This is a genomic window from Bordetella sp. 2513F2, from assembly GCF_054642735.1.
The window spans coordinates 440,899-497,907 of sequence record NZ_CM137755.1; the positions used below are offsets into that span (position 1 = coordinate 440,899).

Sequence of the window (57,009 nt, forward strand, 5' to 3'; positions counted from 1 at the left end):
GTTCATGCGTGAACTGCCTTTTACCACCTGGGCGGGCAGATCGGTGTAGACCACGTCGTCGTCGGGCAGGATGATGAGCTGCTGGCTGCGCACGTCGAGCGCGTCGTTGTTGGCGTCGGCCTGGCGGTGCACGTGCGCGTCGCCGTTCATCAGGATGCGCTTGCCGCCCTTTTCCATGATGGCCGTGCGCGACACGCCGATGGTGATGGGGTTGCCTTCCTGCTGCCCGACGGCACGCGGCGACGTGACGTGATAGGAGTCATCGTCGGGAAAGTGCTCGGCGTACTCGCCTTCGAGGCGGTTGATCGGCTTGCCGGCCGCGTCGGTGCGCAGCATGACGAAGTCGCGCGCCCACGAGTCCATTTCGTGCGTGAGCCGGCGCGGCGGATCCACCGGGATCGCGCGGCGCGCGTAGTCGGCCGCCCACCACGTGCCCAGCACCAGGGCGCAGAGCAGGAAGAGGGCGATGAGGGAGGGGAAGCGCTCTTTCATGCAGGGAGTTTATTGGATGGCGCCGCGGCTAAACAGCGTGGGCGTCGCGAGGAACGCGCCGAGCCGGCCCCGCGCCGCCAGCAGCAGGTCGCAGCATTCGCGCACGGCGCCGCTGCCGCCCGGCAGGCCGGACACCCAGTGCGCCGCCTGCGACACGTAGCCCGGCGCATTCGGCACGCTGGCGGCGAAGCCGGCACGCTGCATGGCCTGCAGGTCGATGATGTCATCGCCCATGTAGCCGGTTTCAGTGAGTTGGATGCCCAGGCGCTGCGCAAGTTCAGTCAGCGCGGAGGCCTTGTCGCGCACGCCCTGCTGCACCAGCGCCACCCCGAGTTCGGCCGCGCGGCGGTCGACCACCGGCCCCGAGCGGCCCGTGATCAGCGCCACCTGCACGCCGCCCTCCATGAGCAGCCGCAGGCCATGGCCGTCGAGGGCGTGGAAGCGCTTGAAGACTTCGCCGTTCTCGCCGTAGTAGAGGCTGCCGTCGGTGAGCACGCCGTCGACGTCGAACACCATCAGGCGCACGGCGGCGGCGCGCTCGCGCACGGCGGGGGAGATGCGCGCCAGCACGAGCGCTTCGGCGGGATGGGTGGCGGAGGGAGCTGTCGTCATTGTGGGAGAACGCCCTAGACCACCTTGGCGGCCATCAGGTCATGAGTGTGCAGGGCGCCCACCAGGCGGCCGTCGGTGCCGACGACCAGCATCTGGTTGAGGCGGGATTCGTCCATCTGCAGGGCGGCATCGGCCGCCAGCGCATCGGGGCCTATGGTACGCGGCGAGCGCGTCATGCCGTGCTGCACCTGCAGGCCGCGGACGTCGCCGTGGCGCTCGATGAGCCGGCGCAGGTCGCCGTCGGTGAAGATCCCCACGGGGCGGCCGTCTGCGTCGACCACGGCCGTCATGCCCATGCCCTTGGACGACATTTCCTCGAGGGCGCGGAACAGCGGGGCATCCTCGGGCACCGTGGGCAGGGCCGCGCCCTGCCGCATGACGTCGCGCACGTGGGTGAGCAGCCGGCGGCCCAGCGCGCCGCCGGGATGCGAGCGGGCGAAGTCGTCGGTGCCGAAGCCGCGCGCCTCCAGGCAGGCCACCGCCAGGGCGTCGCCCAGGGCCAGCGCGGCCGTGGTGCTGGCGGTGGGCGCCAGGTTCAGCGGGCAGGCTTCCTGGGCCACGCTGGCGTCGAGGTGCACGTCGGCCAGCCGGGCGAGCTCGGATTCAGGGTTGCCCGTGATGGCCACCAGCCGCGCGCCCATGCGGCGGGCCACCGGCAGGATGGTGATCAGTTCCTGGCCGGCGCCGGAGTACGACAGGGCGATCAGCACGTCGTCGGACGTGATCATGCCGAGGTCGCCGTGCACCGCCTCGGCGGCGTGCACGAAGAACGCCGGCGTGCCGGTGGAGGCCAGCGTGGAGGCGATCTTGCGGGCGATGTGCCCGGTCTTGCCTATGCCGCTCACGACGACGCGCCCGCGGCATGCCAGCAGCATCTCGACGACGCGCACGAAGCTGTCGTCCAGCCGTGCGGAGAGATCGTGGATGGCCTGTGCTTCAGTCTGTAGTGTGCGCCGTGCCGACGCGATCGCGTCCCCGGACACAGGGAGGGTGGGATGGGTCATGGCCGGATTTTAATCGTACTGGCGCCGGTTGCCCGGGAAGGGCCCCTATGGCATTCTGGCGGCCTCGGCGGCGCACCGGCGCCGCGCGTCCGGGCCCGCTGCGGGCCGTTCAACGCCTTGCTCCCTGGCTCGTTTCCATCATGTCTTCGTTTCCTGCTCCCGTGCTCGGCACGCCGCTCTCTCCTTCCGCCACCCGCGTCATGCTGCTCGGCTCGGGCGAACTCGGCAAGGAAGTCATCATCGCACTGCAGCGCCTGGGCGCGGAAGTCATTGCCGTAGACCGCTATGCCGATGCGCCGGGCCACCAGGTGGCCCACCGGGCCCACGTGGTCTCCATGACCGATCCCGAGGCGCTGCGGCGCGTCATCGAGCAGGAGCGCCCGCACATCATCGTGCCCGAGATCGAGGCCATCGCCACCGACCTCCTGGTCGAGCTCGAGGCCGCCGGCGCGGCACGGGTAACGCCCACGGCCCGCGCGGCGCAGCTCACCATGAACCGCGAGGGCATACGCCGCCTGGCAGCCGAGACCCTGGGCCTGCCCACCTCGCCGTATCGCTTCGTCGATTCCGAGGAAGCGCTGCGCGCCGCCATCGACGACGGCATAGGCTATCCCTGCGTGATCAAGCCCGTGATGTCCTCTTCCGGCAAGGGCCAGTCCGTCATACGCGACGCCGGCGGCGTGGCCGAGGCCTGGCGCTACGCGCAGGAGGGCGGGCGGGTCGGCGGCGGACGGGCCATCGTCGAGGGCTTCATCCGCTTCGACTACGAGATCACGCTGCTCACCGTGCGGGCCCGCGGGGCCGGCGGCGAGATCGAGACGCGCTTCTGCGAGCCCATCGGGCACAGGCAGGTCGACGGCGACTACGTCGAGAGCTGGCAGCCGCACCCCATGTCGCCCGTCGCGCTGGCGCGCGCGCGCGACGTCGCCCTGGCCGTCACCTCCGAGCTGGGCGGCCTGGGCATCTTCGGCGTGGAGCTTTTCGTGGCCGGGGACGAAGTTTGGTTCTCCGAGGTCAGCCCGCGGCCGCACGATACCGGCATGGTCACCATGATCACCCAGGCGCAGAACGAATTCGAGCTGCATGCGCGTGCGCTGCTGGGGTTGCCCGTCGATACCGCGCTGCTGCGCCCGGGCGCCAGCAGCGTCATCTATGGCGGCGTCGACGCGCGCGGCGTCACCTTCCACGGCGTGGCCCAGGCCCTGGCCGAGCCCGGCACCGACGTGCGCCTCTTCGGCAAGCCCGAGTCCTTCGTCAAGCGCCGCATGGGCGTGGGCCTGGCCACCGCCCTCGACGTCGACCAGGCGCGCAGCAAGGCGCGCCGCGTCTCGGGCGCCGTCTCCGTGCAGGCGGGCTGATCCCCCGTACGGCGCCCTGGCGCGCCGTACGCTTTTTCCGGCCGGTTTGCGCTGGATCAAACCGGCGCCTTCTTTCCCGCCCCTTCTTTCCTGTTGCCGCGCCACAATGCGCGCGCCGGTCCCGTTGCGCGCTCTCGCAGCGCGCCGGCGCGCGGTCATTGCTTTTTATTTCTGTAAGTTCGATAATTTCAGTAATTCCTGAATTCAAGGTAACAAAACACTTCGATGGGCCTGCCTGAATCCACTGAACGCTTCGTCCTGCATTTCGGCGAAATGGGCAGCCGCTGGGGCGTCAACCGTACCGTCGGCCAGATCTATGCGCTGCTTTTCCTGTCGCCCGTGCCGCTGCATGCCGACGACATCGCCGAGGCGCTCGGGTTCTCGCGCTCGAATGTCAGCATGGGCCTGAAGGAGCTGCAGTCCTGGCGCCTGGTGAAGCTGGTGCACCAGGTGGGGGACCGGCGCGACTACTTCGAAACGCCCAAGGATGTCTGGGAGATCTTCCGCGTGCTGATGGAAGAGAAGCGCAAGCGCGAGATAGATCCGACCCTCACGCTGCTGCGCGAAACCCTGCTCGACGCACCCCGCGACGAGACCCAGGCCTACGCGCACGAGCGCATGCGCGAGATGCTGGAACTCATCGAGCTGTCCACCGGCTGGTTCGACGAGGTGCAGCGCCTGCCGCCCGAGACCCTGCAGAACCTCATGAAGCTGGGCTCGCGCATACAGAAGGTGCTGGAATTTGCCGGTAAGTTCAGAGGAGGACGCGCGTGATCCTGCTTCGGGTCACCGCCGGGAGAAGCCCTATGCTGCTGCACACAACCCTCGTATCATGGCCCGCATGGCCCGGCTCCCGCCGGCCCAGTGGCGGCAATTTCTCCGATCGCCCGGGAGCGTCCTCATGATCGATCTCGATGTCGTCAATCTGTCGCGGTTCCAGTTCGCCGCCACAGCGCTTTACCACTTCATCTTCGTTCCCCTCACGCTCGGCCTGTCTTTCCTCCTGGCCATCATGGAAAGCGTGTACGTCATGACGGGCCGCCAGATCTGGAAGCGCATGACGATGTTCTGGGGCACGCTGTTCGGCATCAACTTCGCGCTGGGCGTGGCCACGGGCGTGGTCATGGAGTTCCAGTTCGGCATGAACTGGTCCTACTACAGCCATTACGTGGGCGACGTCTTCGGCGCTCCGCTCGCTCTCGAAGGCCTGATGGCCTTCTTCCTGGAAGCCACTTTCGTGGGCCTGTTCTTCTTCGGCTGGAATCGCCTCTCCAAGGTGGGCCACCTGGTAGTCACCTGGCTGGTGGCGTTCGGCACCAACCTCTCGGCGCTCTGGATCCTGATCGCCAACGGCTGGATGCAGAACCCGGTGGGCGCGGTGTTCAACCCGGACACCATGCGCATGGAAATGACCGACTTCGCCGCGGTGCTGTTCAACCCGGTGGCCCAGGCCAAGTTCGTGCACACGGTCAGCGCGGGCTACGTGGCCGGCGCCATGTTCGTCATGTCCATCAGCGCCTGGTACCTGCTCAAGGGCCGCCACACGGACCTGGCCAAGCGTTCCATGGCCGTGGCGGCCAGCTTCGGCCTGGCCTCGGCGCTGTCGGTCGTGGTGCTGGGCGACGAGAGCGGCTACCTCACCACCGAGCACCAGAAGATGAAGATCGCCGCCATGGAGGGCATGTGGCATACCGAGCCGGCGCCGGCGAGCTTCAACCTGTTCGCGCTGCCCAACCAGGCGGAACGCCGCAACGACTATGCCATCGAGATCCCGTACGTGATGGGCATCATCGGCACGCGCTCGCTCACCACGCCGCTGCTGGGCATCGAAGACCTGGTCAAGCGCGCCGAGGCGCGCATCCGGGAGGGCATCGTGGCCGACCAGGCGCTGCAGCGCATCCGCGCCGATCCGCAGGACGCCGAGGCGCGCCGCATCTTCGACCGGACCTGGCCCGACCTGGGCTATGCGCTGCTGGTCAAGCGCTACGAGCCCGACCTCTCCAAGGCCACCGACGCGCAGATCGCGCAGGCGGCCTGGGACACGGTGCCCCGCGTGGCGCCGCTGTTCTGGACTTTCCGCATCATGGTGGCGGTGGGCATGTACCTGATCCTGTTCTTCGCCGTGGCGTTCTGGCTGGCCTCGCGCGGGCGGCTCGATGCCCGGCCCGGCCTGCTGCGCATTGCGCTGTGGAGCCTGCCGCTGCCGTGGGTCGCGATCGAATGCGGCTGGTTCGTGGCCGAGTACGGCCGCCAGCCCTGGGTGATCGAAGGCGTGCTGCCCACCTACTATGCCGCGTCGGGCCTGAGCTTCACCGATCTGGCCATCAGCCTGACCATCTTCCTCGTCCTCTACACCGTGTTGCTGGTGGTGGGCGTGAAGGTCATGCTGCATGCCATCCACGCCGGCCCCAAGGCCGACGCCGAACCGGGCGGGCAGGCCGATCCGGTCCAGGCCGCCGTGCACGCTTGAGGAGTCCTCCATGGAAACACTGATTCCCCTCGACTACGCCACGCTGCGCGTGATCTGGTGGGTGCTGCTGGGAGCGCTGCTCATCGGCTTCGCCGTGATGGACGGTTTCGACCTGGGGGTCGCGGCGCTGCTGCCCGTGGTGGCGCGCACCGATGCCGAGCGTCGCGTCGTGCTGAACGTGGTGGGGCCCGTCTGGGAGGGCAACCAGGTCTGGCTCATCACGGCGGGCGGCGCCATCTTCGCGGCATGGCCCCTGCTGTACGCCGCCTCGTTCTCCGGCTTCTATCTCGCCATGATGCTGGTGCTGGTGGCCCTGATCCTGCGTCCGGTGGGCTTCAAGTACCGCAGCAAGATGGACGGCACGCGCTGGCGCGGCACCTGGGACGGCCTGTTGTGCTTCTCCGGCGTGGTGGCGGCCCTGGTGTTCGGCGTGGCCATGGGCAACATCGTCCTGGGCGTGCCGTTCGGCTTCGACAGCGCCACCCTGCGCCCGGTGTACGCCGGCCACTTCTACCAGCTGTTCGCGCCGTTCGCGCTGCTCGCGGGGCTGCTCAGCGTGGCCATGCTGGCCATGCATGGCGCGGTGCTGCTGGCCTGGCGCACCGGCGGCGCCGTGGCAGAGCGCTCGCGCAACTGGGGTCGGCTGGCCGCGTTGGCCACGGCCGTGCTTTTCGTGGCGGGCGGCTTCTGGGTGGCCCATGGCATCGACGGACATGTGATCACCAGCGCGGTGGATCCGGGCGCGGCCTCGAATCCCATGTTGAAGACGGTCGAGGTAAGCAACGGCGGATGGATGGCGAACTACGCGCGCTGGCCGCTGATGTGGATCGCGCCCGCGCTGGGCGTGGCCGGGGCCCTGGGGGCCTTGCTGCTGCTCACGCTGCGCGCCCACGTGCCGGCTTTCCTGGCTTCCGCGCTGTCGATCACCGGCGTGATCCTCACCGTGGGCTTCGCGCTGTTCCCCTTCATCATGCCCTCGTCCACCCAGCCCGGGGCGGGCCTCACGATCTGGGACGGCTCGTCCAGCCTGCTCACCCTGTGGATCATGCTGATCGCGGTCGTGGTGTTCCTGCCCATCGTCACGGTCTACACCGCGTGGGTCTATCGTGTCATGCGCGGCAAGGTCACCGACGAGTCGGTCGGCGGCACGCCCAACTCGTATTAAGGAGTACGCGCCATGTGGTATTTCTCGTGGATCCTGGGCCTGGGCCTGGCCTGCGCCTTCGCCATCCTCAATGCGATGTGGTTCGAGCTTCGCGAGGGCGAGGCGCATGATCCCCGCAACCCCGCACGCCGGCTGTGAGCGCCACGCCCGCCGTCGAACACGATCCCGCCGCCACCCTCTACAAGCCGCCGCGCGCCCAGGTGCGCTGGCTGGCAGACCGGGCGCGGGCGGTGCGGCTGCCGCTGGGGCTGGCCGCCGCCGCGCCGCTGGCGGGCGGGGTGCTGCTGGTGCTGCAGGCATGGCTGTTGTCGCGCGTGCTGGATGCCGCCATCGTGCAAGGCGTGGCGCGCGCCGGGCTGCTGGCGCCGATCGGCGCCATCGCCGGGCTGATCGTGCTGCGGGCTGCGCTGGCCTGGATGGCGGAGCTGGCCGGCGCCCGCGCCGCCGAAGGGATCAAGCGCCAGGTGCGCGGCGCGCTGTATGCGCACATGCTGCGCGCGGGTCCGCAGTGGAGCCGGCGCCGCGCATCCGGTGAGCTGGCCAGCGCCGTGGTGGAGCAGGCCGAGGCGCTGGATGGCTTCTTTGCGCGCTACCTGCCCTCGATGGGGGCGGCGGCCATCCTGCCGGTGGCGTTTGCGGTGGTGGTGCTGCCGGCGGATGTGGTGGCCGGGCTGCTGCTGCTGGTGACGGCGCCGCTGATTCCCCTCTTCATGGCGCTGGTGGGCTGGAGCGCCGAGGCGGCCAGCCGCCGCCACTTTCGTGCCTTCGCGCGGCTGTCGGGATTCTTCGCGGACCGGCTGCGAGGCCTGTCCACGCTGAGGCTGCACGGCCGCGCCGAAGCCGAGGCCCGCGCCGTGGCCGATGCCAGCGACGCGCTGCGCCAGCGCACCCTGGCCGTGCTGCGCGTGGCTTTTCTTTCGTCGGCGGTGCTGGAGTTCTTCGCGGCGCTGGGCGTGGCGGGCGTGGCCGTCTATATCGGCCTGAGCTACCTCGGCTATCTCGACGTGCGGGGCCAGCCCCTCACCCTGCAGGCCGGTTTCTTCTGCCTGTTGATGGCGCCCGAGGTCTATGCGCCGCTGCGCCAGTTCGCCGCGCATTACCACGACCGTGCCGCCGCGCGTGCTGCCGTGGCGCAGATCGACCGGATATTCGGCGGCCTGCCCGACCTGAACGCGCCGGCGCCTGCGGACCTGCCTGCGCCGGCCCCCGCCGGCAATCCGGTGCAGCGCGGTGGCGCGGCCTTGCGCGCAGCCGGGCTGGAGCTGGCCGCCGATGGGCGCGGCGCGGTGCTGCGCGGCCTGGCGCTGGCGCTGGCGCCGGGCGAGCACGTGGCGCTCATGGGCGCGAGCGGCGCCGGCAAGACCACGCTGCTGGAAGTGCTGTGCAGGCTGAGGGCGGCGCGAGGCAGCATCGCCATCGACGGCAGGGCCCTGCCTGACTGGCCCGAGGCGGCGCTGCGCGAGCGCGTGCTCATGATCGGCCAGAAGCCCTATCTGCACGACGGCTCGATTGCCGACAACATCCGGCTCGCCCGCCCGGATGCCACGCCTGCCGAAGTCGAGGCCGCCGCCCGCCAGGCCTGTGTGCTGGAGTTTGCCGACGGCCTGCCGGCCGGCCTGCAGACGCGCCTGGGCAGCCGCGGCGCCGGTCTCTCTGGCGGCCAGGCGCAGCGCGTGGCGCTTGCGCGCCTGTTCCTGCGCGATCCCGGCCTGATCCTGCTGGACGAGCCTACCGGGCATCTCGATGCCGATACCCAGGAGCGCGTGCTCGATGCGATCCTGGCCCATGCGCGCGGCCGCACGCTGCTGCTGGTGACCCATTCCGAAGCCGTGGCGCGGCGCCTGCCGCGGCGGCTGGCGCTGGCCGACGGCCGCCTGCAGGAGGTGGCGTGATGACGCGACGCGGCCTGCTGTGGTCCCTGTACCGCGCGCGTCGCCAGGCCCTGCTGGGCGCGCTGGCCCTGTCGCTGCTCACGGTGGCGGCAGGTGTGGCGCTGCTGGGCGTGTCGGGCTGGTTCCTTACGGCCGCCGCGCTGGCGGGGGCCGGCGCCTATTTCAATCTCTTCGTACCCTCGGCCCTCGTGCGGGGGTTGTCCTTCGTGCGCATCGCGGCGCGCTATGCCGAGCGCCTGGTGGGGCATGCCGCCACGCTGCGGCTGCTGGCCGACTTGCGCAGCCGGGTGTTCGCCCGCCTGGTACGCCTCACGCCGCGCCAACTGGCCCGCTATCGGGGCGGGGACCTCGTGGCGCGACTCACCGGCGACGTGGATGCCCTCGATACGGTCTTCCTGCTGGGCATCGCCCCCCTGGCGACGGCGCTGCTCGCGGGTGGCATCTATACCGCGGTGCTGGGCCGCTGGCTGCCCGCCGCTGCGCTGGCGGTGGGGGCCGTCCTGCTGCTCGTGTCCGTCGCGGTGCCGGCATGGCTGCAGCGCGCTTCGCGCAGGCCCGGCGCAGCGGCCCAGGCGAGTGCCGCGGCCCTGCGCGCTTCGGTGATCGATGCCGTCGAGGCGCACGCAGACCTTGTTGCGCTGCATGCCGTGGCACCCGCCCAGGCGCGTTTCCAGGCGCTTTGCGACGAGGCCGCCGCGGCGCGTCTGGCGCAGGCCGGGATCGCGGCCCGCGGCCTCTGGCTGGTGCAGGCCGCGGCGGGCTGTGCGCTGCTCGCGGTGTTGTGGTTGGGCCTGCAGGGATTTGCCGCGGGGGCGCTGTCGGGGCCGCTGCTGGCGGGCCTGCTGCTGGCCACCCTGGGTCTCTTCGAAGTGGCGGGGCCCATCATGCGCGGCGCCGCGCGCCTGGGAGGCGCGGCGGCTGCCGCGCGACGCATCGCCGACGTGCTGCAGGCCGAGCCCGACCTGCTCGATCCCGCGGATCCCGTGCCGCTGCCCGCGCAGGGCGAGCTGGTGGCCGATGGCCTGGTCTATGCCTATCCCGGCCAGCGCGCGGGCACGGTGCTCGACGGCGCGCACTTGCGGCTGGCGCCCGGCGAGCGCGTGGCCATCCTGGGCGCAAGCGGTTCGGGGAAATCCACGCTGCTGCATCTGCTGATGCGCATCGACGACCCGCAGGCGGGCAGCGTGCGCTACGGCGGGGTGGACGTGCGTGCCTGCGCGCAGCCCGAACTGCATCGGCGCATTGCGCTGCTGTCGCAGGATTCGCCGGTGTTCCTCGGCACGGTGCGCACCAACCTGCTGATCGGCCGGGCCGAAGCCGACGATGCGGCGCTCTGGGCGGCGCTGGACGCCGCGCGCCTGGGCGATTTCGTGCGCAGCCTGCCCGACGGCCTGGACACCTGGGTGGGCGAGACGGGCGCCGGCCTGTCGGCGGGGCAGGCGCGCCGGCTGTGCCTGGCGCGGGTGCTGCTGGCGCCGGCAGCCGTCGTGCTGCTGGACGAGCCCACGGCCGGCCTGGATGCGGCCACCGAAGCCGACTTCCTGGGCGACCTGGGCCGGGCACTGCAGGGGCGCGCCGCGGTCGTCGCCACGCACGCGGCCCTGCCTGCGGGCACGGTCCATCGCAGCCTGCGGCTGCACGCCGGGAGGCTGTGCGCTGTGGGCGCGGCCGCGCCGGGCCCATGCAACAGTCCCGACATGCATCCTGCAACAGTGTGTCGACGCGCAGGGCCGCTGGCCTAAAGGTCCGTGCGGCGGTTATAGTGCGCCTTGCCTCAATTCTCCGGGACGGCCATCATGCAGACCGATTACGCCGATCTCATCCGGCGCACCATCCGCAGCGTTCCCGACTGGCCCAGCCCGGGCATCACGTTTCGTGACATCACCCCCATTCTGCAGGACCCGCGCACCTTCCGCGTGCTGATCGATCTCTTCGTCTATCGCTACATGCGCCAGAAGCTCGATCTGGTGGCGGGCGTGGATGCGCGCGGCTTCATCGTGGGCAGCGTGCTGGCGTATGAGCTCAACCTCGGCTTCGTGCCGGTGCGCAAGAAGGGCAAGCTGCCCTATCGCACCGTGGCGGAAGAATACACGCTCGAGTACGGCAATGCGGCAGTCGAGATGCACACCGACTCCGTGCGCACCGGCCAGCGCGTGCTGCTGGTCGACGACCTCATCGCCACCGGTGGCACCATGCTGGCCGCCATCAAGCTGCTGCAGCGCCTGGGTGCCAACGTGGTCGAGGCCGCGGCCATCATCGACCTGCCGCACCTGGGCGGCTCGGCGCAGATCGCCGCCACCGGCACGCCCTTGTACACGGTGTGCCGGTTCGACGACTGACCGCGGCGCGCCGGACCCCGGCTCAGGCCGGGTCGCGGTCCACCGCGAACGGCGACCACGCCTGGCGCGTGGGCATGACTTCCAGGCGATTGATGTTGATGTGGTCGGGCAGGGTGGCCACGTAGAAGATCTGCTCGGCGACATCCTCGGCCGTGAGCGGCGTGGTGCTGCGATACAGCTTTTCCGAGGCGGCCTGGTCGCCGCCGGTGCGCACCAGCGTGAATTCCGTCTCGGCCATGCCCGGGGCGATGTCGGTGACGCGCACACCCGTGCCCAGCAGGTCGCAGCGCAGGTTGTAGCTGAACTGCTGCACGAAGGCCTTGGACGCGCCATAGACGTGGCCGCCGGGATAGGGCCACTGGCCCGCCACCGAACCCAGGTTGACGATGCTGGCCCCCGCACCGGTTTCCAGCAGCATGGGCAGCACCGCGTGGGTGACGTTGACCAGGCCCGTGATGTTGGTGTCGATCATGGTGTGCCAGTCCTGCAGCTTCACGGTCTGGGACGGCGCGGGCGCCAGCGCCAGGCCGGCGTTGTTGATCAGGGCGCGCACCGGCCGGAAATCGGCGGGCAGGGCATCGACCACCGCCTTGACGGCGGACGCGTCGCGCACGTCCAGCGGCGCGATGTGCACCGGTACCTGCGCGGACAGCTCCTGCTGCAGGGCCTGCAGCCGCTCGGCACGGCGGCCGGTGAGGATGAGGGACCAGCCGTCGGCCGCGAAGCGGCGCGCGGCCGCGCGGCCGAAACCGGAGGTGGCGCCGGTGATGAAGACGATTTTTTTCATGACAGGGATCTGTGTGGTGGCGGAAAAAGATCGGTGCGGTGCCCGGGGCATCCGGACGGGATATCCGGGCGCGTATCCGGGCGCGTATGGAGCCGGCCCCGGCCTGCCTGGCACGCGCGGCAGGCGCTAGCCTTCCAGCTCCAGGAATTTTCGCACGCGTTCGGTGTCCGGGCTGGTGAAGAATTTTTCGGGGCTGCCCTGCTCGATGATCTTGCCCTGCTCCAGGAACACCACCTGGTCGGACACCGCGCGCGCGAAATCCATTTCATGGGTGACCACCATCATGGTGTAGCCGTCGGCGGACAGGTCGCGCATGACGGCCAGCACTTCGCCGACGCGTTCGGGGTCCAGGGCCGAAGTGGGCTCGTCGAACAGCAGCACCTCCGGTTCGATGGCCAGCACGCGCGCGATGGCCACCCGCTGCTTCTGCCCGCCGGACAGCGTGTGCGGATACTGCGACGCCTTGTCCGCCATGCCTACCCGCGCCAGCAGGGCCATGGCCTGTTCGCGGGCCCGCGCCTTGGGCACGCCCTGCACATGCACCGGCACCTCCATGACGTTCTGCAGCGCCGTGAAGTGCGGCCACAGGTTGAAGCTCTGGAACACCATGCCGGTGCGAGCCCGCATGGCCGCCAGGGCACGGCTGCGCAGCGGGCGGCCGCTGGCCTCGTCGACGCCCATGCGCCGGCCGCCGATGCGGACCTCGCCGCGGTCGGGCTGTTCCAGCCAGTTCACGCAGCGCAGCAGCGTGGACTTGCCCGAGCCCGAGGATCCCAGGATGCTGACCACCTCGCCCTTGCGCACGGTGAGATTGATGTCGCGCAGCACCTCGTAGCCGTCGAAGCTCTTGGACAGGTTGCGTATCGATACCGCGGGTGTTTCAGTCATGCTCGAATCCTCGCATCCGGCCGTAGCGGCGGCACCAGCGGACCAGCAGTTCGATCGCGATGCCCAGCAGCCAATAGAGCGCGATGACGACCAGGAAGGCCTCCACCGGGATGAAATAGCGCGATTGCACGGCGTTGGCGGCGGCGGTGAGTTCGGCCACCGTGATGATGCCCAGGAAAGAGGTGTCTTTCAGGCACATGATGAGCAGGTTGCCCATTTCGCCGCGCGTACGCATCAGGAGCTGCGGCAGCACGATGCGCAGGAAGGCCTTGCTGCGCCGGTAGCCGTGCGCGTAGGCCGCTTCCAGCGATCCGGGCGGCAGCACCAGGCGCGCGCCGCGCAGCACCTCGGCGAAGTACGCGCCGTAGTAGATGGCCAGGCCCGCCAGGCCCGCATCCCAGGCCTTCAGGCGCAGTCCCAGCGCGGGCAGGCCGTAATAGAGCAGGTAGATGAAGATCAGGAAGGGCAGCATGCGCAGCAGGTCTATCGCCAGGCGCAGGGCGCGGCGCGGGGGCGTGTCGCGGCCTTCCAGCAGGTACACCAGCAGGCAGCCCAGCACGAAGCCCGCGAGGGCGGCCAGGACGAACAGCACGACGGTGTTGCCGAACCCGGCGATCAGGGTGTCGCGTGCCTGCCAGACGGTTTGCCAGTTGTCGAGCATGCTACATCGCCAGCCGGTTGGCGCTGCGCTGGGCCCATGCCTGCAGCCGGACCAGCAACGCGATCAGCGCCATGTAGATCGCCGCCGCGGCCAGGATGGGGGGCAGCGGCTCGTAGGTGACCGCGGCGATGCGGTTGGTGACGCGGGTGAGGTCCACCAGGCCGATCACCGCGATGGCCGGGCTGCCCTTGATGAGGAACGACATCTCGTTGACCAGGCCGGGCATGCTGGTGACCACCATCTGCGGCAGCATGATGCGCCGGAAGGCCTGGGCCGGCCGCATGCCGCAGGCCAGCGCGGCTTCGAGCTGCTCGCGCGAGAATCCGCGGAAAGCCGAGCGCCAGATCTCGGCGTTGAAGGCCGAGGTATTGAGCGTGAGGGCCAGCACGGCGGCCCATTCCCGGTTCAGGGGCAGGCCCACGGCCGGGCTGGCCAGGAAGATGAACAGCACCAGCGTGACCAGCGGCGTGGCCCGCGCCAGGCTGATCCACGTGGCGAGCAGCGGATCCAGGACCGGGATGCGCGCCATGCGCAGCAGCGCCATCGCCAGCCCCAGCACCACGCCGATGGCGATGGCCACGCCGGAAACCCAGGCCGTGACCCAGGCTCCGTCGAGCAGCATCTTCCAGGCTTGTCCGTCCATGGGCGCCCGCGTCGTGCTACATGCCTGCCAGCTTGTGGAACTGCTCGACCGTGGTGATGGGCACGGTGGGCAGGTCGGGGAAGGCTTCGCCGAACCACTTCTTCTGCAGCTCGGCCAGCCGGCCGCTCTTGCGCATCTCGTCCATGAAGCCGGTCATGAACTTGAGGAGCTCGGGGTTGCCCTTGGGGATGGGCCAGCCCGCGAACCCGTTGCCCGACACGGCCACGCCCTTGGCGAATACCTTGGGCCGCGCCTTGACCAGGTCGTTGACGGAGATCACCGCATTGACGACGTAGTCGAGGCGGCCGTTGGCGAGGTCGGCATAGGCCTCCGGGTAAGACGGGTACTGCACCACCTCGCCCAGCTTGCCGCCCTTGGCGGCCAGCATCTTCTCCAGCTCGGGCAGGCGGGCCAGCAGGGCGCTGCCGGCCTGCACGCCGACCGTCTTGCCCGACAGGGTGGCGACGTCGCCGAGGCTGTCGTCGCCTGCGCGCTTGACGTAATAGTGCTGGGCGGAGGCGAAGGGCGGAGTGAAGTCGAAGACCTTCAGGCGTTCGTCGGTGACCAGGGCGCCGGTGAACGCGATGTCGTACTGGCCGGCGGACACCGAGGTCAGCAGGCCGGTCCAGGGCAGGATGTCCTGCGAGACCTTGAACTTGGCGCCGGCGTACTTGCGCAGGTCCTCGAGCAGGTCGGCGTGGAAGCCCACGGGCTTGCCGTCGACGATGTAGTTGAAGGGCGCGTAGTCGTCTTCGGTGGCCACCTTGAGCTCGCCGCGCTTCTGGACGTCGCCCAGGTCGGCATGCGCGGCAGGCGACACTGCGGCCGCGCACAGGGCCCCTGCCAGCGCCGCGACCCTGAGCCTGCGGCCCAGGGCAACGAAGGCGGACGCAGCCGTGGTTGGAATGGTAGGCATGGAACTTCCCCTTGTCGGTCTGGTATGGGCGCCCCGGCCGGGGCGCCAGGCCGGTCTGCCATGCAGCCGTTGCAGCGAACCGTGCCGGGCCCATCTTAGGGGCTGTGCCGGGCGGCCAGATAGGGACAGTTGCGTGGCCTGCCCTGGCCAGACGGGCAGGGGCCCGGTTTCTGGCATGGCGTTTGCTTGGGAAAGGAAGTGATCGTCCGGCAGACGGAGTCTCACCGTGATCGACCATTACTTCCACCTGGATTTCCAGCAGTCGCGCGGCCTGCAGGAGCAGCTGCGCGAGGCGCTGGTGGGCGCCATCCTGCACGGCATCTTTCCGCCCGACGAACCCCTGCCGTCGTGCCGCGAGCTGTCGCGCCAGCTTTCGGTATCGCGCAACACCGTGGCGCTGGTCTACGAGAGCCTGCAGGAGAAGGGCTTCCTGCAAAGCCGCCCGCGCAGCGGCTACTACCTGCATCCCGACTACCGCGAGGCCCCGGCCGCGTCGGCTGCCGAGCCTGCACCGCGGCAGGGCCTGCAACGCGACGGTTGTGCCCCAAGCTGGGGCGCACGCATCCGCAATCCGGCAGGGCCGCACCAGGGCATCCTGCGCCCCAGCAACTGGCGGCAGTATGAATATCCCTATGCCTATGGCCAGGCCGATCCGCTGCTTTTCCCGGCGGTGGCCTGGCGCCGCGCGGCCCGCGAGATCCTCGACGCCCAGCACCGCAATTTCTGGATCGGCGATGCGGCCGACCAGGACGACCCCGAGCTCATCACCCAGCTGCGCACGCGCGTGCTGCCCAAGCGCGGCATCCAGGCCGCTCCCGGCGAGATCCTGGTCACGCTGGGCTCGCAGCACGCGCTTTATCTGCTGGCGCGCCTGCTCACCGGGCCGGGCGTGCGCGTGGGGATCGAGAACCCCGGGTTCCGCGATGCCTGGAACGTGTTCTCCATGCAGGGCGCCGAGGTGTCGCTGCACGAGGTCGATGCGCAGGGCATACGCATCGACGAACGGCTTGCCGCCTGCGATTACGTCTACATCACGCCCAGCCACCAGGTGCCCACCGGCGTCACGCTGGCCGCGGCCCGGCGCACCCAATTGTGGAGCCAGCTGCATCGGCACGACCAGGTGCTCGTCGAAGACGACTACGACGCCGACCTCGATCTCTCCAGCCATCCGCCGCCGGCACTCAAGGCCGACGACCTGCACGGGCGGGTGGTGTACATCAGCAGTTTTTCCAAGAGCCTGGCGCCGGGGCTGCGGCTGGGCTATCTGGTGGCGGACGAGGAACTGGTGCGCGAGCTGCGGGCGTTGCGCCGGCTCATGCTGCGGCACGTGCCGCTGCACACCCAGCGGCTGCTGGCGCGCTTCCTGGCCCAGGGCGACTACGACGCGCACCTGCGGCGCTACCGCGCCGCGCATGCGCGCAAGCACGACGCGCTGCGTATGGCCATCGAACGCCACCTGGGCGGCTGCACCTACGCCAGCGGGGCGGGCGCCTCGGCGTTCTGGCTCCAGGCGCCGGAAGGCATGAGCACGCAGAAGCTGGCTTGGGCGGCCTCGCGCCGCAGCGTGCTGATCGAGCCGGGACTGCCGCATTTCTTCGATGCGGCGCCTTCCGATCGCCATTTCCGGCTGGGTTTCTCCGCCATCGCGGCCGAACGCATCGAGGCCGGCATCGCGCGGCTGGCGGAGGTGATGGGGCGCATATAGTCCGGCGCGGGCCCGAGCCCGCGCGGTGGTTCACAGGCGGCCGTGCTCGGACAGCACCTCGTCCAGGATGGCCAGGCCCTGCGCCACCTGTTCGGCCGAGACCGGGCAGGGCGGGGCGAGGTGGAAGCGGTTCTCCACGGCGAACACGATCAGGCCACGGCGCAGCGCCTCTGCCTTGAGTTGCGCCACCCGCGCCGCGGGCAGCGGCGTGCGCTGCACCGGGTCCGACACGAACTCCAGCGCCCAGAACACGCCCAGGCCGCGCGCATCGCCGATGATGGGGTGGCGGCCGGCCAGCTCGCGCACGCCCGGCCCGAGCGCTTCCTGGCCGATGCGGCGCGCATTGCCGACCATGTCTTCCTCTTCCATGGCCTCCAGCGTGGCGACGATGGATGCCATGGCCAGCGGGTGGCCCGAATAGGTGAGCCCGCCCGGAAAGACGCGGTCGCGGAAGTATTCGGCGACCTTCTCCGAAACCATCACTCCGCCCGCCGGCACGTAGCCCGAGTTCACGCCCTTGGCGAACACGATCAGGTCGGGCACCACGTCGAAGTGGTCCAGCGCCAGCCAGGCGCCGGTGCGGCCGAAGCCCACCATGACCTCGTCGAGGATCAGCAGGATGCCGAATTCGTCGGCCAGGGCGCGCACCCCGCTCAGGTAGCCGGGCGGCGGCACCAGGACCCCGGCCGTACCGGGGATGGTCTCCAGCAGGATGGCGGCGATGCTGCCCGGCCCTTCGGCCTCGATGACGCGGCGCAGGTGCTGCAGCGCGCGCTGGCATTCGGCGGTCTCGTCGGTGGCGTGAAATTCGCTGCGGTACAGGTAGGGATTGAAGAAATGCACGTGGCCGCGCGCATATTCATTGGGCACGCGGCGCGGGTCGCCGGTGGCGACGATGGCGCCGCCGGTATTGCCGTGGTAGGAGCGGTATGCCGACAGGATCTTGTCGCGGCCGGTGTACTGCCGCGCCATGCGCATGGCGTTCTCGTTGGCATCGGCCCCGGCATTGGTGAAAAACACTTTGGCAAAGCCCCGCGGCGCGCGTGCCAGGATGCGCCGGGCAGCCTCGACGCGCACGGCCGTGGCATTGGCCGGCGCCAGGGTGCACAGCGTGCCGGCCTGTTCCTGGATGGCCTTGACCACCTTGGGATGCTGGTGGCCGATGTTGGTATTGATGAGCTGCGAGCTGAAGTCCAGGTAGCGGTTGCCGTCGTAGTCCCACAGCGTGCAGCCCGAGCCGCCCGCGATGGCCAGGGGCTTCAGGCCGCCCTGGGCCGACCAGGACTGCATGACCAGTTCGGTCTCGAGTGCGCGGACCTGGTCGTTGGTGAGCGGGGAAGTAGGGGTCATGGTTTGCCTCGGCGTGATGTCTGGCGCGCGTTGCGGGCGGAGCCCGCCGCACGCCGGGAGTGCCGCAACTATATCGCCAGGCATGCCGGGGGCGGGTAGGGCCAGTTGGGCGTGGCGTGCGGGCCAGGGCCGTGCCGGTCAGGGCTCGCCCAGCCTGGGCTGGATGAAGTCCAGGAAAGCCCGGGTCTTGGCAGGCACCATGCGCGAAGGCAGCAGTGCGAACAGCGGCACGGGGGTCAGCGTCCATTCGGGCAGCACCCGCACCAGGCCGCTGCGCTGCACCGCGCGCTCCATCGCGTCGAATACCAGCAGGGGCGTTATGCCCAGCCCGCGCGCGGCCAGGCGCCCCATCATGCCGATGTTGTTGGCCGCCAGGCGGCCGGAGACCCGCACCCGTTCGACCTTGTCGCCCGAGTGCAGCACCCAGTACGACATCAGCTCGCTCATGGCCGTGCGCAGGCATTCGTGGTGGGTGAGATCGGCCGGCGTGCGGGGTTCGCCGTAGCGTTCCAGGTAGGCGGGCGAGGCGTACAGGTGCTGGCTCATCAGCACGATCTGGCGCGATATCAGGCTGGAGTCGGGCTGCCGGCCGAAACGCAGCACCACGTCGTACGGATTGCTGATGGGGTCGATCGGCCGCATGCTGAGATCCAGGTCGCAGGCGATGTCCGGGTACTGCGCGCGGAAGTCGTTGATGATCTCGGGCAGGAGCAGCTGGGCCAGGCTGGTGGGCACGGAAATGCGCAGCCGGCCGCGGGGCTGGGCCGCCATGTCGAGCAGCTGCTCGTGCGCCACGCGTGCCTCTTCCACGATGTGGCGGCAGCGCTCGAAATACACGGCGCCGGCCTCGGTGAGGTCGATGCGCCGGGTGCTGCGGGTGAGCAGGGAGACGCCCACGGTGCGCTCGAGTTCGCTGACGCGCCGCGACAGGGTCGACGTGGGGATGCCCAGCGCCTCGGCCGCGTGGCTGAAGCTCCTGTGCTTGGCGACTTCAACGAAGAGGGCGATGTCGTTGAGCTGGATGTCCATGTGGGGCAGGCGTCGGGAAAGACCCGATGATATTCCGGTGCGGTGTTGCGGGGTTCGGGCGGCGGTTCACGGTTCGCGGAACCGTGCGCAGCGCCCGCCGGGGCAGCCCGTCTCGGCCGCGACTCCCAGGGCGGCCGGGGTGGCTTCGGCCAGGATGCGCCGCATCGCCTCGGCCTGGGCGGCCAGGCCGGGCGGCGCATGGGCCGGCGCGTTCAGGGCCGCCATCAGCTGCTGGTGCGCGGCCCAGGATTGCGCGGCCTGCTCCAGGTCGAATCCGGCAGGCGGCTCGCCCAGGATGGCCCGGTACAGGCCGGCGTGCGTGGCGCAGTAGCGCCCCACGGTCTGCATGGCCTGGCGGGCGGCCGGATCGGCATGCAGCGCGGCAAGGCGCGCGGCCAGCGCCTGGCAGCGCGCGAATTCCCGTGCCGCCCGCCGCTCGATGCGTCGTACCGCGTCGGCATCCTGCTGCGCAGAGGCGCAGCGCCGTTGCAATCCGGCCAGCCTGGCGGCGGCGTCGCCGGGCCGGGACAGGACGGCGGCGATGCAGTCTTCCAGGGCCACCACGCCGGCAGGGGCGCCCTCGGGGCGCCCGAGGCCGATATGGTTGTAGGTGACGATGAGCTGCGCTGCGGCCATCTGGCGGTGCAGCGCCGGCGTGGCGTAGTGCCGGTAGGCCGCCAGCAGCATGGCTGCGCAGGCGGCCACGCCCAGGGCCGCGCCGGCATGGCGCAGCGCCCCCCGGGCGTTCCGGCCCAGGCAGGCCAGGGCCGCCACCAGTGCGCCGGCGGCCAGGCCTCCCAGGTGCGCGGCGTTGTCCAGCGAGAACAGCGCGCCGGCGCCGAAGGTGAGGGCCAGGCTCACGAGCAGGTCCCGCAGCGGCAGCGGCGCCGGGCCGCTGCGGGCCAGCGCCTGCACCAGCGCCGCGCCGAAGAGGCCCAGTATGGCGCCCGAGGCGCCGCAGCTCACCAGCAGGTCGTCGCGATACCACACGGCGCTCGCCAGGCTGCCGGCCAGCCCGGACAGCAGGTAGACCGTGCCGAGCCGCAGGCTGCCCAGCCGCGGCTCCAGCACGCGGCCGAGGGTCCACAGCGCCAGCATGTTCATGGCGAGGTGCGGCAGGCCTATGTGCAGGAACATGCTGGAGAGCAGCCGCCACGGCTCGCCGCCCAGCGTCAGCGGCGCCACGTTGGCGCCCCAGTCGATGAGGAACGAGGTATCGCCCGACTCGAAGGCCCGCGTGTCGAGCAGGCCGGCCGCCCCGTACATCCCGACGTTGGCCAGGATGAGCAGCAGCGTCAGCGGATGGCGGCGCAGCGGGGAAGCGGGCATGGCGCGCAGTTCAGAGGAACAGCTTGTAGGCCGGGTTGTCGGTCTCGTTCCAGTGGGGATAGCCGATTTCCGTGAGGAAGGTGCGGAACTGCTTCTTGTCGGCCGCGGGCACCTGGATGCCGACCAGGATGCGGCCGTAATCGGCGCCCTGGTTGCGGTAATGGAACAGGCTGATGTTCCAGTCGGGGCTCATGGCCTCGAGAAAGCGCATCAGCGCGCCGGGGCGCTCCGGGAACTCGAAGCGGTAGAGCCGCTCGTCGCGCGCCAGGGCCGAGCGGCCGCCCACCATGTGGCGCAGGTGGGTCTTGGCCATTTCGTCGTGGGTGAGGTCCAGCGTGTCGAAGCCGTGGCGGCGGAAATTGGCGGCGATCCGGTCGGGCTCGGCCGGCGACGAGACCTGCAGGCCCACGAACACGTGCGCCCGGTCGGCGTCGGAAATGCGGTAGTTGAATTCGGTGACGCTGCGATCGCCCACCAGCCGGCAGAAGCGGCGGAAGCTGCCGCGCTGCTCGGGCATGCTCACGGCGAACACCGCCTCGCGCATCTCGCCCACCTCGGCGCGTTCGGAGACGAAGCGCAGGCGGTCGAAGTTCATGTTGGCGCCGCTGGTGATGGCGACCAGCGTCTTGCCCTTGAGCCTGCGGTCGGCCGCGTACTGCTTGGCGCCGGCCAGGGCCAGCGCACCCGCCGGTTCCAGCACGCTGCGCGTGTCCTGGAAGACGTCCTTGATGGCCGCGCTGATGGCGTCGGTGTTGACCACCACGAAATCGTCGACGTATTTGCGGGTGAGCTTGAAGGTCTCGGCGCCCACCAGCTTGACCGCCGTGCCGTCGGAGAAGAGCCCCACGTCGTTGAGCTGCACGCGGCGGCCGGCACGCACGCTGCGCACCATGGCGTCGGAATCCTCGGTCTGCACGCCGATGATCCGGATCTCGGGGCGCAGCTGCTTGATGTAGGTGGCCACGCCGGCGATCAGGCCGCCGCCGCCGATGGCCACGAACACGGCCTCGATGGGGCCGGGATGCTGGCGCAGGATCTCCATGCCGACCGTGCCCTGCCCGGCGATCACGTCGGGATCGTCGAACGGGTGCACGAAGGTCAGCTTCTGTTCCTTCTGCAGCTTCTGCGAGTGCGCGTAGGCATCGGTGAAGCTCTCGCCGGCCAGCACGACCTCGCCGCCGAGGCGGCGCACCGCGTCGATCTTGACCTGCGGGCTGGTGGTGGGCATGACGATGACCGCGCGGCAGCCCAGGCGGCTGGCGGCCAGCGCCACGCCCTGGGCATGGTTGCCGGCCGAGGCGGCAATCACCCCGCGCGCCAGCGCTGCCGGCGGCAGGTTCGCCATCTTGTTGTAGGCGCCCCGCAGCTTGAAGCTGAACACCGCCTGGGCATCCTCGCGCTTGAGCAGTACCGTGTTCGAAATTCGCTGCGAGAGCAGGGGGGCGGCTTCGAGCGGGGATTCGATGGCGACGTCGTAGACCTTGGACGTCAGGATGCGTTTGAGATAGTCGGTGGACATGGGCTGCGGGCAATGAAAACCCCCGCCGCCGCTCTGTGCGGCGCGGGGGTTCGAGAGTACCACAGCGTTGCCGGGCGCCGCCGTCAGAACTTGACGTCCATGGCGAGCCAGAGGCGGCGGCCGTCTTCCACGAAGCCGTATTCGTCGTAGTCGACGACGGTCTTGTCGAACACGTTGTAGATGCCGGCGTGCATGGTCACCTTCCTGTTGAACTTGTAGGAGCCGCCCAGGTCCAGGAAGGTGGTCGAGGGAGACACGATGGTCGACGCCGAACGGCCGCCGGTGGGCTCGCTTTCCTCGCCGCGGAACTGCAGGCGGGCCCACGCCTTCACCTGCGACGTGGCGTCCCAGTCCAGGCCCAGGTTGAACAGGTGCTTGGGCAGCTTGTTCAGGGGCAGGCCGGCGTACTCGCCCGTCTTCTGCTTGGAATAGGTGTAGGTGTACGAGGCGTTGACCATCAGCGTTTCCGACAGCGGCGTGCTGAGGCTGGCTTCCACCCCCCGGGTCACGGCCTCGTCCACGTTCACATAGGTGGTGGGCGTGCTGCCGAAGCGGTTCGGGGGGCCGCACTCGGGGCAGGGCACGCGCGTGATCTTGTCCTTGAAGTCGTTGTCGAAGAGCACCAGGCTGGCCTGCAGGCCGGTGTTGCCGTTATAGACGACGCCGATCTCCTTGGTGAGCGACTTCTCGGGCTTGAGGTCGGGGTTGCCGTACATGTCGCCGCCGCGGCTGGTCGCGCCCCAGTCGGTGATGGTCTGGCGGATGTTGGGGGCACGGAAACCGGTGGACACGCCGCCCTTCAGCGTCCAGTTGTCGGTGAGGTGGTAGACGCCGTAGACGCGCGGCGACCAGTGATCTCCCGCCTTCTTCACCTTGTCGTAGCGCAGGCCGCCGGTCAAGGCGAAGCGGTCGGTCAGGCGCCATTCGTCTTCCATGAAGAAGGCGTACTGCCAGCGGTCGGCGGTCGACAGGTCGGAGATGGTGTTGGTCGTCGAGTCGTCGAGCTTGTTCTCTTCGTAGTAGGCCCCGGCCACGGCGGTATGGCGGTCGAAGGCGTAGGTGAAGGAGGTGTTGGCGACCGTGTTCTCGATCTTCATGTCGCGCGAGATGTTCCGGGTGGTCTCGCGCTGCACATAGGTGTCGCTGAGCAGGCGGGGCGTCCAGCGGCCGCTGTGCGACAGCGCGTAGCGCTCGCGCTCGAAATCGCGGTAGGAATCTTCCTCGCCTTCGGCCAGCGTCTTGCCCACGCGCGATTCGAACACCTGCTTGCCGGTCTCGGCCTCGGCCACGATGTCGTGGTCCTTGGTGGGCGTGAGCGAGAGCTTGACCGTGCCGCTGGAGTTCTTGGCCTTGTTGTAGCCCTCGAGGATGTCGTCTTCGTCGCGGTGGCCGTAGTTGCCGTAGACGCTCAGGCCCAGGAGGTCCTGCTTGATGGGGCCGCTGAGGTACACATTGCCCTGGTAGGCATCGCCCGAGCGCGAATGCTGCTGGATGGTGCTTTCCACCCGGGCCGCGCCGGTCCATTCGGTGGCGACCTTGCGGGTGATGATATTGACCACGCCGCCCATGGCGTCGGAGCCGTACAGCGAGGACATGGGGCCGCGCACCACCTCGATGCGTTCGATGGCCTCCAGCGGCGGCATCCAGCTCTGGTCGGTGCCCGTGCTGCCGTTGGTCTGGGTCTCCCGGGTGCCGGTGCGCTTGCCGTCGACGAGGATCAGGGTGTATTGCGCGCCCATGCCCCGGATGCTGATGTCCCCGCGGCCGTTGTTGTCGCCGTTGGGCGTGATGATGACGCCGGGCACGTCGCGCAGCGCGTCATTCAGGTCGCGGTACGTTCCCTGTTCCAGCTTTTCGCGCGGAATGACGCTGATGGACGCCGGCGCGTCGACGACATTCTGCTCGAAGCCGCTGGCCGTGACCACCACGCTGTCGAATTCGGTGACGTCGCCGGATGAGACGGTCTGGGCCGAGGCGCCGGCAGCCAGGGCAGTCAGGACGGCAGCCGTCAGGGTCTTGGGCAGCGGGCCGAGGGGCGCGCGCTGCCGCGCGGCGGCAAGGGGGGAATGCATGCGGACTCCAGGTTGAGGTTGGAACAGGGCAGGCGGTGACCGCCGTCAGCTTGCGGTCATGGAATATTCAGAAATAAGTCAGGATATGAAGGATAACAATTCTCAATATCATGTCAACCCGTGTGTCATGCAAACCGGCCGCCGGCCCGGGCAGCTACACTTGCCGCGCCATGGAATCCTCCCTGCACACCGCCATCGCTTGGCTGCTGGCCACGCTTTCCCTCCCCGGCGTCGGGCTGCCGGCGATCTTCCTGGTCAGCCTCGTTTCGGCCACGCTGCTGCCCATGGGGTCGGAGCCGGCGGTGTTCGGCTATGTGAAGCTCGCGCCGGACATGTTCTGGCCGGCCGTGCTGGTGGCCACCGTGGGCAATACTGCGGGCGGCGCGATCAGCTACGCGATGGGGCGGGCGGCGCAGCGGGCGGTGGAGCGCTGGCGCGAAAAGCACGGGTCGGCGCAGCACGCAGCGCAAGAGGGCTGGCGCGAGCGCTTCGGCGGCCGCTGGAACCAGCGGGCGCGCGACTGGCTGCACCGGATGGGGCCCGCGGCGCTGCTGCTGTCATGGCTGCCCGCGGTGGGCGACCCCCTGTGCGCCGTGGCGGGCTGGCTGCGCCTGTCGTTCTGGCCTTGCGTGGCCTACATGGCGGTGGGCAAGTTCCTGCGCTACGCCGGCATGACCGCGGCCCTGTTGTGGGCCGCGGACCGGGTGGGCTGATCCACGCCGGGCCGTCCTGCGCCCGCCATCGGGTTTCATGCCGCGAACTGCAGCCAATCGACACCTTTCATGCTGCTTAAAGCTGCGTATCTCACCGGTTCGCGGCGCCCGCCGGTAATGTCTTAAAATAATTCTTTAAGGGCTCACACTGCTGCCTCCATGAACGCCCCCCTCGCCAGCCAAATCCTTTCCGCGGCGATACCGCCCGCTCCCGGCGCGCGCCTGCGCGAAATCCCCTACAACTACACCTCGTTCTCCGATCGCGAGATCGTCGGAAGGCTGCTGGGAGACGATGCCTGGCAACTGCTCTGCAGCCTGCGCGGCGAACGCCGCACCGGGCGCTCCGCACGCATGCTCTACGAGGTGCTGGGCGACATCTGGGTGGTGCGCCGCAACCCCTACCTGCAGGACGACCTGCTCGACAATCCCAAGCGTCGCCGGCTGCTCATCGAAGCCCTGAACCACAGGCTGGGCGAGATCGACAAGCGCCGCGAGCCGGCTTCGGTCGAGCCGGGCCATGATCCGCAGCGCGACGCCAAGGTGGTGGAACTGCTGGCGCGGGCCCGCGCCGCGGTGGCGGCGTTCGAGCAGCAATTCGACGAAACCGCCCAGCTGCGCCGCAGGGTGCAGCGCGTGCTGGGGCGCATCACCGCCCAGGACAACATCAAGTTCGACGGCCTGTCGCGCGTGTCGCACGTCACCGACGCCACCGATTGGCGCGTCGAGTACCCCTTCGTCGTGCTCACGCCCGACCGCGAGGACGAGATCGCGGGCCTGGTGCGCGCCTGTATCGAGCTGGGCCTCACCATCGTGCCGCGCGGCGGCGGCACCGGCTACACCGGCGGCGCCATCCCGCTGACCTGGCGCTCGGCCGTCATCAACACCGAGAAGTTCGACCTGCTGGGCCAGGTGGAATCCGTGGTCCTGCCCGGGCTCCAGGAGCCCGTGGCCACCATCCTGGCCGGCGCCGGCGTGGTCACCAAGCGGGTGGCCGAGGCCGCCGAGCGTGCAGGCTTCGTATTCGCCGTGGACCCCACTTCCGCCGAGGCGTCCTGTGTGGGCGGCAACATCGCCATGAACGCCGGCGGCAAGAAGGCCGTGCTGTGGGGCACCGCGCTCGACAACCTGGCCTGGTGGCGCATGGTGGACCCCGACGGCAACTGGCTGGAGGTGACGCGCCTGGACCACAACATGGGCAAGATCCATGACGTCGACGTCGCGCGTTTCGAGCTCACGTGGTCCGACGGCGCCGGCAAGCCGGGCGAGCGGCCGCTGCGCAGCGAAACCCTCGAGATAGCGGGGCGCCGGTTCCGCAAGGAAGGGCTGGGCAAGGACGTCACCGACAAGTTCCTGGCCGGCCTGCCCGGCGTGCAGAAGGAAGGCTGCGACGGCCTCATCACCTCGGCCCGCTGGGTGCTGCACCGCATGCCGCGCCATACCCGTACGGTGTGCATGGAATTCTTCGGGCAGGCCCGCGATGCCATTCCGTCCATCGTGGAGGTCAAGGCCTACCTGGACGGCGAGGGCAGGGCGCGCGGCGCCATCCTGGCCGGCCTGGAGCACCTCGACGAACGTTATCTGCGCGCGGTGGGCTATGCCACCAAGAGCAAGCGCGGCGTGCTGCCCAAGATGGTGCTCATCGGCGACATCGTCGGCGACGACGAAGACGCCGTGGCTGCCGCGGCCAGCGAAGTCGTGCGGCTGGCCAATACGCGCCATGGCGAGGGCTTCGTGGCCGTGAGCGCCGAGGCCCGCAAGAAGTTCTGGGCCGACCGCTCGCGCACCGCTGCCATCGCGCGCCACACCAACGCCTTCAAGATCAACGAAGACGTCGTCATCCCGCTCGACCGCATGGGCGAGTACACCGACCACATCGAACGCATCAACATCGAGCTGTCCACGCGCAACAAGCTGCGGCTGCTGGATGCCCTGGACGCCTACCTGGTCGAGCCCCTGCCCGCCGGCAAGGCCGAAGACGCCGAGGATGCCGAGATCACCCGGGCCGAGGTGCTGGCCGACCGCACCCGCCAGGCCGTGGAGCTGATCGACGCCACGCGCCAGCGCTGGCAGTGGCTGCTCGACAATCTCGACCTGCCCCTGGCCGACGCCATGGCAGAGTTGCCGCGCCTGGGCATGGCCCACCTGCAGCCGGCGCTGGCCCAGCGCCTGGCCGCGCAGCCGCAGGCCAGGGTGTTCGACGTCGTGCAGGACCGCACCGTGCGGGTGTCCTGGAAGACCGAAGTGCTGGCCGTGCTGCAGAGCCTCTATGCCGGGGCCGATTGCAAGCACGTGCTCGACGAGCTGCGCGCGATCCACGCCCGCGTGCTCAAGAGCCGCGTGTTCGTGGCCCTGCACATGCATGCCGGAGACGGCAACGTGCACACCAACATCCCGGTCAACTCCGACGACTACGAGATGCTGCGCGAGGCCAACCAGGCCGTCGAGCGCATCATGCAGATCGCCCGCGACCTCGACGGCGTGATCTCGGGCGAGCACGGCATCGGCCTCACCAAGTACGAGTTCCTCACCGAGGCCGAGCTGGCGCCCTTCCAGGAATACAAGCGCCGTATCGACCCCAACGGCCACTTCAACGCCGGCAAGCTCATGCCGGGCGCCGACCTGCGCCATGCCTGGACGCCCAGCTTCAACCTGATGGGCCACGAGTCGCTCATCATGCAGCAGAGCGACATCGGCGCCATCTCCGCGTCGGTGAAGGACTGCCTGCGCTGCGGCAAGTGCAAGCCGGTGTGCGCCACCCATGTGCCGCGCGCCAACCTGCTGTATTCGCCGCGCAACAAGATCCTGGCCACCTCGCTGCTGGTCGAGGCCTTCCTGTACGAAGAGCAGACCCGGCGCGGCGTGAGCCTGAAGCACTGGGAAGAGTTCGAGGACGTGGCCGACCACTGCACGGTGTGCCACAAGTGCTACAACCCCTGTCCGGTGGACATCGACTTCGGCGACGTCTCCATGAACATGCGGGCGCTGCTGCGCCGCATGGGCCGCAAGTCGTTCAACCCGGGCACGGCCGCGGCCATGTTCTTCCTCAACGCCAAGGATCCCGCCACCATCAACGCCACCCGCAAGGCCATGGTGGGCGTGGGCTACAAGGTGCAGCGCGCCGCCCACGACCTGCTGGGCGGGCTGGTGCGCAAGCAGACCGCGCACCCCCCCGCCACGGCGGGCAAGGCGCCGCTGCGCGAGCAGGTGGTGCACTTCGTCAACAAGAAGATGCCCGGCGGCCTGCCCAAGCAGACTGCGCGCAAGCTGCTGGACATCGAGGACGCGAACTACGTGCCCATCATCCGCGATCCCAGGGCCACCACGGCCGACACGGAAGCGGTGTTCTACTTCCCGGGTTGCGGCTCGGAGCGCCTGTTCTCGCAGGTGGGCCTGGCCACCCAGGCCATGCTGTGGCATGCCGGCGTGCAGACGGTGCTGCCGCCGGGCTACCTGTGCTGCGGTTATCCGCAACGCGGCAACGGCATGAACGACAAGGCCGAGCAGATCATCACCGACAACCGCGTGCTGTTCCATCGCGTGGCCAACACGCTCAACTACCTCGACATCAAGACGGTGGTGGTGAGCTGCGGCACCTGCTACGACCAGCTGGCCGGCTACGAGTTCGACAAGATCTTCCCGGGCTGCCGGCTGATCGACATCCACGAGTACCTGCTCGAGAAGGGCATCAAGCTCGACGGCGTGCAGGGCGTGCGCTACATGTACCACGATCCCTGCCACACGCCCATGAAGCTGCAGGATCCCATGAAGACGGTGCGTTCGCTGGTGGGCGACGGCGCGGTCAAGACCGAGCGCTGCTGCGGCGAATCCGGCACGCTGGCCGTCACGCGCCCCGACATCTCCACCCAGGTCCGCTTCCGCAAGGAAGAGGAACTGCACAAGGGGAGCGCGGCGCTGCGCGCCGACGGCTTCGGCGGCGAGGTCAAGGTGCTGACCTCCTGCCCGTCGTGCCTGCAGGGGCTGTCGCGCTACCAGGGCGACACCGGCGCCGAGGCCGACTACATCGTGGTCGAGATGGCGCGCCATATCCTGGGCGAGAGCTGGATGGAAGACTACGTGCAGCGCGCCAATGCCGGGGGGATAGAACGGGTGCTGGTATGACGCGGCGCGCCTGAGCGGCGCTGCGCCCGCCGGACCTTAGCCGGGCCTCCCCAGGGGCGCCCGGCTTTTCTTTTGGTGCGCCCGGCAGGGCGCACCCACTTGGAGGTGGAAGTCCTCTACTCGCCCGACAAGGGGAAGAGTTAGCCGAAGGCAAGGGTTTCGCGGGCGACTGCGAGTCTGAAGGAAGCCGGATGGCAAAGCGCTGGCCTGACGCACAGGAAGCGGATGAGGCGTGTCAGCGGGGTAAGGCGGCCAAACTCGTCAAAGCCCGATACTTGTCCGGAACGCTGGGACGTATATCCGACAGGCATAAGCGTGAAGGTGGGTGTGCAATACCCGGGGAGATCTGACCGCGTGCTGGGCTGGCCCAGCTACCGAAGCCGCAAGGCGAGGGGACGCGCGATCAGAAGTCAGCCGAGGGCATAGTAGGTCGATGGCGAAGGCGGCGAGCCGATGAGGACCATGACCGAAGGCCCGAACAGAGGATACCGAGAGTAGGACGGGTGATCTTGATGCGAGCTGTGGATGCAGAAGCTCTGGAGACAGGGGCCTTGGAGGCGGGAGGCGGCCGGAAGCTGTCCGAGCGCGGCCGGGGTGCGCAGGCCCGCACAGCGACACCCGGGCAAACGAAATCGGAGGGCGACTCGCTGATGCGGCGGGTCGTGGAACGCTCGAACATGAGCCAGGCGTACAGGCGAGTGCTGGGGAATAAGGGGTCGGCCGGCATAGACGGCATGACCGTGCAAGACCTTGGCGGCTGGCTGAAGGCGCACTGGCCCAGCGTAAGGGCGGCGCTGCTGGCGGGGACGTATATGCCGCGGGCGGTGCGCCGGGTGGACATACCGAAGCCGCAAGGCGGGGTACGGACACTGGGCGTGCCGACCGTGGTAGACCGGCTCATCCAGCAGGCGTTGCATCAAGTGCTGCAACCGATCTTCGAGCCGACGTTCTCGGCGAGCAGCTTCGGGTTCCGTCCTGGCAGGAGTGCGTTGGACGCGGTGCGTCAGGCGCAGGCCCATGTGCAGGCGGGACGGCATTGGGTGGTGGACCTGGACTTGGAGAAGTTCTTTGACCGAGTGGACCACGACGTGCTGATGGCCCGGGTGGCGCGGCAGGTGCAAGACAAGGAGGTCCTGAAGCTGATTCGCCGCTTGCTGCAAGCGGGGATGATGGCCGATGGGCTGGCGCAGGCGCGTACAGAAGGCACGCCGCAAGGCGGACCGCTCTCGCCGCTGTTGTCGAACATCCTGCTCAGTGATCTGGACCATAGACTGGAGCGCCGAGGCCTGGCGTTCTGCCGCTATGCGGACGACTGCAACATTTACGTCGCAAGCAAGCGGGCGGGCGAGCGGGTGATGCGCAGCACCAGGGCCTATCTCGAGAGGGTCTTGAGGCTGCGCGTGAACGAGGCCAAGAGTGCGGTGGCCCGGCCGGGGGCACGCAAGTTCCTGGGGTACCGGGTGGCCGTACGGCTTGGGCAGGCGCACCTGCGGATCGCCCCGGAGAGCATCGAGCGATTGATGAGCCGGGTGCGGGAGGTGGTGCGCGAAGGCCGGGGTTGGTCCGTTGGTTACACGATCCAGACGCTGAACCCGCTACTGAGGGGTTGGGCGAACTACTTCCGGCTGAGCCTGCAGCGACGCCGGATGCAGGGACTGGACGGCTGGATAAGGCGGCGGTTGCGCTGCCTGATCTGGCGGCAATGGAAGCGGCCACGGACGCGAAGACGGCACATGATCGTGCTGGGGCTAGACCCGGCACGCGCGGCGAAGTCCAGCGTCAATGGCCGTGGGCCTTGGTGGAATGCGGGCGCCTCACACCTGACGCACGCGTTGCCCAACGCGTACTTCCAGGGGCTGGGGCTGATCTCGATCCGCGATACCGTGGATCGCCTCCAGCGTATCAACTGAACCGCCGTATGCGGAACCGCACGTACGGTGGTGTGGGAGGGCTGAGGGGGTGACCCCTCACCCTACCCGATGTGCGCATGCCGCGCGTTTGTCGGACCGTGCCGCCGCCCGATATCATGGGTGCGGGCGCGGCTGCGCCCGCGTCCGCCGGCGGGAGCCTTGCCGCTGCCCCGTGCCCCAATCCGGCACGCCCGTTCCCCACCTCGACCCTACCTCAACAGGAGATGCCTACGTGGTCCGTTCCATACCCGTCCTCCATGCAACCTCGACCGTGCGCGGCCTCGCGTCGCCGTCCCGGCCGCGGGTCCCGTGGTGGCGGTGGTGGGCCGCCCTGGGCATGCTGCTGGCCATGTCATGGGCCGCCTTGCCGCATGCCCGGGCGGCGGCCGTACCCGCCGAAAACCCGCCCGCGGAGCGCCTGACGCCGGCCGCCCTGGCGGATCTGCTGGAGGATCCGCAGGCGCGCAACGCGCTGATCGAACAGCTGCGGCAGCAGGCCGGTCCTGCGGGACAGGCCCGGGACCAGGCCGACGTGTCGTCGCTCGCGGCGCGCCTGGCCGACGGCACCCAGGTCTTCCTGGCCGACCTGGCCGACCAGCTGGGCCAGGCCACCGACGCGCTGCTCGACCTGTTCGCCGGCCGTGGCCTGGGCGGCCTGGACCCGCAGCGCACGGTGGCTGCGCTGCTGGGCCTGGCGGGCGTGGTGCTGGCCACCGTGGCGGCTTTCTGGCTGCTGCGCCTGCTGGCGACGCGCGCCTATGCGCGGCTGGATGCATGGGCCGCACGGCCACCCGCACCCCGGCCTGCGCCGGGCGCCGCCAGGGCCAGGGGGCCGGTGGCGGTTCCGCTGCCGGCGCACGGCTGGCTGCGGCGCGCCGGCGCCATCGTGGCCGCGCTGCTGATCGACCTGGCGCTGGTCGCGCTGGCCGCCATCGTCGGCTATGCGGTGGGCCTGTATGGAGTGCGTCCGCGCGGCAGCATCGACACGCTGCAATTGCTGTTCGTCAACGCCTTCGTGGCCGTCGAGGCCGCCAAGGCGCTGATCCGCGGAGTGTTCGCCACGCGCTATCCCCACCTGCGCCTGTTCGCGATGGACGACGGCGTGGCCGTGTACTGGAATGGCTGGCTGTCGCGCATCGCCACGCTCACGGGCTACGGCCTGCTGGTGGCCGAGCCGCTGGTTTCCATCGTGACGGCGCCGGCGCTGGGCCGCCTGGCCACGCTGCTCATCATGCTGGCGGTGTACGTCTATGCCCTGGGCGGCATCTGGCGCAACCGGCTGGCGATCCGCCAGCGCCTGGAAGCCCATGCGGCCGCCGGTTTCCTCGGTTCGCGCTTCCGGCTGCTGGCGCGCGTCTGGCACTGGCTGGCCATCGGCTACTTCACCGTGCTGCTGGCGGTCAGCCAGGTCGATCCCGATGGCGCCCTGCCGTTCATGGCGCGGGCCACCGTGGTCACGCTGGCGGTGCTGGCGCTGGGCATGGCGCTGAATCACCTGCTGTCTGCGAGCCTGGCGCGGCGGGTACGCGTTTCCGAAGACCTGCGCCGGCGCCTGCCGATGCTCGAGGCACGGCTGAATGCCTATGTCCCGGCCGCCATCCGCGGCGTGCAGATCCTGGTGCGCCTGGTGATGGCGCTGCTCGTCCTGGATGCCTGGCATGCCTTCGACCTGTCTGCATGGATCACGTCCGATGCGGGCACGGCCGTGATCCGCGTGGTGGTCAACGTGGCCATCGTGCTGTTCATCGCGGCCCTGGTCTGGACCGTGATCGCCAGCATCATCGAGCATCGCCTGAACCTGGGCGAAGGCAGCGGGGCGCCCAGCGCGCGCGAGAAGACGCTGCTGTCCCTGTTCCGCAATGCCGCGATGATCGTCATCGCCACGCTGACGGTATTGATCGTGCTGTCGCAGATCGGCATTGACATCGCGCCGCTCATCGCCGGAGCGGGCGTGGTGGGCCTGGCCATCGGCTTCGGCGCGCAGAAACTCGTGCAGGACATCATCACCGGCGTCTTCATCCAGCTCGAGAACGGCATGAACCAGAACGACGTGGTGCAGGTGGCAGGCGTGTTCGGCACCGTGGAGAAGCTCACCATCCGTTCGGTGGGCGTGCGCACCCTGGACGGCGGGTATCACCTGATCCCGTTTTCCTCGGTGGACGTGGTCTCCAACCACATGCGGGACTTCTCCTATCACCTGGGCGAATACACCATCGCGCACCGTGAAAGCGTGGACGAGGCCATCGAGCACCTGCGGCGCGCCTTCGAGGAGCTGATGCGCGACGAACTGCTCGCCCCCGAAGTGCTGGAAGACATCAGCATCCCCGGCGTGACGGCGATCAACGAGAAGGGCGTCACCATCCGTGTCCTGATCAAGACCGCCCCGGGGATGCAGTGGGCGGTGCAGCGCGCCTATAACCGCCTGGTCAAGAAGCACTTCGAGGCCGCGGGCATCGAGCTGCCGTATCCGCATACCGTGGTCTACTTCGGCCAGGACAAGCGCGGCTTCGCGCCCGCGGCCAACGTGGTGGTGCAGCCGGGCCGGCCGGATGAGGGCGACCATGCCAACGCCGCGGGCCACACGCGCCGCAAGCTGGGCAGCGAGTCGGGCGGCGGTTCGCCCGACGTGATGGGCAACGAGCTGGAACGCGTGGTCGACGAGAACGGCGACCCCATCGACCCGCGCCAGGCCTGAGTTTCCGCCCGCCGCGCAGCGGCGGAGCCGCCCGGCGGCAGGCCGGGCGCGGGCTGCGTTCAGACCGTGCGCACGGCGATGCCGGCTTCGGCCAGCGCCTGGCGGATGCCCTGCGCGAACGCCACGGCGCCGGGCTGGTCGCCATGGATGCAGAGCGTATCGGCGCGCAGCCCGACCTGCCTGCCGCTGGTGGCGCGCACGTAGCCGTCGCGCACCATGGCCAGCACCTGGGCCACGGAGGCCTGCAGGTCGGTGATCATGGCGTCGGGCCGGCCGCGCGGGGTGAGGCTGCCGTCGTCCTGGTAGGTGCGGTCGGCAAAGACTTCATGGGCGGCCCGCAGGCCGACGGCCTCCGCCGCTTCCACCAGCCTGCTGCCGGCCAGGCCGTACAGCACCAGGTCGCTGTCCACGTCGCGCACTGCCTGGCAGATGGCGCGCGCCAGCCCGGCATCCTGGGCCGCCATGTTGTAGAAGGCGCCGTGGGCCTTCACGTGATGCAGCCGCGCGCCCTGCGATGCGGCCACGCCGGCCAGGGCGCCGACCTGGTACACCACGATGTCGTAGGCTTCCTGCGGCGAGATCTGCATGACGCGGCGGCCGAAGCCGGCCAGGTCGGGCAGGCCGGGGTGTGCGCCGAGCGCAACCCCCCGCGCCAGGGCGGCGGCCACGGTCTTGCGCATGGTGGAGGGGTCGCCGCCATGGAAGCCGCAGGCGATGTTGGCCGAGCTGACGTACTCCAGCACGGCCTCGTCGTCGCCCATCTTCCAGGCGCCGTAGCTCTCGCCCATGTCGCAGTTGAGGTCCAGGGTAGTGTTCATGCCGGGATTCCAGGAAGGTCACAGGCCGCGTCCAGCTGCGCGCGCAGCGGCTGCAGGGCGGCTTCGAGATCGAGATACGCGCGTTCGCGCGCGGCGTCCAGGCGCTGCGCCTCGTCGAGCGTGGCGCGGGTGAAGCGCAGCGCATCTCCGGGAGCATACTGCGCCAGCAGGGGGAGGTCGACGCTGGCGACCTGCGCGATCTTGGGATAGCCGCCGGTGGTCTGGCGGTCGGCCATCAGCACGATGGGCTGGCCGTCTGCCGGCACCTGCACGGTGCCGAAGCTCACGGCTTCCGACAGCATCTGGCGCGGCGTGCGCAGCGCCAGCGCGGGGCCCGACAGGCGGTAGCCCATGCGGTCGGACTGGGCCGCGATGCGGAATCCGGCTTCGAACAGCCGCTGCTGCGCCTCGGGGCCGAAGGCGTCCCAGTGCACGCCGGGCAGCAGCCGCAGGGCGGCGCGCGGCTGCTGCACCAGCGTGGCAGGGAGGTAGAGTTGCAGCGCGTCCAGCGCCGCCTGCAGGGCATCGAGGCGCGCCGGCGCGTCGGCCAGCGGCCGGCGCAGGCCCACGGCGTCGCCCTTGGCGAGCGCGCGCCCGTGCAGGCCGCCGAAGCCGCTGCGCAGATAGGTGCTCTCGCTGCCCATCACCGGCGTGAGCGCATAGCCGCCGTGCACCGCCAGGTAGGTGCGCACGCCGCGCCCGGCGGGCGGGCGCGAAGGGAACGCCAGGATGTCGCCGCTGCGCGCCACGCAGGGACGCAGCAGCGGCAGCGGCGCGCCGTTCAGGGTGGCGCCGAGATCCGCGCCGGCAATGGCCACGCAGGCGGGCGCATCGAAGCGCAGCACGGGGCCGGCCATGGTGATCTCCAGGCTGGCCCGCGTGGCCGGGTTGCCCACCATCAGGCTGGCAAGGCGGTGGGCGCGCGCGTCCATGGCGCCGGCCACGGGCACGCCCAGGTGCTGCCACCCGATGCGTCCTTCGTCCTGGAAGGTGGACAGCAGGCCCGGCTTGAGAACGGTGATCATGGCGGGCAGGCGCGCAGCCGTTCGAAGGTCTGCGCGTCGATGGGAACGAAGCGGACGCGGTCTCCGGGGGCGAGCAGGGCGGCGGGCTGGCGCTGCGGATCGAACAGCACCAGCGGCGTGGCCCCGATGATGTTCCAGCCGCCGGGCAGCACGCCCGGATAGATGACGGTCTGGCGATTGGCCACGGCCACCGATCCGGCAGGCACCGCGGTGCGCGGTGTGTCGCGCCGCCCTATGCCGAGCCGCTCGTCGTGCACGCCGATGTAGGCGTGCCCCGGCGCGAAGCCCAGCATGAATACCATGGCGCCGGGTTGCGTGTGCAGGGCGACCACGTCCTGCGGGGCGAGGCCCGCAGCGGCCGCCACCTCGGGCAGGTCGGGGCCGTGCGCGCCGCCATAGCAGACCGGGATCTCGATCTCGCGGCCGCCTGCTTCTTCGGCGACGATGCCCTGCGCCAGCACGGCGCGTATGCGCCCGGCCAGCGCGGGCAGGGTTGCGTCCTGGCCGCCGGGCCGGTAGTGCACCGCCACGGCGGCATACGAGGCCACGATGTCGGTGGCGCCCGGCAGGCCGGCCTCGCGCAGCATGCGGGCGGCAGCCAGGCAGCGCCGCCCGATGTCCGCGTCCAGCGTGTCGCCGAAGCGCACCAGCAGGCAGCGGTCGCCCTGGGGCTGGAGCTGCCAGGCCGGTTCTGTGGAGTCGCGGGATGCGGGCGGGGCGGTTTCGGTCAAGGTGGCAGCGGCGGGCTTACTTGGCGAACAGCGAATCCATGTTCTTGAACGCCTTGAATTCCAGGGCGTTGCCCGACGGATCGAGGAAGAACATGGTGGCCTGTTCGCCGACCTGGCCCTTGAAGCGGATGTAGGGTTCGATCACGAACTCGGTGCCGGCGTCGGTGAGCTTCCTGGACAGTTCTTCCCATTGTTCCATGGACAGCACTGCGCCGAAGTGGCGCACCGGCACGTTGTGCGAATCGACGGCGCTGGTGGCCTTGTGGCCGCACTCGTCGGGCGAGAGGTGGGCCACGATCTGGTGGCCGTAGAAGTTGAAATCCACCCATTCATCCGAGCTGCGCCCTTCGGGACAGCCCAGCAGTTCGCCGTAGAAGCGGCGCGCCTCGGCCAGGTCGCGGACCGGGAAGGCGAGGTGGAACGGGGGCAGGGTGGCTTGCGCGGTCATGTGGTGCTCCGTGGAAAGAAAAATTACAGCAAAGCTGCAGCGGGTATTAGTGTATGGATTGTTTTTTTGATTGGAAAACGATATTTTTCGATTCTGACCATCGATATTTTTTGTGGTGATACGCGAATTCAAGACCTTCATCGCCGTGGCGCGCGATGGCACCTTCACCGGTGCCGGCCGGCGGCTGGGCCTTACCCAGTCGGCCGTCAGTGCGCAGATCCGCCGGCTGGAAGAGTACCTGGGGGCGCCGCTGTTCGACCGCACCGCCAAGTCGGCCGTGCTCAATGCACACGGCCGCGAGGTGCTGCCGCAGGCCGAGGAACTGGTTGCCATGGCCGAGCGCATGGCGCACATGGGGGGAGCGGGCCGGGTCAGCGGCCTGCTGCGCGTGGGCGCCATCGCCTCCGCGCAGCAGGACCTCCTGGCCCGGGCCCTGGCGAAATTCCGCGTGGCGTATCCCGACGTGCGGGTGCGCATCGTGCCGGGCGTGTCGCTCGCCTTGCTGGGCCAGGTCGATGCGGGGGAGGTCGACCTGGCCGTGCTGATCCGGCCGCCCTACGCGCTGCCGCCGGAACTGCACTGGCAGCAGCTGCTGCGCGAACGCATGGTGCTGGCGGTGCCGCGCGCGCTGCCGCAGGCGCCCTGGCGCGAGCTTCTCTCCAGCCAGCCTTTCGTGCGCTACGACCGCGCTTCCTTCGGCGGCCGCCTGGTCGATGGCTTTCTCCGCAAGCAGCGGCTCACGGTGCAGGAGGCGGTGGAACTGGACGAGATCGATGCCATCGCCAGCCTGGTGCGCCATGGCCTGGGCGTGGCGCTGCTGCCGCACACGGCGCGCCTGGACACGCGCGGGCTGCGGCTGCTGGACCTGGGCGAGACGGCGCCCCACCGGGAGATCGGCATCGTGGCCCGGCAGCCCGCCCGCCAGCCGCTGGCGTCCGAGCTGGCGCGATGCCTGGCGCACGCGGCAGGGCTGGAGCCCGCCTGACGGGCCTGCGCGCTACAGGCGCTCGCAGCGCACCGTGATGGGATGGGCGCGCAGGGCGGCCATCACGTGGTCGTCCACCGTGCCGTCCACGTCGGTGATCACGTAGCCGATGGCGCCGCGCGTCTGCAGGCTCTGGCTGAGGATGTTCAGCCCGTGCTCCGCCATGAGGTTGTCGAGTGCCCCGAGTGCGCCCGGGGCGTTGCGGTGCACATGCAGGATGCGCGCCGTGCCCACCGGTTCCTGGTAGGCCAGCTCGGGGAAGTTCACCGCCGTCTTGGTGGTGCCGGCCTGCAGGAAGCGCACCAGCTTCTCGGCCACTTCGCGGCCGATGTTCTCCTGCGACTCCTGCGTGCTGCCGCCGATGTGCGGGGTGAGGATCACGTTGGGCATGCCGATCAGCGGGCTGTTGAGCGCTTCGTCCACGCTCTTGGGCTCGCTGGGGAAGACGTCTAGCGCCGCGCCCGCCAGGTGCCCCGACTGCAGCGCCGCGTGCAGCGCCGCGATGTCGACCACCGTGCCGCGCGAAGCGTTGATCAGGATGGCGCCGCGCCGCATGCGGCCGATGGTGTCGGCGTTCATGATGTTCTCGGTGGCCTTGCCGCCGGGCACGTGCAGCGTGACCACGTCGGCCTGTGCCAGCAGTTCGTCGAGGGAGGCGGCGGCGCGGGCATTGCCCAGCGGCAGCTTGGCTTCCACGTCGAAGAACACCACGCGCATGCCCACCGCCTCGGCCAGCGTGCCGATCTGCGAGCCGATGTTGCCGTAGCCGATGACGCCGAGGGTCTTGCCGCGGGCCTCGAAGGCGCCGGAGGCCGTCTTGTCCCAATGGCCCTGGTGCACGCGCACGTTCTTCTCGGGAATGCGCCGCAGCAGCAGGATGGCCTCGGCCAGCACCAGCTCGGCCACCGAGCGCGTGTTGGAGAAGGGCGCGTTGAACACGGGCACGCCGCGCTGCATGGCGGCGTCCAGGTCGACCTGGTTCGTGCCGATGCAGAAGCAGCCCACCACGCGCACGTCGGGATTGGCGGAGAACAACGCGGCGTCGAGGTGCGTGCGGGATCGGATGCCCACGACTTCGGCGCCGCGCAGCGCGGCGCGCAGCTCGGCAGGGGGCAGGGCGGCGGCGTACGTCGCGATGTCGGTGTAGCCCGCCGCGTGGAAGACCTCGCGGGCGCTGGGATGGATGTTCTCGAACAGGACGATCTGGGACATGACTGCGGAGTGCCTCGGAGTATGCGCGCAATGCCTTATTGTGGCGCAGATCCGGCATGCCGGTCCGAGAGCCCACGGCGCCGGTGTGGCGACTCGGGACGGGCCCCGGGGCAGGCGGCGCTGCATGCCGGGCCGCGGCCCGGCCGGTCCGCGTCAGGCCGCCGGCTGCACGCGTTCGGCGGGAAAGCGCAGCGAGAAGGTGCTGCCGTGCCCGGGCTCGCTCTCGATCAGCAGCTCGGCCTCGTGGCGCATGGCGATGTGCTTGGTGATGGCCAGCCCCAGGCCCGTGCCGCCCACCGCCCGCGAGCGGCCGCGGTCGACGCGGTAGAAGCGCTCGGTCAGGCGCGGGATGTGGCGCGCCGGGATGCCGATTCCGGTGTCCTGCACGCTGTAGCGGGCCGCGCCCTCGGCGTCGGCTTCCCAGCGCACGGTGATGCGCCCGCCGTCGGGCGTGTAGCGCACGGCATTGGTGAGCAGGTTGGAGAGGGCCGAGGCCAGTTCGGTGCCGCTGCCCAGCACGTCCAGGCTTTCGTCGATGTGCCATTCGAAGCTGTGGCGCCCCCCCGACAGGGCCTCGATCTGCTGGCGCGCCTTGCGCAGCAGCTGCGCCATGTCGACCGCCACGGGTTCGGTGCCGGGGGACGACTCCAGCGTGGACAGCGTGAGCAGGTCTTCGACGATGGCCTGCATGCGCTGGGCCTGCTCGTGCATGAGGTTGACGTACTGGTGGCGCTGCGCTTCCGGCAGCGCATCGGCAGGCATGTCGCGCAAGGTCTCGAGAAATCCCGACAGCACGGTCAGCGGCGTGCGCAGTTCGTGCGACACGTTGGCCACGAAGTCGCGACGGGTGGTTTCCAGTTTCTCGATCTGGGTGACGTCGCGGGAGATCAGCAGCCGCTGGTTGGTGGCGTAGGCCGCCAGCTGGATCATCATCACCCGTTCCTGGCCGTTGCTGGACAGCCGCACCAGGATGGGTTCGGGCCAATCCTCGCGGTGGGCATAGGCCACGAATTCGGGCGAGCGCAGCAGGTTCAGCAGATTGTGGCCGCGGTCGGCCGGCAGGCGCAGCCCCAGGTGGCGCCGCGCCACGCGGTTGCACCAGTCGATCTGGAATTCCTGGTTGAGCGTGACCACGCCGTCGGGCAGCGCCTGGGCGGCGGCCAGCATGCCCTGCATGGCCTCGCGCATTTCCTCCAGCTCGCGCGCCCGGGCGCGGGTGTAGCGGTACAGCGGCGCCAGGATGTCGTCCCATGGCCCCACCGAGACGGGCGGCGCGGTCTCGGGGTTGCGGGCCCAGTGCGAGACGCGCTGCAGGCGCCAGCTGCGCCACAGCAGCATGCAGGTCAGTGCGGCCGCGTAAACCGCCCAGCCGGCGGGCGAGCCGGCAATCAGGTGGACAACCAGCGCCACGACCGCCCAGAGGGCGGTCAGCAACAACGTACGCAGCCAGATCATCAGGGCCTTGTTTGTCTGTGTCGGGTCGGTATGGGCATCAGCGCGCGGGAACCTGGGCAGTGAAGCGATAGCCGCTGCCGCGCACCGTCTCGACGTGGACGTCATGGCCGCTCGGCTCGAGCGCCTTGCGCAGGCGGCGGATGTGCACGTCCACGGTGCGTTCCTCGACGAACACGTGGTCGCCCCACACCTGGTCGAGCAATTGCGAGCGCGAGAAGACCCGCTCGGGATGCGTCATGAAGAAGTGCAGCAGGCGGAACTCGGTGGGGCCGATCTGCAGCGGCTGGGCGTTGCCCGACAGCCGGTGCGTGACCGGGTCCAGCTTCAGGCCCGCCACATCGATGATGTCGTCGGTGAGCTGGGGCGCGCGGCGGCGCAGCACGGCCTTGATGCGGGCCATGAGCTCCTTGGGGGAGAAGGGCTTGGTGATGTAGTCGTCGGCGCCGGCTTCCAGCCCGTCGACCTTGTCCTGTTCCGCTCCTTTGGCGGTGAGCATGATGACCGGCACGGCGCGCGTGCGCTCGTCCTCGCGCAGCTTGCGCGCCAGCGACAGGCCCGAGATGCCGGGCAGCATCCAGTCGAGCAGGATCAGGTCGGGGAGCTCGGCGCGGATCAGGGTCTGGGCCTGCTCCGCATCGAAGGCCCGCAGAACCTTGTGGCCAGCGAACGACAGGTTGACGGCTATCAGTTCCTGGATGGCGGGTTCGTCTTCGACGACGAGTATGGTGCTGGACATGGGCGAAGGTGGGGCAACAACGAGCGCCGGAGCGGCGCGAACATTGCGATAGTATGGCCACAATATTACGGGTATGTGACGTGCGCCGCCTCGCCGGGGCCTGCGATGGGCTACCATTGGGCGAAAGCACGGGATCCACCATCATGCAGACTCCTCATCCTCCCGCCGGCGGCGCCGGCCCGGAAGAAACCACTCACTTCGGGTTCCAATCCGTTCCTGAGAAAGAAAAGGCCCACAAGGTCGCCGAAGTGTTCCATTCGGTGGCGTCGCGCTACGACGTCATGAACGACCTGATGTCCGGCGGCCTGCACCGGATCTGGAAGGCGTTCACGGTGGGCCGCGCAGCGGTGCGGCCGGGCATGAAGGTGCTCGACATCGCCGGCGGCACCGGCGACCTCGCGCGCGCCTTCGCGCGGCGCGCCGGGCCCACCGGCGAAGTGTGGCTGACGGACATCAACGACTCCATGCTGCGCGTCGGGCGCGACCGCCTCACCGACGACGGGCTGCTGCTGCCCACCGCGGTGTGTGACGCGGAGCGGCTGCCTTTCCCGTCCGGATACTTCGACCGCGTCAGCGTGGCGTTCGGCCTGCGCAACATGACGCACAAAGACCGCGCGCTGGCCGAGATGGCGCGCGTGCTCAAGCCCGGCGGCAAGCTGCTGGTGCTGGAATTCTCGCGCGTGGCGCCGCCGCTGGCGCCCGTCTACGACTGGTATTCGTTCAACGTGCTGCCGTGGCTGGGCAAGCGCGTGGCCAAGGACGAGGCCAGCTACCGCTACCTGGCCGAATCCATCCGCATGCACCCCGACCAGGAGACGCTGGCGGGCATGCTGCGCGACGCCGGACTGGAGCGCGTGCAGTACTTCAACCTGACGGCCGGCGTGGCGGCGCTCCACGAAGGCGTGCGCCTGGGCTGAAGTCTCCCCATCCGTCCCCCGGGAACTTGTGGCCGGACGGCTTGTCCGTTATTCTTCCATCATTCAGTTTTCTGTAAGGAACGTGGCGCTGCCCGGGCGGGTCTTCCCCCGGGTGCCTCCTGCGGGGGAGGTGGCGCGCGTATCGAGGAGCAAAGTCAAAATGTCCGGATCACGATTCTCCCGTTTCATCGCTGCGGCGCTGATCGCCGTGTCGGGTGCGGCGCTGGTGTCGGTGTCGTTCGACGCCGAGGCGCGCCGCATGGGCGGCGGCAGCAGCGTCGGCCGCCAGTCCTCCAATGTCATGCAGCAGCGCCAGGCCACCACGCCGCCCACGGCAGGCTCCAACACCACGGCGGGCTCCACGGCTGCCACGGGCGCGGCTGCGGCCGGTACCGGCGCGGCAGCCGGCGCTGCAGCGCGCAGCGGCGCCTCGCGCTGGCTCGGCCCCATCGCCGGCATCGCGGCCGGCCTGGGCCTGGCCGCCCTGTTGTCCCATCTGGGCCTGTCGGCGGCGTTCGCCGAATTCATGGCCAGCATGCTGCTGATCGCACTGGTGGTGTTCGCCGTGCTGTTCATCGTGCGCCGCCTGCGCGGCGGCTCGGCTCGCCCGGCGCTGCAAGGCGCGTACGGCGGGGCGGGCGCCCAGTCCAGCCAGTCCATGATGCGCGAATCCCTGCGGCCGGCCAGCGCCGCAGCGCCGGCGGCTCCTGCGGCCGCTGCTCCGGCTGCGGCCCCCGTGCCCACCGGCAGCGACGGCAACTGGTTCGTCCCCGGCAACTTCGATACGCCGCGATTCCTGCAGCAGGCGAAGGAGCAGTTCGTCCGCATCCAGGCGCTATGGGACAGCGGCGACGTCGGCAGCCTGCGCGAGTACCTCACCGATGACCTGATCGCCGAGCTCAAGCCGCAGCTCGAGGCGCGGGGCGGCGCGGCCAATCACACGGAAGTCGTGCTGCTGAACGCCGAGCTGCTGGGTATCGAGGCCGTGTCCGACGGCCACCTGGCCAGCGTGCGCTTTTCCGGCATGCTGCGCGAGGAAAAGGACGCCGAGGCCTTCCGCTTCGAGGAGGTCTGGAACCTCTACAAGCCGGCGCAAGGCGGCTGGCTGCTTGCCGGCATCCAGCAGATCCCGGTCGAATACGCCAGCTGACCCCTTCCCGGCGCCGCCCCGCGGGGTGGCGCCGGCCCCACGAACCGGCCCGCAGGGGCCGGTTCGTGTTTGTGCGCAGAGGCCGTTCCCCGCGGGGCGGCGCCGGGCCGCCGGGCCGAAACCGTTAAACTGCCGCTTTCTCCCCGTTTCGGCGCGCATCGCCTTCGCCTTACATGCTGCCTCTACCCATCCTGCCGCAACCGCCGCGCCTGCTGGCCAAGGCCCTGAATGCCTTGCTGGCGCGCGAGGCATGGGCACGTGAGCGGCTGGCGCGCCACGCGGGCAAGACGGCACGCCTGGCGGCCGGAGCCCTGGGCGTTTCGCTCACCATAGACAGCGAAGGCATGCTGTCGCCCGCCGATCCCGCCATCGTGCCCGACGTCACGCTGACCCTGGCCGCCGGCAAGCTCCAGCCCGCGCTGCTGCTGTCGCGCGAGCGGCCCGACTTCGCCGGGCTCACGCACATTTCCGGCGACGCCGCATTGGCGCAGCTGGTGGCGGAACTGGCTCGCGACCTGCGCTGGGACGCAGAGGACGACCTGGCGCGCGTGGTGGGCGACATCCCGGCCGCCCGCCTGGCTTCCGGGGCCCGCCTCCTCGGGGAAGGCCTGCGCACGGCCGGCGGTCGCCTGGCGGCGAACGTGGCCGAATACCTGTCCGAGGAGCAGCCGCTGGTGCTGGGGCGTCCCGCGTTCGAGCAGTGGCGCCAGGACCTCGCCGGCCTGCAGGCTGCGCTCGACGACCTGGATCGCCGCGCAGCGCAGCTCGGCGCGCGCCTGCCGGCCCGGCGGAGCGCCTGACGCCATGCCCACGCTGCTGCGTCTGGTCCGCATCATCTTCGTGGCCTTCCGGTTCGGCCTGGACGAGCTCGTGCTCACCAGCCTGAACCATCCGCTGGCCAGAGGCCTGCTGCGGGTCATCCGCCTGGGCACCCGGCCGCGCGCGCCACGCGGGCTGCGCCTGCGACTGGCCCTCGAGTCGCTGGGCCCGATCTTCGTCAAGTTCGGCCAGGTGCTGTCCACCCGCCGCGACCTCATCCCGGCCGACATCGCCAACGAGCTCGCACTGCTGCAGGACCGCGTCCCGCCATTCCCCTCCGACCAGGCCGCGGCCTGCATCGAAGCGGCGCTGGGGGCGTCGCCGCACGTGCTGTTCGCCCAGTTCGACACCGACCCCGTGGCCTCCGCCTCCATCGCCCAGGTCCATTTCGCGGTGCTGCAGGACGGCCGGGAAGTGGCCGTGAAGGTGCTGCGCCCCGGCATGCTGGAGGTGATAGAGAAAGACATGGCGCTGCTGCGCGTGGTGGCGCGCCTGATCGAACGGCTGGGCTCCGATGGCCGCCGGCTCAAGCCCCGCGAAGTGGTCGCCGAGTTCGACAAATACCTGCACGACGAGCTCGACCTCGTGCGCGAGGCGTCCAATTGCAGCCAGCTGCGACGCAACTTCGGGCCTGAGTCGGGACGCGGCGACATGCTGATCGTGCCCGAGGTGATCTGGGAGTACACGGCCAGCACGGTCTTCACCATGGAACGCATGTACGGCATCCCGGTGGGCCAGATCGACCGCCTGCGTGCCGCGGGCATCGACATCCCCACGCTGGCGCGCAGCGGCGTGGAGATCTTCTTCACCCAGGTGTTCACCGACGGCTTCTTCCATGCCGACATGCACCCCGGGAACATCTATGTCTCCGACCAGCCGCAGACGCTGGGCCGCTACATCGCGCTGGATTTCGGCATCGTGGGGTCGCTGTCGGAATTCGACAAGAACTACCTGGCGCAGAACTTCCTGGCGTTCTTCCACCGCGATTACCGTCGCGTGGCGCAGTTGCACATCGAGTCGGGCTGGGTGCCGCGCGAGACGCGCGAAGAAGAGCTCGAAGGCGCGGTGCGCGCGGTGTGCGAGCCGTACTTCGATCGCCCGCTGTCGGAAATCTCGCTGGGCCAGGTGCTGCTGCGCCTGTTCCAGACGTCCCGGCGCTTCAATGTGGAAATCCAGCCACAGCTGGTGCTGCTGCAGAAGACGCTGCTCAATGTCGAGGGCCTGGGCCGCGAACTGGATCCCAATCTCGACCTCTGGAAAACCGCCAAGCCCTACCTCGAGCGCTGGATGCGCCAGCGGGTGGGCTTGGACGGATTGCGCAAGAGCTTGGCCAAGGAGTCCGTGCAGTGGTCCCAGACCCTGCCCGCGCTGCCGCGGCTGATGCACGAGCGCCTGAGCCGCCCCGACCCTGCGCCCGAACTGCTGCGCGAGGTGCGGCAGCTGCGTCGCGCCCAGGAGCAGTCCAATCGCCTCCTCACCGCTCTCACCGCGGTGCTGGCGCTGGCCGTGGCGGTGGCGATCTGGGGGCTGACCCGATGAGCCGGTCCTGTTGGCGGACCCGCTGTCATGGTTTGGTCACCATTCTGTCATCACGCTTTCGTGCGAGCCGGCGATAAATAGGCTCTACCAGACCGTCGAGCGTACGGCGCCCCATGCGCCGACGTAACCGAGCCCGCCCCGGCGGGAACCCCGAAAAGGCTCATCATGCTTTATCCCGAACTGTTCAAGACCATGGAAGCCGTGCGCTGGAACATGGCGACCGATATCCCCTGGGACGATTTCGACCGCAGCAAGCTGTCGGAGGACCAGGCCCGCACCATCAAGATGAATGCCATCACGGAGTGGGCGGCGCTGCCGGCCACCGAGATGTTCCTGCGCGACAACCGCGGCGACAGCGACTTCTGCGCCTTCATGTCGGTATGGTTCTTCGAGGAACAGAAGCATTCGCTGGTGCTCATGGAGTACCTGCGCCGCTTCCGGCCCGACCTCCTGCCCACCGAGGAAGAGCTGCACAAGGTGCGCTTCGAGTTCGATCCGGCGCCCGAGCTGGAAACCCTGATGCTGCATTTCTGCGGCGAGATCCGCCTGAACCACTGGTACCGCTGCGCCGCCGACTGGCATACCGAGCCCGTCATCAAGGCCATCTATCGCACCGTGGCCAAGGACGAGGCGCGCCATGCCGGGGCCTATCTGCAATACATGCGCCGAGCCCTGCACGATCGCGGCGAGCAGGTCAGCCTGAGCGCCCGCCAGTCTTTCTCCAAGATCGGCGTGCTGATGGCGTCGGCCAGCCGCTCGGCCCAGGCCATGCACCCCACCAATCTGCATGTGAACAAGGCCCTGTTCCCCAACGACACGGTGCAGTCCAGGCTGCCCGAACCCGGCTGGCTGGAGCACTGGCTGGACACGCAGATCCGCTTCGACGGCAGCTGGGAACAGCGCGTGGCGAGCCGCATCCTGCACATTCTTTCCAAGCTGCTGGACCGCGAGTTCACCACGGTGAAAGACCTCAACCGCTACCGCAAGGAACTGCTGGCCGGCATGCCGCGCGAGGCGGAGACGATGCTGGCAGGCGCCTGAACCGGGCGGCGCGCGGCTACAATCGCCGCATGTCCGCCGCCCGCTTCGAATCCAAGATCCTTTCGCGCCAGGCCGCCGCCGCGGCGGTGGCGCACCTGCCCCGTCCGCTGGTCTTCACCAACGGCGTGTTCGACATCCTGCATCGCGGCCATGCCACCTACCTCGACCGCGCCGCCCAGCTTGGCGCAACGCTGGTGGTGGCCGTGAACACCGACGCCTCGGTGCGCCGGCTGGGCAAGGGCAGCGATCGTCCGCTCAACCCGGTCGAAGACCGCGCAGCGCTGCTTGCAGCCCTGCAATGCGTGGATCTCGTCACCTCCTTCCACGAAGACACGCCCGAGGCGCTGATCGCCGAGCTGCGGCCCGACATCATCGTAAAAGGCGGCGACTACGACATGGCCAGGCTGCCCGAGACGCGCCTGGTGCAGAGCTGGGGCGGCAGCGCGGTGGCGATCCCGTTCGAGTTCGACCGCTCCACCACGGCGCTGGTGCGCAGGATCCGCGCCGGCTGAGGCGTTCTGGCGCTTCAGGTCCGGCGCTTCGTGGCCGAGCGCTCAGGGCGGCGGCAGGCGCAGCAGCCGGTTGATGGCGTCGAGGTCGGCCTCCGCCAGGATGCCGCTCACGGCCTTCAGCCGCAATCCGTCCAGCAGCACCGCGTAGCGGGCCTGCGCCAGGTCGCGCTGGGTGGCATAGAGCTGCTGCTGGGCGTTGAGCACGTCGAGATTGATGCGCACGCCCACCTCGTAGCCGATGCGATTGGCCTCGACGGCGGCACGGCTGGAGCGTTCTCCGGCCTCGAGCGCGCGGATGCGCGACAGACCCGCGACCACGCCTGTGTAGTACTGCCGGGCGGCCTGCACCGCCTGGCGGCGCGCCGCCAGGTAATCCTGGCGGGCCTTCTGCTCCAGCGCGACCATCTGCGTGACCTGCGATGAGATGCCGCCGCCTGCATAGAGCGGGATGGACAGCACCACGCCCACGCTGCTGTCGATGGGGCGGCCGGGATCGGTGCTGCGCTCGCGCATGCGCGCGTCGGTGGCGCTGCCGGTGCTGGCCCGCAGGTCCAGGGTGGGATAGTGGCCGCTGCGCGCGATCCGGATGTCGTGGCCGGCGATGCGCGTCTGCAGCTGGGCGCGCAGCACGTCCAGGCCCGAGGCTTCCGCCTGGACCGACCAGTCGTCCACGCGGGCGGGCTGGGGCGAAGGCAGCGGCACGCCGGCGGGCAGTCCGGCCAGCCGGCCGGGCAGGGTGCCGATGATGCGCGCCAGCTCGTCGCGGCGCACCTCCAGCTGGTTCTGCAGCAGCAGTTCCTGCGCCACGACGAGGTCGTAGCGCGCCTGGGCTTCGTGCGTGTCCGTGATGGTGGAGGTGCCCAGTTCGAAATTGCGCCGGGCGGCGGCCAGCTGCTCGGCCACGGCGGCCTTCTCGGCTTCGGTGGCGGCGAGGGTATCCTCGGCTGCGAGCACGTTGAAGTAGGCGTCGGCCACGCGCAGCATCAGGTCCTGGTAGGCCTGCTGCAGTTGCAGTTCGGTGTCGGCCACCAGCAGGTGCGACTGTTCGTAGCGCTGCCACCGGTTCCAGTCGAACAGGGGCTGGCTCAGCACCAGCGCCCAGGTGCCGCGGCCGCCGTCATAGGCGGTATGGCCCCGGGTGGATTGCGTGTGGGCGTATTCGCCGCCCACCTCGGCGCTGATGCTGGGCAGCAGGGCGGCGCGTGCCTGGGGCAGCTGTTCGAGCCCGGCCCGATAGGCGGCCCGGGCGCTGGCGTACGTGGGATCCCTGCCCAGGGCCTCGCGCCAGACCTGCATGAGGTCCTGGCCCCAGGCTGGCAGTGCCGTGCCCGCGACGCCGCATATCAGCAATGCCGCGGCGAACCGGCGGGCGGACATCTCAGAACTTGAACTTGGAGACCGTGGTGCCGCGCAGGGGCTTGATCACGGTTTCGAACAGGTTCGCGGTTTCGAAGCTGGCCGCGGTGGTGCGGGTGATGCGACAGGCGGTCATGATGGGCGCCTGGCCCGCCACGACGACCAGGCGGCCCCCCACGCGCAGCTGGTACTTGAGGGCGTCGGGGATCGCAGGCACGGAGCCGGTGACCAGGATGGCGTCGTATTCGGTGGAACCCCAGCCGTTGCGGGCGTCGCCCGTCTCGACCTTGACGTTCGTGACGTTGTTCAGCTGCAGGTTCTGCTGCGCGAACGCCACCAGGCGGCTGTCGATCTCGACCGTGGTGACCTGCTGCGCCAGGTGGGCCAGCAGCGCGGCCTGGTAGCCCGAACCCGTGCCGATCTCCAGCACGCAGTCGGTGGGCTGCAGCTGCAGTTCCTGTGCCAGGCGCGCCTCGATCTTGGGCGCCAGCATGTTCTCGCGCGTATCGACGGCGTTGATCTGCAGCGGGATTTCGAGGTCGGAGAAGGCCAGGGCCCGCAGCGCGGGCGGCACGAACTGTTCCCGGCGCACCGCGAAGAGGGCGTTCAGGACACGCTCGTCCAGGACGTCCCAGGGGCGGATCTGCTGCTCCACCATGTTGAAACGGGCTTTCTCTACGTCGGGCAGGGTCGAGGCATTCATGACGGTAAGGCTGAGCTATGGCGGGGAGATATCAACAGAACATTGTACCGGCTTGCAGGCCGTTACCACCATGCATGGAAATGGTGGACCGGCCCATGCCCGGCCCCCACGGCCAGCCGGTCGGCCTGGCGGATGGCCTCGGTGAGGTACGCCTTGGCACGGCGCGCGGCCTCCGGCACGTCGGCCGACTGCGGCAGCAGGGCCGCCAGGGCCGCCGACAGCGTGCAGCCGGTGCCATGCGTGTTGCGGGTGTCGATGCGCGGCGCGGCCAGCTCGATCATGCGGTCGCCGTCGTGCAGCAGGTCGATGGCCGCCTCGCCGGGCAGGTGGCCGCCCTTGAGCATGACCCAGTGCTCGCCCGAATGGGCCATCAGGTTGCGCAGCTTCTCGGCCACGCGGCGCATTTCCTTCAGGGTTTCGACGGGGCGCTCGCCCAGCAGCTGGCCGGCCTCGGGCAGGTTGGGGGTGATCAGCGTGGTCTGCGGCAGCAGCGCTTCGCGCAGCGCACCCAGCGCGTCGCGGTCCAGCAGCAGGTCGCCGCTCTTGGCCACCATGACGGGATCCAGCACCACGTGCGCCGGCTTCCAGCGGGCCAGGCGCTCGGCCACCGTGATCGTGACCGGTTGCTGGCCCAGCATGCCGATCTTGACGGCATCGATCGGCACGTCGGCGAACAGCGTGTCGATCTGCTGCGCCACGAAGGCGGGCGGCACGGGCGAAATGCCGGTGACGCCCTGCGTATTCTGTGCCGTGAGGGCGGCGATCACGGCGCAGCCGTACGCGCCCAGCGCGCTCATGGCCTTGATGTCGGCCAGGACGCCGGCGCCGCCGGAAGGGTCCACCCCGGCGATGGACAGTGCGTGGGGCGGGCGTTGCCCCGGGGCGTTGGCATTCATTTGGCGGGCGCGGTGATCAGGCCTTCGGTGGGCGAACTGGGAATGGCGCTGTAGGTCTTGCGGGGCATGCGTCCGGCCAGGTAGGCCTCGCGCCCCGCTTCCACCGCCTTCTTCATGGCGCCGGCCATCAGCACCGGCTTTTGCGCGCCCGCGATGGCGCTGTTCATCAGCACGCCGTCGCAGCCCAGCTCCATGGCGATGGCGGCGTCGGAAGCCGTGCCCACGCCGGCATCGACCAGCACCGGCACGCGCGCCTGGTCGATGATCAGGCGCAGGTTCCAGGGATTGAGGATGCCCATGCCCGAGCCGATCAGCGAGGCCAGGGGCATCACCGCCACGGCGCCCAGGTCTTCGAGCATGCGGCACTGTATGGGGTCGTCGGCGCAATACACCATGACCTTGAAGCCCTCGTCCACCAGCGTCTTGGTGGCCTTGAGCGTTTCGGGCATGTTGGGGAAGAGGGTGTGGGGATCGCCCAGCACCTCCAGCTTGACCAGGTCGTGGCCGTCGAGCAGCTCGCGGGCCAGCCGCAGGGTGCGCACCGCGTCTTCGGCCGTATAGCAGCCGGCGGTGTTGGGCAGCAGCGTGAAGCGCGACGGGGGGACGTAGTCGAGCAGGCTGGGCTGGCCCGGATCCTGGCCGATGTTGGTGCGGCGGATCGCCACGGTGACGATCTCGGCGCCGCTGGCGTCCAGCGCGGCGCGGGTCTGCTCGAAATCCTTGTACTTGCCCGTGCCGACGATCAGGCGCGAAGCGTATTCGCGGCCGGCAATGGTGAGGGTGTCTGTGGTCATGGGGTGCAGGCGGAAATGCTCGGGATCGGGCGGCCGTCCGGCGGGCCGGGCGCCGCGTATCCCGTCATCATAGAACACGTGGGCGCGCCTCGGGCTGCAGCAGCAATAGCTTCAGGAACGCGCGTCGTCCAGCATGGCGCACAATTGCTCGGCCGCGTCCACCAGGCGCGGCCCGGGGCGATACAGCGCATCGGCATCCACGGCGTACACGTGCCCGGCGCGCGCCGCGGGCGCGCCGCGGGCCTGCCAGGCCTGGCGGATGCGCGCGCCGTCTGCGGCGCTCCCGGTGCCGGCCACGATGGCGTCGGGCGCGGCCGCCAGCACGCTCTCCACCGACACCTCCGCGGCCGCCCGCGGCAGGCTGCCGAACACGTTGACCGCGCCGCAGCGCCGCAGCAGGTCGCCGACGATGTCGCCGTCGCCCAGCGCATACAGCGGGATCTCGCCGGCCTGTACGAACACCTTCACCGGCGCATGTCCGGCGTAGCGCGCCGTCAGGGCGTCGATGCGGGCCTGCAGCCGGTCTGCCTCGGCCCGGGCGGCGGCTTCGGTGCCGAACAGGCGGCCCAGGCGCAGCAGGCTGGAGGGGATGTCGTCGAGGGTGCGGGGCTGGCTGAAGTACACCGGCGTGCCGCCGGAGCCCAGGATGGGCGACAGCGTATGCAGCGCCCCCGGTTGCCAGGCCAGCAGCAGGTCGGGGCGCAGGGCCGCGACGCGCTCGGCATCGGGACGCAGCCCGTCACCCACCGAGGGCAGCTGCCGGGCTGCGTCGGGGAAATCCGTGCCGCGCACCGCGCCCACCAGGTAGGCGCCGGCGCCGGCGGCATGGGCCAGCTCCGCCAGGTGCGGCGCCAGCGCCACGGCGCGCCGCGCCGGCTGGGCCAGGGTCACCGTCCGGCCGGTATCGTCCTCGACCTGGACGGGCGCGGCGGCTGCCCCCGTGCAGGCGGCCAGCAGCAGGGCCGCGGCGCAGCGTTGCAGGAGGAGGGGGCGTCCGGCAGCCATGGGAAAGAACGCCGCCTCAGTAGCGCACCGTCAGCGAGGCCACCACGCTGCGACCCATGCCGGGGTAGAGGTTGTAGCGCGCGCTGGGGCCCAGGTACTCGAAGGCCGCATTGGCGCCGCGGATCCCGTAGGTGGCGTAGTCGCGGTCGAACAGGTTGTTCACGGCCAGCGTGCCTTCCACGTGCCGCGAGAAGCGGTAGCCGGCCTTGGCGTTGAAGAGCACGTAGTCCTGGAGTTCGGCATCGAACTGGTTGGCCTGGTCGTTGTCCATGCGGGAGCTGCCCACGTACTGGGCCGACACGCGCAGGAACAGGTCGTCCGAGGGCCGCCAGGTCAGGCCTGCATTGGCGAGCCACCTGGGCACGAGCGGAACGCGCTTGCCGGCGAGGTCCACGCCATAGTAGGTGCCCGACCTGAATTCCGCTTCCATCCAGGTCAGGTTGGCGTCCACGCTCAACGTGCGGCTGAGGGCGTGCGTACCTTCCAGTTCCACGCCCTGGCGCCGCGTGGGGTCGAGGTTGACGTTGGCGCCGGTGCCGGGGCCCCACAGGCCGTCGGCCAGGGGGTTGTACTGGATCTCGTTGGTGAGGTCGTAGCGGAACCACGCCAGCCGGGCGCTGCTGCCTGCCGAGGCCCAGGTCAGGCCGATTTCCTTGTCGGTGGAGGTCTGCGGCGCCAGCGGCGTCTGCACCGAGAGCAGTTCGTCGGCGTTGGGCAGGCGGAAGCTGCGGCCGACCTTGCCGTACGCAGCGAAACCCGCGCCCAGTTCCTGGCGCAGGGCCGCCTGCCATGCGGTGAGGTGCCGGCTCTTGTCGGAGGCCGAGCCGGAGCCCGACTGCACCGCCACTTCGTCGGAGGCGTACTGGCGGCGCGCGCCCAGGGTGAGGGTGGTGCTGTCGGTGGCGCGTATCGTGCCCTCGGCAAAAGCGCCATACTGGCGCTGCGTGGAGCGCCAGGCCGACTCGACGTCGTAATAGGGCTGCTGCGTGGCATCCGTGCGGCTGTACAGGCCATCGACTCCCGCCACCAGGCTGTGGCCGCCGGCGAACGGCAGCTGGTAGCGCACGCTGCCCGAGGTCTCGTCGAGCTGCTGGTCGCGTAGCGTGTCGCCGTAGCCGTCGTTGCTGTAGCCGTCCAGGTCCTTGATGCGCTGGCCCAGGTCGGCGTAGAGCATGCCGCGGCCCAGGGCCTGGCTTATCTGGATGCCGAGGGCGTCGGTCTGCACCTTGAGGTAGTCATCGGGGTAGGTGGCGCCGCGCGGGTCGTCCTCGTACTGGTTCTCGCCGGTCGAGGGGTCCACCAGCCGCGGGCCCGGCAGGCCGAGCTTCTGGGTGGCGGTGCGCGCGTACAGGCGCACCGATCCGTCGTCGTGCCGGAAGGTGAGGCCCATGCCGGCGCTGGTGCGGCGCTCCGCGTTGTTGTCGCGGTAGTTGTCGGTGTCCAGCGTCTGTCCGTAGACGTCCACCATCACCTTGTCGCTGCCGAAGCGGGCCTGGGCGTCGGCCTGGCGCAGGCCGTAGTTGCCCAGGGAGACGGTGGCGCTGGCCGAGGGCGTGGCGCTGCCGCGCCGCGTGATGATGTTGATCACGCCGCCCGTGGCGCCGCCGCCGTACTGGACCGCGCCGCTGCCGCGCACGATCTCGATCCGTTCGATCTGCTCCATCGGGATGCTGCCCAGCATGGGCGCCGACAGGTCGTTGTCGTTCTGCCGTACGCCGTCTATCAGCAGCAGCGTGTTGCTGGCGCCGGTGAGGCCGAAGCCGCGCAGGTCCACGATGGCATTGTCGCCGGCGCTGGAGGTGTTGATGAGGTGCACGCCGGCCTGCGTGGCCAGCAGGTCCTGCACATTGCGGGCCGGGCTGGCGGCGATGTCGGCGGCGTCGATCACGGACACGGCGACGGGCTGGTTGCGGCCGTCCATGGGCACGCGGGACGCGGTGACGGTGACGGTGTCGAGCTCGGGGAAGGCGGCCGGGCCGGCATCCTGTGCCGAAGCGGCCAGGGGGGCGGCACAGGCCAATGCGCCGGCGTAGCGCCGGAAGGAGCGGGAAAGCATGTTGTAAGCCTCGGTATGACGCGCGACCCCGCACGTCGTTACGGGAATGAGGCGCCTCCTGCGGAGACGGCCTCGCGGCGAACCGGCCGGTGTCGGGCTGCCATGGCGTTGCCATGGTGACCGTTGCGGGGGCAGCACAGGCCGGGATGGGGGCATCCTTCCTGTTTCCCGTTTAACTTTCGAGCGTGGGCCGAAAGCACCGATTCGGGCGGCAACTGTAACACCTGTGCGCGTCGCCGTGGCCTGTTTTGTTACGATCACAGGTTCCCCGTCCCGCGTGGCGATGCCTGCCGCCGGACCGGCACATTTCAGGATCTGCCCCGTGACGTATCCCCGCATGCCCCATCCCCTGTCGGCCTATACCCATGGCAGCGAGTTCGTGCGCCTGCTGGGCGAGCGCATCCTGATCCTGGACGGCGCCATGGGCACCATGATCCAGCGCTACAAGCTGTGCGAGGCCGACTTCCGCGGCACGCGCTTCGCCGACCATCCCAAGGACCTGAAGGGCGACAACGAACTGCTGTCGCTGGTGCGGCCCGACGTCATCTCGGAGATCCACCGCCAGTACCTCGAGGCCGGCGCCGACGTCATCGAGACCAACACCTTCGGCGCCACGGCCATCGCCCAGGGCGACTACGACCTTCCGGGGCTGGCCTACGAGATGAACAAGGTCTCGGCCGAGCTGGCGCGGGCCGCCTGTGCGGCCTACAGCACGCCCGAGCGGCCGCGTTTCGTGGCGGGCGCCCTGGGTCCGCAGCCCAAGACCGCCTCGATCTCGCCCGACGTCAACGATCCGGGCGCGCGCAACGTCACGTTCGACGAGCTGCGCACGGCCTATGCCGAACAGCTGCATGGCCTGCTCGACGGCGGCATCGATATCGTGCTCATCGAGACGATCTTCGATACGCTCAACGCCAAGGCGGCCATCTACGCCGTGGAAGAGGTGTTCGAGGAGCGCGGGGTGCTGCTGCCCGTGATGATCTCCGGCACCGTCACCGACGCCTCGGGCCGCATCCTGTCGGGCCAGACGGTGGAAGCCTTCTGGAATTCCGTGCGCCATGCGCGGCCCGTCACCATAGGCTTGAACTGCGCCCTGGGCGCTGCCCTGATGCGCCCCTACGTGGCCGAGCTTTCGAAGATCTGCGACACCTACGTCTGCGTGTATCCCAATGCCGGCCTGCCCAACCCCATGGCCGAGACCGGCTTCGACGAGGGGCCCGCCGACACCGCCGCGCTGCTCGAGGAGTTCGCCCGCGCCGGGCTGGTGAACATGGCGGGCGGATGCTGCGGCACCACGCCCGACCACATCCGGGCGATCGCGCAGAAGGTGCAGGGCCTGGCGCCGCGCGTCGTGCCCGAGGTGCCGGTGAAGACGCGCCTGTCGGGGCTGGAACCGCTCAACATCGACGAAGAAACCCTCTTCGTCAACGTGGGCGAGCGCACCAACGTGACGGGCAGCAAGATGTTCGCGCGGCTGATCCGCGAAGAGAAGTACGACGAGGCGCTGGCGGTGGCCCGCCAGCAGGTCGAGAACGGCGCGCAGATCATCGACATCAACATGGACGAGGCGATGCTGGATTCGGCGGCGTGCATGCACCGCTTCCTCAACCTGATCGCCTCCGAGCCCGACATCGCCCGCGTGCCCATCATGATCGACAGCTCCAAGTGGGAAGTGATCGAGACGGGCCTGAAGTGCGTGCAGGGCAAGGCGGTGGTGAATTCCATCTCGATGAAGGAGGGCGAGGACGCCTTCCGCCACCACGCGCGCCTGTGCCGCCGCTACGGCGCGGCGGTGGTGATCATGGCCTTCGACGAGCAGGGCCAGGCCGACACGCTGGAGCGGCGCAAGGAGATCTGCGGCCGGGCCTACCGGATCCTGGTCGACGAAGAGGGCTTCCCGCCCGAAGACATCATCTTCGATCCCAACGTGTTCGCGGTTGCCACCGGCATCGACGAGCACAACCATTATGCGATGGACTTCATCGAGGGCACGCGCTGGATCCGCCAGAACCTGCCGCACGCGCGCATATCCGGCGGGATCTCCAACGTGAGCTTCTCGTTCCGCGGCAACGAGCCCATGCGCGAGGCCATCCACACCGTCTTCCTGTATTACGCCATCCGCGAAGGCCTGACCATGGGCATCGTCAACGCGGGGCAGCTGGGCGTATACGCCGACCTCGATCCCGTGCTGCGGGACCTCGTCGAAGACGTGATCCTGGACCGCGCGCAACCCGTGGGCAAGACCGATCCTGCCGACGAGCGCACGCCCACCGAGCGCCTGGTGCAGTTCGCCGAGACCGTCAAGGGGTCCGGCGCCAAGCGGGAAGAGGACCTGGCCTGGCGCGCTGCCTCCGTCGAGCAGCGCCTGGCCCACGCGTTGGTGCACGGCATCACCACCTATATCGTCGAAGACACCGAAGAGGTGCGGCAGAAGGTGGCCGCGCGCGGCGGACGCCCGATCGAGGTGATCGAGGGGCCCCTCATGGACGGCATGAACGTGGTGGGCGACCTGTTCGGCGCCGGCAAGATGTTCCTGCCCCAGGTGGTGAAGTCGGCGCGCGTGATGAAGCAGGCCGTGGCCCACCTGATCCCCTACATCGAGGAGGAGAAGCGCCAGATCGAGGCCGCCGGCGGCGACGTGCGGGCCAAGGGCAAGATGGTGATCGCCACCGTCAAGGGCGACGTGCACGACATCGGCAAGAACATCGTTTCGGTGGTGCTCCAGTGCAACAACTTCGAGGTCGTGAACATGGGCGTGATGGTGCCCTGCGACCAGATCCTCGCCAAGGCCAAGGAAGAGGGCGCGGACATCATCGGGCTGTCGGGCCTGATCACGCCCAGCCTCGAGGAAATGGCCTACGTGGCCTCCGAGATGCAGCGCGACGAGTACTTCCGCAGCCGCCGCATCCCGCTGATGATCGGTGGCGCCACCACCAGCCGCGTGCATACCGCGGTGAAGATCGCGCCCAACTACGAGGGTCCGGTGATCTACACGCCGGATGCCAGCCGCGCCGTGGGCGTGGCCACCAGCCTGGTGTCCGACCAGGCCGGGGCCTACGTGGCCGAGCTGGCGCAGGAATACGAGGAAGTGCGCCGGCGCCATGCCAACCGCAAGGCCACGCCGCTGGTGCCGCTGGCCGAGG

General features: G+C 69.6%; 47 protein-coding genes and 1 riboswitch (2 of these 48 cut by a window edge). Of the genes, 21 read left to right on the top strand and 26 right to left on the bottom strand.

The window, feature by feature from the left end; all coding sequences use genetic code 11:
* The 3 genes in view from lptC to ACYBYQ_RS02135 are tightly spaced (at most 14 nt apart) and all read right to left on the bottom strand, a layout consistent with a single transcriptional unit that may run on beyond the window.
* A protein-coding gene (gene lptC, locus ACYBYQ_RS02125) for an LPS export ABC transporter periplasmic protein LptC (RefSeq protein ID WP_459616750.1) crosses the window boundary here: on the bottom strand, positions 1-492 show its 5' portion. 144 nt of this gene lie to the left of the window's left edge; 492 of the gene's 636 nt are visible here — the first part of the coding sequence; the start codon lies at positions 490-492; the stop codon falls past the left edge of the window.
* Positions 493-501: 9 nt separating this feature from the next.
* Entirely contained in the window at positions 502-1,104 is a 603-nt protein-coding gene (locus ACYBYQ_RS02130; protein WP_459616751.1) for a KdsC family phosphatase, read from the bottom strand.
* Between the two features lie 14 nt (positions 1,105-1,118).
* Entirely contained in the window at positions 1,119-2,108 is a 990-nt protein-coding gene (locus ACYBYQ_RS02135) for a KpsF/GutQ family sugar-phosphate isomerase (RefSeq protein WP_459616752.1), read from the bottom strand.
* Between the two features lie 140 nt (positions 2,109-2,248).
* Here ACYBYQ_RS02135 and purT point away from each other — a divergent pair, with 140 nt between their 5' ends.
* The 8 genes from purT (at position 2,249) to ACYBYQ_RS02175 (ending at position 11,332) form a co-directional block, all read left to right on the top strand.
* A complete protein-coding gene (purT, locus tag ACYBYQ_RS02140; RefSeq protein WP_459616753.1) occupies positions 2,249-3,466 on the top strand; it encodes a formate-dependent phosphoribosylglycinamide formyltransferase in 1,218 nt (405 codons plus the stop codon).
* 225 nt (positions 3,467-3,691) lie between these two features.
* Positions 3,692-4,240: a GbsR/MarR family transcriptional regulator gene (locus ACYBYQ_RS02145; protein ID WP_459616754.1), complete on the top strand. Its 549-nt coding sequence runs from the start codon at positions 3,692-3,694 to the stop codon at positions 4,238-4,240.
* A gap of 127 nt (positions 4,241-4,367) precedes the next feature.
* Positions 4,368-5,936, top strand: a complete 1,569-nt coding sequence (locus ACYBYQ_RS02150) for a cytochrome ubiquinol oxidase subunit I (RefSeq protein WP_459616755.1) — start codon at positions 4,368-4,370, stop codon at positions 5,934-5,936.
* A gap of 10 nt (positions 5,937-5,946) precedes the next feature.
* A complete protein-coding gene (cydB, locus tag ACYBYQ_RS02155) occupies positions 5,947-7,101 on the top strand; it encodes a cytochrome d ubiquinol oxidase subunit II (RefSeq protein WP_459616756.1) in 1,155 nt (384 codons plus the stop codon).
* Positions 7,102-7,113: 12 nt separating this feature from the next.
* Positions 7,114-7,239, top strand: a complete 126-nt coding sequence (gene cydX, locus ACYBYQ_RS02160; protein WP_459616757.1) for a cytochrome bd-I oxidase subunit CydX — start codon at positions 7,114-7,116, stop codon at positions 7,237-7,239.
* Positions 7,236-8,993 (top strand): thiol reductant ABC exporter subunit CydD, encoded by a 1,758-nt coding sequence (gene cydD / locus ACYBYQ_RS02165; RefSeq protein ID WP_459616758.1) that lies wholly within the window; start codon positions 7,236-7,238, stop codon positions 8,991-8,993. Before cydX ends, cydD begins: the two co-directional genes overlap by 4 nt.
* Positions 8,993-10,735 (top strand): thiol reductant ABC exporter subunit CydC, encoded by a 1,743-nt coding sequence (gene cydC / locus ACYBYQ_RS02170; protein WP_459618683.1) that lies wholly within the window; start codon positions 8,993-8,995, stop codon positions 10,733-10,735. Before cydD ends, cydC begins: the two co-directional genes overlap by 1 nt.
* Before the next feature lie 54 nt (positions 10,736-10,789).
* Positions 10,790-11,332: an adenine phosphoribosyltransferase gene (locus ACYBYQ_RS02175; RefSeq protein ID WP_459616759.1), complete on the top strand. Its 543-nt coding sequence runs from the start codon at positions 10,790-10,792 to the stop codon at positions 11,330-11,332.
* A gap of 22 nt (positions 11,333-11,354) precedes the next feature.
* Here the strand turns inward: ACYBYQ_RS02175 and ACYBYQ_RS02180 are convergent, their stop codons facing one another.
* From ACYBYQ_RS02180 to ACYBYQ_RS02200, 5 genes are all read right to left on the bottom strand, one after another.
* A complete protein-coding gene (locus tag ACYBYQ_RS02180; protein WP_459616760.1) occupies positions 11,355-12,119 on the bottom strand; it encodes an SDR family NAD(P)-dependent oxidoreductase in 765 nt (254 codons plus the stop codon).
* Between the two features lie 126 nt (positions 12,120-12,245).
* Complete coding sequence (locus ACYBYQ_RS02185; RefSeq protein WP_459616761.1) at positions 12,246-13,007, bottom strand: amino acid ABC transporter ATP-binding protein; 762 nt, start codon at positions 13,005-13,007, stop codon at positions 12,246-12,248.
* Positions 13,000-13,668 carry an amino acid ABC transporter permease gene (locus tag ACYBYQ_RS02190; RefSeq protein WP_459616762.1) on the bottom strand — a complete coding sequence of 223 codons (669 nt, stop codon included), beginning with the start codon at positions 13,666-13,668 and terminating at the stop codon, positions 13,000-13,002. The genes ACYBYQ_RS02185 and ACYBYQ_RS02190 overlap by 8 nt, the downstream gene beginning before the upstream one ends.
* A gap of 1 nt (position 13,669) precedes the next feature.
* Positions 13,670-14,311, bottom strand: a complete 642-nt coding sequence (locus ACYBYQ_RS02195; RefSeq protein WP_459616763.1) for an amino acid ABC transporter permease — start codon at positions 14,309-14,311, stop codon at positions 13,670-13,672.
* A 16-nt stretch (positions 14,312-14,327) separates the two neighbouring features.
* A complete protein-coding gene (locus ACYBYQ_RS02200; RefSeq protein ID WP_459616764.1) occupies positions 14,328-15,227 on the bottom strand; it encodes a transporter substrate-binding domain-containing protein in 900 nt (299 codons plus the stop codon).
* 226 nt (positions 15,228-15,453) lie between these two features.
* Between ACYBYQ_RS02200 and pdxR the strand changes: the two genes are divergently transcribed.
* Positions 15,454-16,932 carry a MocR-like pyridoxine biosynthesis transcription factor PdxR gene (gene pdxR / locus ACYBYQ_RS02205; RefSeq protein ID WP_459616765.1) on the top strand — a complete coding sequence of 493 codons (1,479 nt, stop codon included), beginning with the start codon at positions 15,454-15,456 and terminating at the stop codon, positions 16,930-16,932.
* 30 nt (positions 16,933-16,962) lie between these two features.
* On the opposite strand, the gene ACYBYQ_RS02210 is transcribed toward pdxR, so the two are convergent.
* The 5 genes from ACYBYQ_RS02210 to ACYBYQ_RS02230 form a co-directional block, all read right to left on the bottom strand.
* The gene (locus ACYBYQ_RS02210; RefSeq protein WP_459616766.1) at positions 16,963-18,282 is read right to left on the bottom strand and encodes an aspartate aminotransferase family protein; all 1,320 of its coding nucleotides are present in this window, start codon (positions 18,280-18,282) and stop codon (positions 16,963-16,965) included.
* A 138-nt stretch (positions 18,283-18,420) separates the two neighbouring features.
* Positions 18,421-19,311, bottom strand: coding sequence for a LysR family transcriptional regulator (locus ACYBYQ_RS02215; protein WP_459616767.1), 891 nt, complete (start codon positions 19,309-19,311; stop codon positions 18,421-18,423).
* 66 nt (positions 19,312-19,377) lie between these two features.
* A complete protein-coding gene (locus ACYBYQ_RS02220; RefSeq protein ID WP_459616768.1) occupies positions 19,378-20,640 on the bottom strand; it encodes a rhomboid family intramembrane serine protease in 1,263 nt (420 codons plus the stop codon).
* Positions 20,641-20,650: 10 nt separating this feature from the next.
* Positions 20,651-22,159, bottom strand: a complete 1,509-nt coding sequence (gene ilvA / locus ACYBYQ_RS02225; protein WP_459616769.1) for a threonine ammonia-lyase, biosynthetic — start codon at positions 22,157-22,159, stop codon at positions 20,651-20,653.
* 83 nt (positions 22,160-22,242) lie between these two features.
* The gene (locus ACYBYQ_RS02230) at positions 22,243-24,231 is read right to left on the bottom strand and encodes a TonB-dependent receptor domain-containing protein (protein ID WP_459616770.1); all 1,989 of its coding nucleotides are present in this window, start codon (positions 24,229-24,231) and stop codon (positions 22,243-22,245) included.
* Between the two features lie 170 nt (positions 24,232-24,401).
* Here ACYBYQ_RS02230 and ACYBYQ_RS02235 point away from each other — a divergent pair, with 170 nt between their 5' ends.
* The 4 genes from ACYBYQ_RS02235 (at position 24,402) to ACYBYQ_RS02250 (ending at position 33,668) form a co-directional block, all read left to right on the top strand.
* Positions 24,402-24,944, top strand: a complete 543-nt coding sequence (locus ACYBYQ_RS02235) for a YqaA family protein (RefSeq protein WP_459616771.1) — start codon at positions 24,402-24,404, stop codon at positions 24,942-24,944.
* Between the two features lie 159 nt (positions 24,945-25,103).
* A complete protein-coding gene (locus ACYBYQ_RS02240; protein ID WP_459616772.1) occupies positions 25,104-29,063 on the top strand; it encodes a DUF3683 domain-containing protein in 3,960 nt (1,319 codons plus the stop codon).
* 512 nt (positions 29,064-29,575) lie between these two features.
* Complete coding sequence (ltrA, locus tag ACYBYQ_RS02245; protein WP_459614337.1) at positions 29,576-30,973, top strand: group II intron reverse transcriptase/maturase; 1,398 nt, start codon at positions 29,576-29,578, stop codon at positions 30,971-30,973.
* Between the two features lie 232 nt (positions 30,974-31,205).
* A complete protein-coding gene (locus tag ACYBYQ_RS02250; protein WP_459616773.1) occupies positions 31,206-33,668 on the top strand; it encodes a mechanosensitive ion channel domain-containing protein in 2,463 nt (820 codons plus the stop codon).
* Positions 33,669-33,727: 59 nt separating this feature from the next.
* Here the strand turns inward: ACYBYQ_RS02250 and ACYBYQ_RS02255 are convergent, their stop codons facing one another.
* Genes ACYBYQ_RS02255 through ACYBYQ_RS02270 form a run of 4 tightly spaced genes read right to left on the bottom strand, consistent with a single transcriptional unit; the run spans position 33,728 to position 36,690 of the window.
* A complete protein-coding gene (locus tag ACYBYQ_RS02255; protein WP_459616774.1) occupies positions 33,728-34,486 on the bottom strand; it encodes a LamB/YcsF family protein in 759 nt (252 codons plus the stop codon).
* Positions 34,483-35,511 (bottom strand): 5-oxoprolinase subunit C family protein, encoded by a 1,029-nt coding sequence (locus ACYBYQ_RS02260; RefSeq protein ID WP_459616775.1) that lies wholly within the window; start codon positions 35,509-35,511, stop codon positions 34,483-34,485. Before ACYBYQ_RS02260 ends, ACYBYQ_RS02255 begins: the two co-directional genes overlap by 4 nt.
* The gene (pxpB, locus tag ACYBYQ_RS02265) at positions 35,508-36,242 is read right to left on the bottom strand and encodes a 5-oxoprolinase subunit PxpB (RefSeq protein ID WP_459616776.1); all 735 of its coding nucleotides are present in this window, start codon (positions 36,240-36,242) and stop codon (positions 35,508-35,510) included. Before pxpB ends, ACYBYQ_RS02260 begins: the two co-directional genes overlap by 4 nt.
* 16 nt (positions 36,243-36,258) lie before the next feature.
* Positions 36,259-36,690, bottom strand: coding sequence for a VOC family protein (locus ACYBYQ_RS02270; RefSeq protein WP_459616777.1), 432 nt, complete (start codon positions 36,688-36,690; stop codon positions 36,259-36,261).
* A gap of 115 nt (positions 36,691-36,805) precedes the next feature.
* Here ACYBYQ_RS02270 and ACYBYQ_RS02275 point away from each other — a divergent pair, with 115 nt between their 5' ends.
* Positions 36,806-37,675: a LysR family transcriptional regulator gene (locus ACYBYQ_RS02275; protein WP_459618684.1), complete on the top strand. Its 870-nt coding sequence runs from the start codon at positions 36,806-36,808 to the stop codon at positions 37,673-37,675.
* 12 nt (positions 37,676-37,687) lie between these two features.
* Here ACYBYQ_RS02275 and serA read toward each other — a convergent pair whose 3' ends face one another.
* The 3 genes from serA to phoB form a co-directional block, all read right to left on the bottom strand.
* Positions 37,688-38,887, bottom strand: coding sequence for a phosphoglycerate dehydrogenase (gene serA / locus ACYBYQ_RS02280; protein WP_459616778.1), 1,200 nt, complete (start codon positions 38,885-38,887; stop codon positions 37,688-37,690).
* Positions 38,888-39,040: 153 nt separating this feature from the next.
* Positions 39,041-40,342 carry a phosphate regulon sensor histidine kinase PhoR gene (gene phoR / locus ACYBYQ_RS02285; protein WP_459616779.1) on the bottom strand — a complete coding sequence of 434 codons (1,302 nt, stop codon included), beginning with the start codon at positions 40,340-40,342 and terminating at the stop codon, positions 39,041-39,043.
* A 37-nt stretch (positions 40,343-40,379) separates the two neighbouring features.
* Positions 40,380-41,078, bottom strand: a complete 699-nt coding sequence (gene phoB, locus ACYBYQ_RS02290) for a phosphate regulon transcriptional regulator PhoB (protein WP_459616780.1) — start codon at positions 41,076-41,078, stop codon at positions 40,380-40,382.
* A gap of 143 nt (positions 41,079-41,221) precedes the next feature.
* On the opposite strand from phoB, the gene ubiE reads away from it, so the two are divergent.
* The 6 genes from ubiE (at position 41,222) to rfaE2 (ending at position 47,056) form a co-directional block, all read left to right on the top strand.
* Positions 41,222-41,995 (top strand): bifunctional demethylmenaquinone methyltransferase/2-methoxy-6-polyprenyl-1,4-benzoquinol methylase UbiE, encoded by a 774-nt coding sequence (ubiE, locus tag ACYBYQ_RS02295; protein WP_459616781.1) that lies wholly within the window; start codon positions 41,222-41,224, stop codon positions 41,993-41,995.
* Between the two features lie 160 nt (positions 41,996-42,155).
* Positions 42,156-43,145, top strand: coding sequence for a Tim44 domain-containing protein (locus ACYBYQ_RS02300; protein ID WP_459616782.1), 990 nt, complete (start codon positions 42,156-42,158; stop codon positions 43,143-43,145).
* Between the two features lie 173 nt (positions 43,146-43,318).
* The gene (locus ACYBYQ_RS02305; RefSeq protein WP_459616783.1) at positions 43,319-43,945 is read left to right on the top strand and encodes a ubiquinone biosynthesis accessory factor UbiJ; all 627 of its coding nucleotides are present in this window, start codon (positions 43,319-43,321) and stop codon (positions 43,943-43,945) included.
* 4 nt (positions 43,946-43,949) lie between these two features.
* The gene (gene ubiB / locus ACYBYQ_RS02310; RefSeq protein WP_459616784.1) at positions 43,950-45,503 is read left to right on the top strand and encodes a ubiquinone biosynthesis regulatory protein kinase UbiB; all 1,554 of its coding nucleotides are present in this window, start codon (positions 43,950-43,952) and stop codon (positions 45,501-45,503) included.
* 165 nt (positions 45,504-45,668) lie between these two features.
* Positions 45,669-46,544 carry a ferritin-like domain-containing protein gene (locus ACYBYQ_RS02315; protein WP_459616785.1) on the top strand — a complete coding sequence of 292 codons (876 nt, stop codon included), beginning with the start codon at positions 45,669-45,671 and terminating at the stop codon, positions 46,542-46,544.
* A gap of 29 nt (positions 46,545-46,573) precedes the next feature.
* Positions 46,574-47,056, top strand: coding sequence for a D-glycero-beta-D-manno-heptose 1-phosphate adenylyltransferase (gene rfaE2, locus ACYBYQ_RS02320; protein ID WP_459616786.1), 483 nt, complete (start codon positions 46,574-46,576; stop codon positions 47,054-47,056).
* Between the two features lie 42 nt (positions 47,057-47,098).
* On the opposite strand, the gene ACYBYQ_RS02325 is transcribed toward rfaE2, so the two are convergent.
* The 6 genes from ACYBYQ_RS02325 to ACYBYQ_RS02350 form a co-directional block, all read right to left on the bottom strand.
* Positions 47,099-48,433 carry a TolC family outer membrane protein gene (locus ACYBYQ_RS02325; RefSeq protein ID WP_459616787.1) on the bottom strand — a complete coding sequence of 445 codons (1,335 nt, stop codon included), beginning with the start codon at positions 48,431-48,433 and terminating at the stop codon, positions 47,099-47,101.
* 1 nt (position 48,434) lies between these two features.
* The gene (locus tag ACYBYQ_RS02330) at positions 48,435-49,115 is read right to left on the bottom strand and encodes a protein-L-isoaspartate O-methyltransferase family protein (RefSeq protein WP_459616788.1); all 681 of its coding nucleotides are present in this window, start codon (positions 49,113-49,115) and stop codon (positions 48,435-48,437) included.
* 62 nt (positions 49,116-49,177) lie between these two features.
* Entirely contained in the window at positions 49,178-50,011 is an 834-nt protein-coding gene (gene thiD / locus ACYBYQ_RS02335) for a bifunctional hydroxymethylpyrimidine kinase/phosphomethylpyrimidine kinase (protein WP_459616789.1), read from the bottom strand.
* The gene (locus ACYBYQ_RS02340) at positions 50,008-50,805 is read right to left on the bottom strand and encodes a thiazole synthase (protein WP_459618685.1); all 798 of its coding nucleotides are present in this window, start codon (positions 50,803-50,805) and stop codon (positions 50,008-50,010) included. Before ACYBYQ_RS02340 ends, thiD begins: the two co-directional genes overlap by 4 nt.
* 111 nt (positions 50,806-50,916) lie before the next feature.
* Positions 50,917-51,810 carry a cobalamin-binding protein gene (locus tag ACYBYQ_RS02345; protein WP_459616790.1) on the bottom strand — a complete coding sequence of 298 codons (894 nt, stop codon included), beginning with the start codon at positions 51,808-51,810 and terminating at the stop codon, positions 50,917-50,919.
* 16 nt (positions 51,811-51,826) lie between these two features.
* Positions 51,827-53,866, bottom strand: a complete 2,040-nt coding sequence (locus ACYBYQ_RS02350; RefSeq protein ID WP_459616791.1) for a TonB-dependent receptor — start codon at positions 53,864-53,866, stop codon at positions 51,827-51,829.
* Between the two features lie 66 nt (positions 53,867-53,932).
* Positions 53,933-54,085, bottom strand: a riboswitch (cobalamin riboswitch).
* A gap of 103 nt (positions 54,086-54,188) precedes the next feature.
* Here ACYBYQ_RS02350 and metH point away from each other — a divergent pair.
* Positions 54,189-57,009 carry the 5' portion of a methionine synthase gene (gene metH / locus ACYBYQ_RS02355; RefSeq protein ID WP_459616792.1) on the top strand. The gene runs 953 nt beyond the window's last position, so the window shows 2,821 of its 3,774 coding nt (coding positions 1-2,821); its start codon is at positions 54,189-54,191; the stop codon falls past the right edge of the window.

Bases quoted from the DNA above. Each gene is read 5' to 3' on its own strand.
- ACYBYQ_RS02130 (WP_459616751.1), bottom strand. From the start codon at position 1,104: ATGACGACAGCTCCCTCCGCCACCCATCCCGCCGAAGCGCTCGTGCTG.
- ACYBYQ_RS02135 (WP_459616752.1), bottom strand. From the start codon at position 2,108: ATGACCCATCCCACCCTCCCTGTGTCCGGGGACGCGATCGCGTCGGCA.
- purT (WP_459616753.1), top strand. From the start codon at position 2,249: ATGTCTTCGTTTCCTGCTCCCGTGCTCGGCACGCCGCTCTCTCCTTCC.
- ACYBYQ_RS02145 (WP_459616754.1), top strand. From the start codon at position 3,692: ATGGGCCTGCCTGAATCCACTGAACGCTTCGTCCTGCATTTCGGCGAA.
- ACYBYQ_RS02150 (WP_459616755.1), top strand. From the start codon at position 4,368: ATGATCGATCTCGATGTCGTCAATCTGTCGCGGTTCCAGTTCGCCGCC.
- cydB (WP_459616756.1), top strand. From the start codon at position 5,947: ATGGAAACACTGATTCCCCTCGACTACGCCACGCTGCGCGTGATCTGG.
- cydX (WP_459616757.1), top strand. From the start codon at position 7,114: ATGTGGTATTTCTCGTGGATCCTGGGCCTGGGCCTGGCCTGCGCCTTC.
- cydC (WP_459618683.1), top strand. From the start codon at position 8,993: ATGACGCGACGCGGCCTGCTGTGGTCCCTGTACCGCGCGCGTCGCCAG.
- ACYBYQ_RS02175 (WP_459616759.1), top strand. From the start codon at position 10,790: ATGCAGACCGATTACGCCGATCTCATCCGGCGCACCATCCGCAGCGTT.
- ACYBYQ_RS02180 (WP_459616760.1), bottom strand. From the start codon at position 12,119: ATGAAAAAAATCGTCTTCATCACCGGCGCCACCTCCGGTTTCGGCCGC.
- ACYBYQ_RS02185 (WP_459616761.1), bottom strand. From the start codon at position 13,007: ATGACTGAAACACCCGCGGTATCGATACGCAACCTGTCCAAGAGCTTC.
- ACYBYQ_RS02190 (WP_459616762.1), bottom strand. From the start codon at position 13,668: ATGCTCGACAACTGGCAAACCGTCTGGCAGGCACGCGACACCCTGATC.
- ACYBYQ_RS02195 (WP_459616763.1), bottom strand. From the start codon at position 14,311: ATGGACGGACAAGCCTGGAAGATGCTGCTCGACGGAGCCTGGGTCACG.
- ACYBYQ_RS02200 (WP_459616764.1), bottom strand. From the start codon at position 15,227: ATGCCTACCATTCCAACCACGGCTGCGTCCGCCTTCGTTGCCCTGGGC.
- ACYBYQ_RS02210 (WP_459616766.1), bottom strand. From the start codon at position 18,282: ATGACCCCTACTTCCCCGCTCACCAACGACCAGGTCCGCGCACTCGAG.
- ACYBYQ_RS02215 (WP_459616767.1), bottom strand. From the start codon at position 19,311: ATGGACATCCAGCTCAACGACATCGCCCTCTTCGTTGAAGTCGCCAAG.
- ACYBYQ_RS02220 (WP_459616768.1), bottom strand. From the start codon at position 20,640: ATGCCCGCTTCCCCGCTGCGCCGCCATCCGCTGACGCTGCTGCTCATC.
- ilvA (WP_459616769.1), bottom strand. From the start codon at position 22,159: ATGTCCACCGACTATCTCAAACGCATCCTGACGTCCAAGGTCTACGAC.
- ACYBYQ_RS02230 (WP_459616770.1), bottom strand. From the start codon at position 24,231: ATGCATTCCCCCCTTGCCGCCGCGCGGCAGCGCGCGCCCCTCGGCCCG.
- ACYBYQ_RS02235 (WP_459616771.1), top strand. From the start codon at position 24,402: ATGGAATCCTCCCTGCACACCGCCATCGCTTGGCTGCTGGCCACGCTT.
- ACYBYQ_RS02240 (WP_459616772.1), top strand. From the start codon at position 25,104: ATGAACGCCCCCCTCGCCAGCCAAATCCTTTCCGCGGCGATACCGCCC.
- ltrA (WP_459614337.1), top strand. From the start codon at position 29,576: ATGCGAGCTGTGGATGCAGAAGCTCTGGAGACAGGGGCCTTGGAGGCG.
- ACYBYQ_RS02255 (WP_459616774.1), bottom strand. From the start codon at position 34,486: ATGAACACTACCCTGGACCTCAACTGCGACATGGGCGAGAGCTACGGC.
- ACYBYQ_RS02260 (WP_459616775.1), bottom strand. From the start codon at position 35,511: ATGATCACCGTTCTCAAGCCGGGCCTGCTGTCCACCTTCCAGGACGAA.
- ACYBYQ_RS02270 (WP_459616777.1), bottom strand. From the start codon at position 36,690: ATGACCGCGCAAGCCACCCTGCCCCCGTTCCACCTCGCCTTCCCGGTC.
- serA (WP_459616778.1), bottom strand. From the start codon at position 38,887: ATGTCCCAGATCGTCCTGTTCGAGAACATCCATCCCAGCGCCCGCGAG.
- phoR (WP_459616779.1), bottom strand. From the start codon at position 40,342: ATGATCTGGCTGCGTACGTTGTTGCTGACCGCCCTCTGGGCGGTCGTG.
- phoB (WP_459616780.1), bottom strand. From the start codon at position 41,078: ATGTCCAGCACCATACTCGTCGTCGAAGACGAACCCGCCATCCAGGAA.
- ubiE (WP_459616781.1), top strand. From the start codon at position 41,222: ATGCAGACTCCTCATCCTCCCGCCGGCGGCGCCGGCCCGGAAGAAACC.
- ACYBYQ_RS02300 (WP_459616782.1), top strand. From the start codon at position 42,156: ATGTCCGGATCACGATTCTCCCGTTTCATCGCTGCGGCGCTGATCGCC.
- ACYBYQ_RS02305 (WP_459616783.1), top strand. From the start codon at position 43,319: ATGCTGCCTCTACCCATCCTGCCGCAACCGCCGCGCCTGCTGGCCAAG.
- ubiB (WP_459616784.1), top strand. From the start codon at position 43,950: ATGCCCACGCTGCTGCGTCTGGTCCGCATCATCTTCGTGGCCTTCCGG.
- ACYBYQ_RS02315 (WP_459616785.1), top strand. From the start codon at position 45,669: ATGCTTTATCCCGAACTGTTCAAGACCATGGAAGCCGTGCGCTGGAAC.
- rfaE2 (WP_459616786.1), top strand. From the start codon at position 46,574: ATGTCCGCCGCCCGCTTCGAATCCAAGATCCTTTCGCGCCAGGCCGCC.
- ACYBYQ_RS02325 (WP_459616787.1), bottom strand. From the start codon at position 48,433: ATGTCCGCCCGCCGGTTCGCCGCGGCATTGCTGATATGCGGCGTCGCG.
- ACYBYQ_RS02330 (WP_459616788.1), bottom strand. From the start codon at position 49,115: ATGAATGCCTCGACCCTGCCCGACGTAGAGAAAGCCCGTTTCAACATG.
- thiD (WP_459616789.1), bottom strand. From the start codon at position 50,011: ATGAATGCCAACGCCCCGGGGCAACGCCCGCCCCACGCACTGTCCATC.
- ACYBYQ_RS02340 (WP_459618685.1), bottom strand. From the start codon at position 50,805: ATGACCACAGACACCCTCACCATTGCCGGCCGCGAATACGCTTCGCGC.
- ACYBYQ_RS02345 (WP_459616790.1), bottom strand. From the start codon at position 51,810: ATGGCTGCCGGACGCCCCCTCCTCCTGCAACGCTGCGCCGCGGCCCTG.
- ACYBYQ_RS02350 (WP_459616791.1), bottom strand. From the start codon at position 53,866: ATGCTTTCCCGCTCCTTCCGGCGCTACGCCGGCGCATTGGCCTGTGCC.